General features: G+C 63.4%; 44 protein-coding genes. 20 read left to right on the top strand and 24 right to left on the bottom strand.

Going from position 1 to position 57,671, the window contains the following annotated elements; all coding sequences use genetic code 11:
- Window positions 1-63: 63 nt before the first annotated feature.
- The 7 genes from ACODS4_RS15275 to ACODS4_RS15245 form a co-directional block, all read right to left on the bottom strand.
- A complete protein-coding gene (locus tag ACODS4_RS15275; RefSeq protein ID WP_119829585.1) occupies window positions 64-438 on the bottom strand; it encodes a GcrA family cell cycle regulator in 375 nt (124 codons plus the stop codon).
- Between the two features lie 167 nt (window positions 439-605).
- Window positions 606-1,433 (bottom strand): anti-sigma factor family protein, encoded by an 828-nt coding sequence (locus ACODS4_RS15270; protein ID WP_488865066.1) that lies wholly within the window; start codon window positions 1,431-1,433, stop codon window positions 606-608.
- On the bottom strand, window positions 1,433-1,978 hold the full coding sequence (locus ACODS4_RS15265; protein ID WP_488865064.1) for an RNA polymerase sigma factor: 546 nt from the start codon (window positions 1,976-1,978) through the stop codon (window positions 1,433-1,435). Before ACODS4_RS15265 ends, ACODS4_RS15270 begins: the two co-directional genes overlap by 1 nt.
- An 81-nt stretch (window positions 1,979-2,059) precedes the next feature.
- Window positions 2,060-3,502, bottom strand: coding sequence for an NADP-dependent isocitrate dehydrogenase (locus ACODS4_RS15260; protein WP_488865062.1), 1,443 nt, complete (start codon window positions 3,500-3,502; stop codon window positions 2,060-2,062).
- Between the two features lie 362 nt (window positions 3,503-3,864).
- Window positions 3,865-4,728: a hypothetical protein gene (locus ACODS4_RS15255; protein WP_488865061.1), complete on the bottom strand. Its 864-nt coding sequence runs from the start codon at window positions 4,726-4,728 to the stop codon at window positions 3,865-3,867.
- A gap of 536 nt (window positions 4,729-5,264) precedes the next feature.
- Entirely contained in the window at window positions 5,265-6,104 is an 840-nt protein-coding gene (locus tag ACODS4_RS15250) for a hypothetical protein (protein WP_488865059.1), read from the bottom strand.
- A 607-nt stretch (window positions 6,105-6,711) separates the two neighbouring features.
- On the bottom strand, window positions 6,712-7,905 hold the full coding sequence (locus tag ACODS4_RS15245) for a vWA domain-containing protein (RefSeq protein ID WP_488865057.1): 1,194 nt from the start codon (window positions 7,903-7,905) through the stop codon (window positions 6,712-6,714).
- Between the two features lie 58 nt (window positions 7,906-7,963).
- Between ACODS4_RS15245 and ACODS4_RS15240 the strand changes: the two genes are divergently transcribed.
- Together ACODS4_RS15240 and ccoG are read left to right on the top strand one after the other, a co-directional pair.
- Window positions 7,964-8,539 carry an HD domain-containing protein gene (locus ACODS4_RS15240; RefSeq protein WP_488865055.1) on the top strand — a complete coding sequence of 192 codons (576 nt, stop codon included), beginning with the start codon at window positions 7,964-7,966 and terminating at the stop codon, window positions 8,537-8,539.
- A 129-nt stretch (window positions 8,540-8,668) separates the two neighbouring features.
- A complete protein-coding gene (ccoG, locus tag ACODS4_RS15235) occupies window positions 8,669-10,201 on the top strand; it encodes a cytochrome c oxidase accessory protein CcoG (RefSeq protein WP_488865053.1) in 1,533 nt (510 codons plus the stop codon).
- Between the two features lie 526 nt (window positions 10,202-10,727).
- Here ccoG and ACODS4_RS15230 read toward each other — a convergent pair.
- From ACODS4_RS15230 to ACODS4_RS15195, 8 genes are all read right to left on the bottom strand, one after another.
- Entirely contained in the window at window positions 10,728-11,615 is an 888-nt protein-coding gene (locus tag ACODS4_RS15230) for a formylglycine-generating enzyme family protein (protein WP_488865051.1), read from the bottom strand.
- Window positions 11,612-11,740 carry a hypothetical protein gene (locus ACODS4_RS15225; RefSeq protein WP_488865049.1) on the bottom strand — a complete coding sequence of 43 codons (129 nt, stop codon included), beginning with the start codon at window positions 11,738-11,740 and terminating at the stop codon, window positions 11,612-11,614. The genes ACODS4_RS15230 and ACODS4_RS15225 overlap by 4 nt, the downstream gene beginning before the upstream one ends.
- 166 nt (window positions 11,741-11,906) lie before the next feature.
- Entirely contained in the window at window positions 11,907-15,320 is a 3,414-nt protein-coding gene (locus ACODS4_RS15220; RefSeq protein WP_488865047.1) for an SUMF1/EgtB/PvdO family nonheme iron enzyme, read from the bottom strand.
- Between the two features lie 3 nt (window positions 15,321-15,323).
- The gene (locus ACODS4_RS15215) at window positions 15,324-16,286 is read right to left on the bottom strand and encodes an AAA family ATPase (RefSeq protein WP_488865045.1); all 963 of its coding nucleotides are present in this window, start codon (window positions 16,284-16,286) and stop codon (window positions 15,324-15,326) included.
- Window positions 16,283-17,731, bottom strand: coding sequence for a trypsin-like peptidase domain-containing protein (locus ACODS4_RS15210; RefSeq protein ID WP_488865043.1), 1,449 nt, complete (start codon window positions 17,729-17,731; stop codon window positions 16,283-16,285). The genes ACODS4_RS15215 and ACODS4_RS15210 overlap by 4 nt, the downstream gene beginning before the upstream one ends.
- Before the next feature lie 33 nt (window positions 17,732-17,764).
- Window positions 17,765-18,073 (bottom strand): trypco2 family protein, encoded by a 309-nt coding sequence (locus tag ACODS4_RS15205; RefSeq protein WP_488865041.1) that lies wholly within the window; start codon window positions 18,071-18,073, stop codon window positions 17,765-17,767.
- Between the two features lie 851 nt (window positions 18,074-18,924).
- Entirely contained in the window at window positions 18,925-21,237 is a 2,313-nt protein-coding gene (locus ACODS4_RS15200; RefSeq protein ID WP_488865039.1) for a hypothetical protein, read from the bottom strand.
- A 54-nt stretch (window positions 21,238-21,291) separates the two neighbouring features.
- Window positions 21,292-22,170: a MotA/TolQ/ExbB proton channel family protein gene (locus tag ACODS4_RS15195; protein WP_488865038.1), complete on the bottom strand. Its 879-nt coding sequence runs from the start codon at window positions 22,168-22,170 to the stop codon at window positions 21,292-21,294.
- Between the two features lie 309 nt (window positions 22,171-22,479).
- Here ACODS4_RS15195 and ACODS4_RS15190 point away from each other — a divergent pair, with 309 nt between their 5' ends.
- Together ACODS4_RS15190 and ACODS4_RS15185 are read left to right on the top strand one after the other, a co-directional pair.
- The gene (locus ACODS4_RS15190) at window positions 22,480-26,598 is read left to right on the top strand and encodes a HEAT repeat domain-containing protein (RefSeq protein WP_488865036.1); all 4,119 of its coding nucleotides are present in this window, start codon (window positions 22,480-22,482) and stop codon (window positions 26,596-26,598) included.
- A gap of 129 nt (window positions 26,599-26,727) precedes the next feature.
- On the top strand, window positions 26,728-27,783 hold the full coding sequence (locus ACODS4_RS15185; RefSeq protein ID WP_488865034.1) for a hypothetical protein: 1,056 nt from the start codon (window positions 26,728-26,730) through the stop codon (window positions 27,781-27,783).
- Between the two features lie 304 nt (window positions 27,784-28,087).
- Here ACODS4_RS15185 and ACODS4_RS15180 read toward each other — a convergent pair whose 3' ends face one another.
- From ACODS4_RS15180 to ACODS4_RS15160, 5 genes are all read right to left on the bottom strand, one after another.
- On the bottom strand, window positions 28,088-30,736 hold the full coding sequence (locus ACODS4_RS15180; RefSeq protein ID WP_488865033.1) for a valine--tRNA ligase: 2,649 nt from the start codon (window positions 30,734-30,736) through the stop codon (window positions 28,088-28,090).
- 53 nt (window positions 30,737-30,789) lie between these two features.
- Window positions 30,790-31,491, bottom strand: a complete 702-nt coding sequence (locus ACODS4_RS15175) for a DUF2497 domain-containing protein (protein WP_488865031.1) — start codon at window positions 31,489-31,491, stop codon at window positions 30,790-30,792.
- 100 nt (window positions 31,492-31,591) lie between these two features.
- Window positions 31,592-32,980, bottom strand: a complete 1,389-nt coding sequence (locus ACODS4_RS15170) for a TolC family outer membrane protein (RefSeq protein WP_488865030.1) — start codon at window positions 32,978-32,980, stop codon at window positions 31,592-31,594.
- Between the two features lie 2 nt (window positions 32,981-32,982).
- Window positions 32,983-33,309, bottom strand: coding sequence for a rhodanese-like domain-containing protein (locus tag ACODS4_RS15165; RefSeq protein WP_488865029.1), 327 nt, complete (start codon window positions 33,307-33,309; stop codon window positions 32,983-32,985).
- Between the two features lie 85 nt (window positions 33,310-33,394).
- Window positions 33,395-34,051 (bottom strand): protein-L-isoaspartate O-methyltransferase family protein, encoded by a 657-nt coding sequence (locus ACODS4_RS15160; RefSeq protein WP_488865027.1) that lies wholly within the window; start codon window positions 34,049-34,051, stop codon window positions 33,395-33,397.
- Between the two features lie 222 nt (window positions 34,052-34,273).
- Between ACODS4_RS15160 and ACODS4_RS15155 the strand changes: the two genes are divergently transcribed.
- The 7 genes from ACODS4_RS15155 to ACODS4_RS15125 are packed head-to-tail and all read left to right on the top strand — an operon-like array spanning window position 34,274 to window position 41,463.
- Window positions 34,274-35,233 (top strand): septal ring lytic transglycosylase RlpA family protein, encoded by a 960-nt coding sequence (locus tag ACODS4_RS15155; protein ID WP_488865025.1) that lies wholly within the window; start codon window positions 34,274-34,276, stop codon window positions 35,231-35,233.
- 47 nt (window positions 35,234-35,280) lie between these two features.
- The gene (locus tag ACODS4_RS15150) at window positions 35,281-36,456 is read left to right on the top strand and encodes a D-alanyl-D-alanine carboxypeptidase family protein (RefSeq protein ID WP_488865023.1); all 1,176 of its coding nucleotides are present in this window, start codon (window positions 35,281-35,283) and stop codon (window positions 36,454-36,456) included.
- Window positions 36,457-36,462: 6 nt separating this feature from the next.
- Window positions 36,463-37,119: a dTMP kinase gene (gene tmk, locus ACODS4_RS15145; protein WP_488865021.1), complete on the top strand. Its 657-nt coding sequence runs from the start codon at window positions 36,463-36,465 to the stop codon at window positions 37,117-37,119.
- Window positions 37,116-38,255, top strand: coding sequence for a DNA polymerase III subunit delta' (locus ACODS4_RS15140; RefSeq protein WP_488865019.1), 1,140 nt, complete (start codon window positions 37,116-37,118; stop codon window positions 38,253-38,255). The genes tmk and ACODS4_RS15140 overlap by 4 nt, the downstream gene beginning before the upstream one ends.
- Window positions 38,256-38,308: 53 nt before the next feature.
- On the top strand, window positions 38,309-39,865 hold the full coding sequence (gene metG / locus ACODS4_RS15135; protein WP_488865018.1) for a methionine--tRNA ligase: 1,557 nt from the start codon (window positions 38,309-38,311) through the stop codon (window positions 39,863-39,865).
- A gap of 9 nt (window positions 39,866-39,874) precedes the next feature.
- Window positions 39,875-40,669 (top strand): TatD family hydrolase, encoded by a 795-nt coding sequence (locus tag ACODS4_RS15130; RefSeq protein WP_488865017.1) that lies wholly within the window; start codon window positions 39,875-39,877, stop codon window positions 40,667-40,669.
- Window positions 40,666-41,463, top strand: a complete 798-nt coding sequence (locus ACODS4_RS15125) for an MBL fold metallo-hydrolase (protein WP_488865016.1) — start codon at window positions 40,666-40,668, stop codon at window positions 41,461-41,463. The genes ACODS4_RS15130 and ACODS4_RS15125 overlap by 4 nt, the downstream gene beginning before the upstream one ends.
- A 410-nt stretch (window positions 41,464-41,873) precedes the next feature.
- Here the strand turns inward: ACODS4_RS15125 and ACODS4_RS15120 are convergent, their stop codons facing one another.
- A complete protein-coding gene (locus ACODS4_RS15120) occupies window positions 41,874-43,679 on the bottom strand; it encodes an ABC transporter ATP-binding protein (RefSeq protein WP_488865015.1) in 1,806 nt (601 codons plus the stop codon).
- A 243-nt stretch (window positions 43,680-43,922) separates the two neighbouring features.
- Between ACODS4_RS15120 and ACODS4_RS15115 the strand changes: the two genes are divergently transcribed.
- From ACODS4_RS15115 to ACODS4_RS15100, 4 genes are all read left to right on the top strand, one after another.
- Window positions 43,923-44,639 carry a substrate-binding periplasmic protein gene (locus ACODS4_RS15115; protein ID WP_488865014.1) on the top strand — a complete coding sequence of 239 codons (717 nt, stop codon included), beginning with the start codon at window positions 43,923-43,925 and terminating at the stop codon, window positions 44,637-44,639.
- A gap of 220 nt (window positions 44,640-44,859) precedes the next feature.
- Window positions 44,860-45,576, top strand: a complete 717-nt coding sequence (locus ACODS4_RS15110) for a transporter substrate-binding domain-containing protein (protein ID WP_488865013.1) — start codon at window positions 44,860-44,862, stop codon at window positions 45,574-45,576.
- 77 nt (window positions 45,577-45,653) lie between these two features.
- Window positions 45,654-46,715, top strand: coding sequence for a patatin-like phospholipase family protein (locus tag ACODS4_RS15105; RefSeq protein ID WP_488865012.1), 1,062 nt, complete (start codon window positions 45,654-45,656; stop codon window positions 46,713-46,715).
- Window positions 46,716-46,847: 132 nt separating this feature from the next.
- Window positions 46,848-48,689 carry a potassium/proton antiporter gene (locus tag ACODS4_RS15100; RefSeq protein ID WP_488865011.1) on the top strand — a complete coding sequence of 614 codons (1,842 nt, stop codon included), beginning with the start codon at window positions 46,848-46,850 and terminating at the stop codon, window positions 48,687-48,689.
- A 41-nt stretch (window positions 48,690-48,730) separates the two neighbouring features.
- Here ACODS4_RS15100 and ACODS4_RS15095 read toward each other — a convergent pair whose 3' ends face one another.
- A complete protein-coding gene (locus ACODS4_RS15095) occupies window positions 48,731-50,887 on the bottom strand; it encodes a putative bifunctional diguanylate cyclase/phosphodiesterase (RefSeq protein WP_488865281.1) in 2,157 nt (718 codons plus the stop codon).
- A gap of 222 nt (window positions 50,888-51,109) precedes the next feature.
- Window positions 51,110-51,382, bottom strand: coding sequence for a hypothetical protein (locus tag ACODS4_RS15090; RefSeq protein WP_488865009.1), 273 nt, complete (start codon window positions 51,380-51,382; stop codon window positions 51,110-51,112).
- On the opposite strand from ACODS4_RS15090, the gene ACODS4_RS15085 reads away from it, so the two are divergent.
- The 3 genes from ACODS4_RS15085 (at window position 51,381) to ACODS4_RS15075 (ending at window position 52,211) form a co-directional block, all read left to right on the top strand.
- A complete protein-coding gene (locus ACODS4_RS15085) occupies window positions 51,381-51,569 on the top strand; it encodes a hypothetical protein (protein ID WP_488865008.1) in 189 nt (62 codons plus the stop codon). The genes ACODS4_RS15090 and ACODS4_RS15085 overlap by 2 nt on opposite strands.
- Before the next feature lie 141 nt (window positions 51,570-51,710).
- On the top strand, window positions 51,711-51,911 hold the full coding sequence (locus ACODS4_RS15080) for a hypothetical protein (protein WP_488865007.1): 201 nt from the start codon (window positions 51,711-51,713) through the stop codon (window positions 51,909-51,911).
- 24 nt (window positions 51,912-51,935) lie between these two features.
- Window positions 51,936-52,211: a hypothetical protein gene (locus tag ACODS4_RS15075; RefSeq protein WP_488865006.1), complete on the top strand. Its 276-nt coding sequence runs from the start codon at window positions 51,936-51,938 to the stop codon at window positions 52,209-52,211.
- Between the two features lie 10 nt (window positions 52,212-52,221).
- Here ACODS4_RS15075 and ACODS4_RS15070 read toward each other — a convergent pair whose 3' ends face one another.
- Window positions 52,222-53,913, bottom strand: coding sequence for a Na/Pi cotransporter family protein (locus ACODS4_RS15070; protein ID WP_488865005.1), 1,692 nt, complete (start codon window positions 53,911-53,913; stop codon window positions 52,222-52,224).
- A 172-nt stretch (window positions 53,914-54,085) separates the two neighbouring features.
- Here ACODS4_RS15070 and ACODS4_RS15065 point away from each other — a divergent pair, with 172 nt between their 5' ends.
- Together ACODS4_RS15065 and trpE are read left to right on the top strand one after the other, a co-directional pair.
- Window positions 54,086-55,963: a peptidylprolyl isomerase gene (locus ACODS4_RS15065; protein WP_488865003.1), complete on the top strand. Its 1,878-nt coding sequence runs from the start codon at window positions 54,086-54,088 to the stop codon at window positions 55,961-55,963.
- A 45-nt stretch (window positions 55,964-56,008) separates the two neighbouring features.
- Window positions 56,009-57,520 (top strand): anthranilate synthase component I, encoded by a 1,512-nt coding sequence (gene trpE / locus ACODS4_RS15060; RefSeq protein ID WP_488865001.1) that lies wholly within the window; start codon window positions 56,009-56,011, stop codon window positions 57,518-57,520.
- Window positions 57,521-57,671 lie beyond the last annotated feature (151 nt).

Genomic DNA, 57,671 nt, shown 5'->3' with positions numbered 1-57,671 from the left:
CCCTTCGCTCAGCGTGAGAGAAGGGCTTTCGTCTGGAACCTGCGTTCGGGAGTTTTGTCTGGATCAGGCGGCGCCGACGTTGCGCTCCCGCTCTTCCTCGCGCTTTTTGCTGCTGCCGGTCGGCTGATAGGCCATCGCCGCGTGTTCGGCGCAATAGGGCAAGCCAGCCAGGGAGGGCTTGCCGCAGAAATGGAAATCCTGGTGCTTGGGATCGCCAACCGGCCATTTGCACATGCGCTCGGTCAAAGCGAGGATGGTGGCTCCACGGGTCGGCTTCTTCTTGATCGGCGAGGGCCGACCAGACAATCCCAAACGATGCGCCTTGCCAATCACCGCGTTGCGGCTGATGTCGCCCAGAGTGTCTGCGATTTCACTCGCGCTCAACCCCTGGGACCAGAGATCCTTGAGCTGTTGAATACGCTCATCCGTCCAACTCATCCCCGATTACTCCCGATCCGGTGCCATTGCCTGCCTTTGGCTCACGGTCTGACGCCGTTTTCCATAAGCCGCAACATTTTGTGCCAGTCGGTGAGGACGCTACCAGATGAACGGCGAAAACGATAGAGGGTCGCGGCAACATTCCTGTGCATAACTCGACGCCCGATTCAGGAGTTCAGCGCGCCATACACCTCCTCGGCAATGCCGGACAGGGTGGCGCGGTCCAGATCGCCGGTGATGGCCAGGGCCAAACCATTGTCTTGCCAATACAAAGCCTGCAAGCCGCCATCCTGGGCGAAGCGGAAAGCGGTCCCCGCCGGGCTGGGCGTCGGGCGGATGTACAGGGTGATGCGGCGCCCCGCCGCATCCTGATACATATAGAGCGCCACCGGCCCATCGGAATCCGCGAGCAGACGTCCGCCGATCAACTCATAACCGCTTTTGGTCGCCTTTGGGCAACGCATGGTCCGGCCGATCCGTTTGGACAGCCAGGACACCAGATGCGCCTCCTGGTCCACCCCGACCTCGATCGGGTGGCGGACCTCGACGGTGAAGACGCGGTGCGCCGCCACGGCGTCGGCGATGAAGGCGGCGGTCAACGGATCGGCCTGCCGCCCGCCGCCCGCCCGGTCCCGCGCCACCCAGCCGGTCGCCCCGCCAGCGACGAACAGCAGCAGCGAGGCGGCCAGGGCCAGCCCCCAAACCCGCGCCCGCCCCGCCCAGCCCGCTCGCGCCCAGCCCGCGCGGCCCGTCGCCACGGTTTCGCGCGCGGCGAAGGGCGGCGTCAGGCGGTCCGGGAGCGGCTGGTCGATCAGCGGGCCAAAGCTGCGGGCCAGCAGCGCGCGTTGGGCGCGGTAACGCTCGAAACGTTGGGCGTCGTCGGGGTGGTCGGCCATGTGACGTTCGACGGCGGCGCGGCGTTCGTCGGGCAATTCGCCGTCGATCCAGGCGTGCAGGTCGGCCTCGGTCACGGGTTGGGTTTCGCCGGTCGTCATCACTTGATCCTCCTCACCACCGCCTGCTCAACCCCGCCATCCAGCAGGACCCGCAAACGCTCGCGCGCGCGGGCCAGACGCGACATCACCGTGCCGATGGGCAGTTCCAGCACCTCCGCCGCCTCGCGGTAGGACAGACCTTCCATGCCGGTCAGCAGCAGCACGGCGCGATGCTCCTCGGTCAATTGGCCAAAGGCGCGGACGAAGTCCCGCACCTCCGCCCGGTCGGTCGGCGGGGCGCTGAGCGCCAGATCGTCGGCCAGATCCTCCACCGGCACCTCGGCCCCGCGCCGCCGCCGCCCGCGCAGGACGGAGATGTGGAGGTTGTGCAGAATGGACATGAGCCAGCCGCCCAGCCGCGACGGGTCGCGCAGGGCGTGGCGGTTGGCCAGCGCCTTTTCCACGCAATCCTGAACCAGATCGTCGGCGTCGTAACGGTTGCCGACCAGGGCGGTGGCGTAGCGGCGCAGGCGCGGCACATGGGCGGCGATGTCGCGGGCGGCGATGTCGTGGTCGGCGATGGCGATGGCGGGGCCGGGCGTCATGACGGGGGCATCCGCGACAGGTTGTTCGGGGGCGGCTTCATGGTCCATGACGCTGGCGCTCCCCCGATTATTCCGTCCGCCTCAGCCCGGAGTCGAAAATCCGGCCTTGCCGTCGAAATTGCTGAGATTTTCCGTTTGGGTGAAGTCGATTCCGGCCTCGGCCAAGCGGCCCAGCAGTTCGACGATGGCGCCATGCTTGATCGGCCCGTTTTGGGCCAGAAAGCGGCAGCGCCAGTGATCGGTGCAGAAGACGTCGAGATTGCCGTCCGGCCAGACCCGTTGCGAACGGTTGGAGATGCTGACCAAGGTCAAGGCCTCGGTCGAAAGCGGCCCGACCAGCTCGGCCAGATCGTTCGGCACGCCGCCCGACCATTGCAGGAAGACGTCCACCCCGACCAGTTCCTTCACCGCGATGCGGCGCGGCGACAGGCGGTTGGTGCGGTCATAGGCCGGGCGCGCGGTGGTGTAGCCCACCGTCGGCATGGTGACGGGCATTTGCCCCAACCGTTCGACCACCGCGTCGGCGAAGGCGCGGGTGCCGACCCGCACCCGCCCGATGCCGCGCGCGAAGATGTCGGCGGTGTGGATTCCGTCCTCGATGGTTTTGAGCCAGGCGTTGTGGATTCGCCCGGCGATGTCGCCCTGCCCGATGTGGACCAGCATCATCACGGCGGCCATCAGCAGGCCCGACGGGTTGGCGGTCCCCTGCCCGGCGATCATCGGGGCCGATCCGTGAATCGCCTCGAACATGGCGCAGGTCTCGCCGATGTTGGCCGACCCGGCCAAGCCGACCGATCCGGTGATCTGCGCGGCGATGTCCGACACGATGTCGCCGTACAGGTTCAAGGTGACGATGACGTCGAAGCGTTCGGGCTGGTCGGCCAGCCGCGCCGCGCCGATGTCGACGATCAGATGATCGGCCTTGATTTCCGGGTATTCGGCGGCGAGTTCGTAGAAGATCTTCAGGAACAGCCCGTCCGTCATCTTCATGACGTTGTCCTTGACGAAGGCCGTCACCTTTTGCCGGTGGTTGGAGCGGGCGTAGTCGAAGGCGTAGCGGACGATCCGCTCCGATCCCGGGCGCGAGATCAGCTTGACCGACTGGATCACCTCGTCGGTCTGGCGATGCTCGATCCCGGCGTAAAGGTCTTCCTCATTCTCGCGGATGATGACCACGTCCATGCGCGGGTGGCGCGTGCGGACATAGGGGTGATAGGCCACGCAGGGCCGGACGTTGGCGAACAGCCCCAGCGTGGTCCGCGCCGTGACGTTCAGCGATTTGTTGCCGTAACCCTGCGGCGTGGTGATCGGCCCCTTCAGAAAGACCCGCGTGCGGCGGATGGATCCCCACCCGGCATGGTCCAGCCCGCCCGCGTGGCCGCGCCGGTACACGGCCTCGCCCGCCGGAACCTCCTCCACCTTCAGGCGCGCGCCCGCCGCGTTCATCACAGAGAGCACCGCGTCCATGATCTCGGGGCCGATGCCGTCGCCGGGGGCGACCGTGATGGGTGTGATGTCGCGCATGCACTCACTCCGAAGGAACGCGCGACCGTAGACGCAAAAGGGGGTGATTTTCAATGGTGGCCGGAGTCGCATGGGGGTTCGACGCTGACGTTCAATTGCCCTCTCCCTTTGGGAGAGGGAAGGGACCCGCCGCGAAGCGGTGGGAAGGGTGAGGGGTGATCCAAGCAACCATACAGTTTTGGTCTCTTGGGCAACCCCTCACCCTCCCCACTTCGTGGGTCCCCTCCCTCTCCCGAAACGGGAGAGGGCGATTCGACGCCAGCGCCCCCCGGCCCGGATGGAACGTTTGAAACGCCCTGAACCGTTTCCCCCGCCCCTGTTCACTTGTTCCATCGGCGGCTCCCCGTCGGCGCGGCGCCCGCTCACAGGGGCCGCGACCACGCCCCGCGCCCGCCCCGCCGTTCCAGGGCCGATCCGAGATTGGGAAAGGGATCGTCGGGGTTGAGCGTCCAGGGATAGACGCCCTTCGGCCCCTCCCCCTCCGGTCGGGCGAGGATGGCGGCGACGATGGCGGGATCGGGCGGAACACGCTCGCGGAACGCGCCGGGGATGGAATCGCCCTTCCCATCCGGGGCCGGGGGGAGGACCGGCGCGCGGGCGGGAGCGGCGGGGGCGTTGACGGATGGGGCGGCGGATGGCGGGACGGCGGGCGGCGTTGGGGTTGGGGCGGTCGCCGGGGCGTCCGCCGGGGCGGCGGCGCAAGCGGGCGGGGAATCGGCGCAGACGGGCGCGGCCCCGGTTTGGCGCGCGCCATCCTCGTCGCGCGGGGCGGCGCGTGGAGCCTCCGGGCGTGGGGCGTCCGGACGTTGGGCTTCCGGGCGTGGAGCGTCGGCGAACAGGCCCAGCCGGTCGGCCAGCCAACGCACCGTCCCCGGATCGCCCGCCGACACCAACCGTTCGATCTGCTCCGTCACCTGGGCGCGCAGCGAGCCAAGCCGCAACTCCGCCTCCCGGTTCAACGCCTGCCGTTCCCACCACACCCGGACGCGGAACGGCTGCGACCCGTAATAGGCCCGCCACAGCGTGGTGCGGCTGCACCCCATGGCGCGGGCGACCTGCTGAAACGACGCCCCGCGCGCCAACATGCCCGCCGCCATGATCCATTGCTCCTCATGAAAACGGGAACCGGGAACCAAGGATCCCTCCGGCGCGACCGGCGGCTCTTCCGCCCAAGGGGGAAAACGGTCGGCGGAGGCGTTGAAGGCGGGGGGCAGGCAATCGGGCATGGAGCGGCTCCGGTGAGCAGGAGAGGAAACGCTCCAGTTTCCGACGGAACGGGGGAGGGTGGTAGGATAAAAATCATAAAATGTTTGAGTTTAGGCCGGGGGTGCCGATTCTTATAGAACGTTTCAACCTTACCCGATACACGATATATAGGACAAAATTCCGCACGTGTGTGAAGGAAAATCAAAACAATAGAAGCTAACTCGACCAATACTTATAAAATATTCTTAGATTTTCTATCGTTAATCTTCAGAATCAGGATAATGATCGTTGAAATTTAAATATCGCGATTATATATTGACTGCAAGAAAGCACAAGCCGAAGAGCACGTAGAACAAATTTATTTGTAAATAAAAAATACAAGAATTAATAACACTCGAACTTACATTGCAAACTTTTGAAATTATATTTCAAATTTTAGCGCAATCAAAATAACGCTAAAATCCATTACAATATTTTACTGGTGCGTTAAACCTTTTCTAAGACGCCCGATAAATTAATTGGTTCAATTTTAAAATTGCAATAATATCACCCACCATCATGAACTACCAAACATTTTACTTGCTTGCTCTGTTATGCGGAGCGGCAATGCTTTCTCACTAAACCCTCCTAAAATTCCAATAATAATGGCCGCTTCAATATTATCTTTAAACGCACTTGCCTTGATACTTCCAAGCTGCACGTCTATAACTTGGAGAGATAGCAAAAATCCAAAAGAAATAATGAGAAGACCAACAAAAATTAATCTATTAAAAGGATTCCAACTGCTTTGCTCCAGAAAACTCAAATCCTCAAATGAAATTTTGATTTTTTTTGCACTAAAAGACAACCAAACCCCTATTATACTACCGCTCCAAAGCATGCTATAGCCCCTTGCGTCAGGAACATATGGCTTAATAAGGAAAATTTCCAAGCCAACACCTAATAAGAACAGAAAAATCCCTATAATCCCGAGTTGATTAAGGTACCGATTTCTAATAAACTCCGACTCTCTAACTACAATATCATTTCGCAACCCAGCCAGAGCGCGCGCAGATATCTTTGTCTGCGGCGTTTCCCCAACCAAACCAGCCTGGGCAAGGGCCAAAAGAGAACGAAAATATTCCTCAAATTTATCATCACTCTTCGGAAAAATTATTTTAATTTCCGTCAAGGTGCTCTCTATAGAATTCCGCAACTCATCTTGGTCATCAGGAATGTCTCCATCAAATTTCGGATTTTTCTGAAAACAAATATCCCGTTCGTCTTCCTTGTTTTTACTAACATAAAAAGCCCCTCTAACTCTTACAGAGGATGCCGACTCTGTCGAACCTGGCGAAACCTCACCCAAAGGTTGGTCCACATTTTGATGTTCAGTCGATGTTCCGCCAGATTCCATAATCATTCCCACCTAAATAGGCACTGATTTTACCTTCGCCCACAAGTCGGACACGCACCTTCCGTGGGGTTAAAGCTCGATGACCTTCTTATATATCCACTTTCTCCCAAAATTACATTTCCACGATTACTCTTCATATTAATTAGGATTGCCCTCAATTCACTAAGCAGAACGTCTTCATCCTGCGTTCTGGCTTTTTTTTCCAAAACCCCAATTACCCTTCTGATGCTATCAATCACTCATCCCTCCACACGAATCAATTAATCAGGAAAAAAATTGTAACATACGCCCATTAAAATCTCCACAGAACAAAATTAGCAAAACCTACAATCATCAAATTCATACTATAGTATGCTAAATTCGCCGAACAACAAAATGATTTATCGTTAAAGGCTGTTTGACAACTGGTTATGAGCGCGGTCCGCAGTGTGCCGCGATGGAGAATTGGCCAAAAAAATCTGATATTAAAGGCATCTCCAAAATATTATTTGAGATATTTTAAATAAACATCAATTGATATCGAAATAAAAATTTGGATTTTTTAGTTAACTCTATGGCAATGCATTGACGCCATTCCTATTGATGACTATTTTTCTTGTATCCCTCTCTACCGCAACAACTCCCGCATCGCGCCGTCCAGACCCTCCAGCGTCAGGGGGAACATGCGGTTGTTCATCAGGCGTTGCAGGATGCGGGTGCTTTCCGAATAGTCCCAATAGTGGCGCGGGGTTGGGTTCAGCCACACCGCCTTGCCGTAGACCGACAGCAGGCGCTGCATCCACACCTGCCCGGCCTCCTCGTTCCAATGCTCGACGCTGCCGCCGGGATAGACGAGTTCATAGGGGGACATGGCGGCGTCGCCGACGAAGACCAGCTTGTAATCCGCCGGGTAGGTGTGCAGGACGTCGAAGGTCGGGGTGCGTTCCACATGGCGGCGGGCGTTGTCGCGCCAGACGCCTTCATAGACGCAATTGTGGAAATAGAAATGCTCCAGGTGCTTGAACTCGCCGCGCGCGGCTGAGAACAGCTCCTCAACCAAGAGGATGTGGTCGTCCATGGAGCCGCCGATGTCGAGGAACAGCAGGACTTTCACCGCATTGTGCCGCTCCGCCACCATTTTCATGTCGAGCCAACCGGCGTTGGCGGCGGTGGCGCGGATGGTGCCGGGCAAATCCAACTCGCTGGCCGCGCCGGTGCGGGCGAATTTGCGCAGGCGGCGCAGGGCGACCTTGATGTTGCGCGTGCCGATCTCCACCCCATCGTCGAGGTTTTTGAACTCGCGCTTGTCCCACACCTTGACCGCGCGGCGGTGGCGGCTTTCGTGCTGACCGATGCGCACGCCCTCCGGGTTGTAGCCATAAGCGCCGAAGGGGGAGGTTCCGGCGGTACCGATCCATTTCGATCCGCCCTGGTGCCGCCCCTTCTGATCGGCCAGCCGTTGGGCCAGCGTTTCCATCAGCGTGTCCCAGCCGCCCAGCGCCTGGACTTGGGCCTTTTCCTCGTCGGTCAGGAAGCGTTCGGCCAGCTTGCGCAGCCACTCTTCGGGGATGTCGGCGACGGGGACCGCGTCGGCGCCGTCCGCCGCCGCGTCGGCCAACCCGTGGAAGGTCGCGCCGAACACGCGGTCGAAGCGGTCCAGATTGCGCTCGTCCTTCACCAAACAGGCCCGGCTGAGGTAATAGAACTCTTCGACGCGGAAGGACGCGACGCCGCGCTTCATGGCCTCCATGAGCGTCAGGTACTCCGTCAACGACGCCGGCACGCCGGCCTTGCGCAGATCGAAGAAGAAACGGGTGAACATCGGCGGTCCTTCGCGCGGGGCAACGGGCGAAGCGTAGCGCCGAAACGGAAAGAACGCCATGAGCCTGCATCAGCCCCAACAGGGCACGTCTCTGTTGGATTTCGCCCGCGCCCTGGATTTCGCGGCGCACAAGCACATCGACCAGCGCCGCAAGGGCGTGCGCGCCGAACCCTACGTCAACCATCTGTCCGAAGTGGCCCTGCTGGTCGCCGAGGCGACGGAGGGCAAGGACGCGGTGTCGGTCATCGCCGCCCTGCTGCACGACACGCTGGAGGACACCGACGCCAGCTATGAGGAAATCGAACGGCTGTTCGGCGAGGAGGTGGTGCGCGTGGTCGCCGAAACCACCGACGACAAGCGCATGTCGAAGGCCGAACGCAAACAGCACCAGATCGACGCCGCGCCCACCGCGTCCAACCGGGCCAAGCTGGTGAAGCTGGCCGACAAGGTGTCGAATTTGCGCTCCATGGCCGCCAGCCCGCCCGCCGATTGGCCGCTGTCGCGCAAGGTCGAGTATTTTGAATGGGCCTTCGCCGTCGTCAAAGGGCTGCGCGGCGTCAACCCCCGGCTGGAGACTCTGTTCGACCGCGCCTATCACGACGGTCTGGCCGAGTTGCGCGGCGAAGGGGTGTGAGGGCCGGGGGGAACGGGGAATTTCGCCAGCGATTGACATCGCGCAATGCGGCTCCATCACGGAACGCTTATGGAGAAGGGACCACGCTGCTGATGAACGCCGTCATCGCGACGGTCGAGGATGCCCGCCATGTCCCTGTCCCCCGACACGCTCCCCAAAGACGCTCTGGCAAAACACGCCGATCCCCTGCCCCGCTCCGCCTCCGACGTGCCGCACGGCGCGCCGCAGGAGGAGCCGGATCGGCATTGGTTCATCGACCGGGCCAAGGTCTACGCCGCCGACGTGCGGGGAACCTACCGCCGCCTGAAATGGGCGGCGCTGGTCGTTCTGCTGGCGATCTATTACGTCACCCCCTGGATTCGTTGGGAGCGTGGTCCCGGCATTCCCGATCAGGCGGTGCTGCTCGACATGGTCGGGCGGCGGGCTTATTTCCTGTGGATCGAGATTTGGCCGCAGGAAATTTATTACCTGACCGGCCTGCTCATCATCGGCTGCTTCGGCATCTTCTTCGCCACCACCCTGTTTGGCCGGGTCTGGTGCGGCTACGCCTGCCCGCAAACGGTGTGGAGCGACCTGTTCATGTGGGTCGAGCGCAAGATCGAAGGGCCGCGCACCCAACGCATCCGCCTGGACAAAGCGTCGATGACCGGGGCCAAGCTGGCGAAAAAGGCGCTGAAGCACGCCGTTTGGCTGTTCATCGCGGTGATGACCGGCGGAGCCTGGATCTTTTACTTCAACGACGCGCCGACGCTGGTGCGCGAGATCGCCTCCGGCGAGGTTGGGACCGGCGTTCTGCTGTTCGCCGGGCTGTTCAGCTTCACCACCTATTTCTTCGCCGGTTGGGCGCGCGAGCAGATTTGCATCTATGTCTGCCCGTGGCGCAGCTATCAATCGGCGATGGTCGATGAGGACACCTTCCTCGTCACCTACGAGGATTGGCGCGGCGAGGGCCGCGCGCCGCTGCGCAAGTCGCAAAGCTGGGACGACCGCGCGGCGGCGGGCCTGGGCGACTGCATCGACTGCAAACAATGCGTCTTCGTCTGCCCGACCGGCACCGACATCCGCAACGGCCAACAGATTTCTTGCATCGGCTGCGGCCTGTGCGTGGACGCCTGCAACGACGTGATGGCGCAGATCGGGCGGCCCGGCAATCTCATCCAGTTCGACACCCAATCCAACCAGATCGCCAAGATCGACGGCTCGACCGAGCGGGTGCGGTTGATCCGCCCGCGCACCATCATCTACTCGCTCATCATGCTGACGGTCGGTTGCGCCATGGTGATCGCGCTGTATCTGCGCCCGACGCTGGACGTCAGCGTCCTGCGCGACCGCGCGCCGCTGTTCGTCGCCCTGTCCGACGGGCAGATACAGAACGCCTACACCATCAAGATCCTGAACAAGACGACGATCCGCCGCGCCTACGCCGTGTCGCTGGACGGCCTGCCCGGCGCGGCCCTGTCGGCGGCCGGCGAGGCGACGGCCACCGACGGCGGTTCCGCGTTGATCTTGAGCGCCGACGCCGATCAGGTCGCGACCTACCGCGTGTTTGTGAAGGCTCCCTCCAGCGCGGTGAAATCCGGCTCCACCGACGTGGTGGTTCTCGCCAAAGACCAGGGCAGCGGCGAAATCGGCAAGCACCCCAGCGTGTTCATCGCGCCGTAAAGCGGATGAGAGGGCGGCGGCGTCCGTGATGGGGCGTCGCCGTCTTTTGTTTGGACGGAACGCAGCGGATTCGTTTTGGGGTTTGACACCGATGAACACAGATGAACACCGATAAAATAAGACAATGAATTTTCCGTGGCTCCGTTCTTATCCAGAGGGATGTCCCTGAACCACGCTCATCTCTTTTTGTTCATCTGGGGGTCACTGCACGAAAGCGCATAGATTGTCCGGGATGCAGAAACGCGCCGTGAGCGTAGGCTTGGCCGGGCTTAGCTCCTTTTCGCGACAGCGCCAGGGCGAACACAGACGGTCATTTTTGGCGCTGACCCGGCGAATCCATGTTGGGTTTTGCACCATCATCGTTCGGGAAAAGGACGCGGCGGCGCAGAGTGTCCCGGAACATGGAGTCTCGCGACTCCTGCGGGGGGCCTTCCTCCGCGTCGGCGCTCTCGCCCCATGGCGCCCCGCCGCTCCGCTTGGGGCGACCAAGGGGCAAGCCCGCCGCCGCCTCCCCCTGGCTGGCCTGTCACGCCTGAACTCGGGCGCACCGAAAGCCGATGAAGTCGAAGCGGTCATCCGGGAGGGACCAAAAACGGCACGCGGCGCGGGCGAGCCGCGCGTAGTTGAACCAGGACCCGCCGCGAAGGACGCGCTCGGCGACGGCGCTCTCCGGGCCGCGTGGGTCGGTTTCGGGCCGGGCCGTGTAATCCCTCATCCCATCGGCGCACAATTCAAACACATTTCCCACCATGTCGTGCAGCCCCCAGGGATTCGGGCGCTTGTGTCCAACCGGGCGCGTCCCCGCCCTCTCATGCCGGTGCTGTTTCTCCGGCCAGACCGTGCTGTCCACGCCATGGTCAAGCTCGAAGCCGACGCCGCTGTTTCCGCTATACCAAGCGATGGGATCCAGCGCTGGGGCGTTGTTCTCGCCCAGGATCGCGATGGCGCCGCTGTACAGCGCCGTTTCCGTCCCCGCCCGGCAGGCGTGCTCCCATTGCGCCTCCGTCGGCAACGCCAGATCCAGACCCGGAACCCGCGCGTTGATTCGGGTCAGAAACTCCTGAACGTCGTTCCAACTCACCGTCTCCACCGGCCGGTCGGACGATTTGAATTTGCTCGGATTCCGCCCCATCACCGCCTGCCACAGCGCTTGCGTGCAGGGCGTGTCGAACAGCCAATAGCCCCGGCTGATCGTCACCAAATGCTGTGGGCCTTCATCGCCGTCGCGGCCCGGCTCATCGTCGGGCGATCCCATCAGGAAACGGCCCGGCGGGATCCAGCGCAGACGCTGGCTGACGTCCGCCACCGTGACGGCGACGAAGACGCCGTAACGGTCCTGCCCCCATTCGCTCGCCCAATCCGGCGGGTTGCCGTCGGCCAGGGGATGCCAGCCTTTGTCAATGACCGTCGTCATGGCGCGACGCCCGGACAGGAACGCGACCAACCGGCGCGCCTTCGCCGGGCGTCCCCCCGGACGACCCGCGCCTCGGCGGCCTCGTCGCCGCCATGGACCGGGATGGTGAAGAAACGAAGCTGCATGGCTGGTCATCCGTCAGCAAACAATCCGGCGGTTTTGCCGCGACCCCTGCGGGGGGCCTTGATCCTCTCGTCGTCCCGCGACGGCGCTCTCGCCCCATGGCAGCCCGGCGCTCCGCTTGGGACGGCCAAGGGGCAAGCCCGCCGCCGCTTCCCCCTGGCTGGCCTGTCACGCCTGAACTCGGGCGCACCGAAAGCCGAGGCCGACACTGCGGCCATCCGGGGGGCGCCGAAAGCGGGACGCGGCGCGGGCATCCTGCGCGTCGCGGCCCCAGGACCCGCCGCGAAGGACGCGCTCTGCGCCGACGCTCTCCGGGCCGCGCGGGTCGGTCTCCGGCTGTGCCGTGTAATCCCTCCTCCCATCGGCGCACCATTCCCACAGATTGCCGTGCATCTCGTGCAGTCCCCAGGGGTTAGGCGGCAGACTCCCCACCGGAACCGTCCGTTCCCGATTCAGCCCTTTGGCGCCGCCCGCATAAGGATGATTCCCGTCGTAATTCACCTGCTCCGGCGTGATCGTCGCGCCAAAGCTGAAGGGCGTCGTCGTACCCGCCCGGCAGGCGTGCTCCCATTGCGCCTCCGTCGGCAGGCTCAGCTCAAGACCCGGAAACCGCGCGTTGATCCGGCTCAGGAAGCCCTGAACGTCCCGCCAACTGACGCGGTCCACCGGAAGGCGGTCGTCGTCCCTGAAGCGGCTAGGGTTCTCGCCCATCACCGCCCGCCACAGCGCTTGCGGACAGGCGGTGTCGAACAGCCAATAGCCCCGGCTCAACGTCACCGCGTGCTGCGGGCCTTCGTTGTCAAAACGCTCCGGCTCATCTTCCGGCGATCCCATCAGGAAACGGCCCGGAGGAATCCAGCGCAGGCGCTGGGTGACGGGGGCGCCGCCGCCCTTCGGTTCCACCATGATCGCCGTCCACAGGCCGAAACGGTCGCGGCCCAGCGCGTCGGCCCACGCGGGCCGGGTGATTCGTTCGACCCGCAACTCTTCGCGATCCGTACGGATGCGGAAGGCCGGAGCCTGGGGCAGCGGGCAACGGTCGCCGCCGCCAGTCCCAAACGCCACGCGCAGGACCGCTCCGCCCGACGGCCCCGGCGTTCCCCGGCGCTCCGCCAGCCGGGGCAACGCCGGGGCCGTCGGCTCCGCCGCGTCCTCCGGGCTGGCCTGAACTCGGGCGCACCGAAAGCCGAAGTCGCCGCTGCGGCCAACCGGGAGGTTCCAAAAGCGGCACGCGGCGCGGGCGTACCACGCGACGTCGTCCCAGGACCCGCCGCGAAGGACGCGCTCGGTGACGGCGCTCTCCGGGCCACGCGGGTCGGTCTCCGGCTGTGCCGTGTAATCCCTCCTCCCATCGGCGCACCATTCCCACAGATTGCCGTGCATCTCGTGCAGTCCCCAGGGGTTGGGCGGCAGGCTCCCCACCGGAACCGTCCGTTCCCGATTCAGCCCCTCGGCGCCGCCGACATACGGACGGTTGCCGTCGTAATTCACCTGCTCCGGCGTGATCGTCGCGCCAAAGCTGAAGGGCGTCGCCGTCCCCGCCCGGCAGGCGTGCTCCCATTGCGCCTCCGTCGGCAGGCTCAACGCAAGCCCCGGAACCCGCGCGTTGATCCGGCTCAGGAAGCCCTGAATGTCCCGCCAACTGACGCGGTCCACCGGAAGGCGGTCGTTGTCCCTGAAGTGGCTGGGGTTGTCGCCCATCACCGCCCGCCACAGCGCTTGCGGGCAGGCGGTGTCGAACAGCCAATAGCCCCGGCTCAACGTCACCGCGTGCTGCGGGCCTTCGTTGTCAAAACGCTCCGGCTCATCTTCCGGCGATCCCATCAGGAAACGGCCCGGCGGAATCCAGCGCAGGCGCTGAACAACCCCGTCGATCTTGAAACACGTCCAGGCGCCGAATTCGTCCCACCCCCAATCCAGCGCCCAGGAGGGCGGCGCGCCGGTCGTCCAGAAGGCGTTGCGGGCGGCGGCCTCCGTTATGACGATCAGGCCATCGGCGGTTGAGACACGCGCCAGCGGGCTGCCGTGTGGCGCGGCGTCATCGTCGTCCACCGCCACAAGATCGCCGCCGCTCTGCCGAAGCTGGACGAAACGCGGTGACGCGCCCGGATTGGTGTCGGATTCGGTCATCCGCCACAACCGCTCCATGGCGGCGCCAAGCCGCGTGTCCGCGCCGATGGTTGGGGGGAGCCGGTGAAGCAAGCCGCGCAGCGCATAGACCATTTCCGCGCGCGCCAGCGGATCCCGGATGGTCGGCGCCCAGTGGCTGAGCTGGTCGAAACGGGCCGCCGCCTCCGTCACTTCGGATTCGGGCAGCAGAACGCGGCTGTCCGCCCCAAGGCTGACGACCTCCTCGAACCAGACATCGGCGGACAGCCCGGCCCGCCAACGCCGCAAGGTTTCCAGGCAGGTTTGGCGAATCGCCGGGTCTTCCGTTTCAAATTCCTGGCGCAGGGGCGCGGCGACGTCCGGGTCGAGGGTGGCGGCGACGCTGGAGGCGCTGGTCAGCGCCCCGCTCTGCCAGAAATCAGCCTCCGCCGCCGCGTCGGCGTTGGGCAGAAGGGCGCGGCGGACATCGCGCAACAGGCCGGGTTCCACCCGGATGGCCGGAGACAGCAGGCGCAAAAGCCGATCCGTCGCCGCCTGTTCCGCCGCGATGTCGCGCAGGCCGTTGTCCTGAGCGCGTCGCCCTTCCCATTCCACCAAGCGCCAGACGCGCCGCAACGACGCGGGCCAGCGCGTCGGCGGGCAGGGCGTCAGGGCGACCGGTCGACAACCCACCGCGCGCAGGTGATGGCCGAACTCCAGCCAATGGCGGACAGCGCGCGGATCACGGGCCAAGCTGCCCAAATCGCCGAGCACCAGCACCAGAGAACCCGGCGAGGGCGCGCGATAGGGCTGGGTGAAGCCCGATCCGGCTTGCCAAATCCACGGACGCGAGCCGCCAAAGGACCGCGCCCGTTCAAGGCCGCCCGATGGAAACAGCCCGGCGAGCCACCCGCACACCTGATCCTGATCGTCCCAGAACGGCGTCAACCGGCGGCTGCGGTCGTCGATCACCTGAAGGGTCGCCCCCCACCGCCGCCGCTTCCGCCGTGGCAGCCGATCCAGCTCTTGCGCCTCCGCGACGCGGGGGACGGCGGCGTCGATGTCCAGATCCGCGCCATCGGCCCAGGCCACGGCTTGACCGCGCAGGCGAGGCAACAACCGACGCCAAGATTCCAGCGACGGCCAGGAGGGCGGCCTTGACGGGCGACCGCTCCACGCCACCGGCCCCGGTTGTCGGGGGGCCTTCCGCGTGGCGTCGTCCTCAGCCTTCTCTTCGCCGCTGTCCAGGGCGTCGCGGGCGACGGGTTGCCAGAACGGAACCTCCGGCCATTCCGTCGGCGTGGTTGACGCGGGGTCGATGGGCGGCGTGGCCGGTTCGCCGTGGGACGGGTCGCCCTGCTTGGCCTGGGGGATTGTGGGCGGCGGCGTGGGGCTGGGGTGGTATCCCAGCAGCGCCGCCGCCGCCGCCAACCCCGCCGGGCCACCAGCGACCAAAGCGCGGAGCAGATCGGCGCGTCCACAGGCGGCGGGCATCGGTCAGACGGCTCCCAGGTGCTTTTTCAGGACATAACCCGCGATGTCGTCCATGAGCCTTTCCTGCTCAACCGCGTTGTCGGGCGCCAGTTCCCGCAAGGCGCGGATCAGATCGAGATATTCCGCCTGCCCTGGCGGCGGCGCCCAATGGTTGGCCTTGGCCTGCGCCCGGTCGGTGGCCAATTGATTGGCCGCCTTCAGCAGAACGGTCTCGTCCATCTCTGGAAAGTGCGATCGCCCCCGTTCGACCAGATGGGCGATCAAACCCTCCCTCTCGCGGGGCAGTTCCAGGCACAGAACCAGGCAACGGCGCAGAAAGGCGTCGGGCAGCGCGCGTTCCTCGTTGCTGGTGATGATGACCAAGGGCATGGCCCCGGTCAGCGTCACCGCCCCGCCCTGTCCGGGCGGGGTGAAGGCGCACGCCCCCAGGGCTTCAAGCAGCCCGTTGGGGAATTCCGGTTCGGCCTTGTCGATCTCGTCGATCAGCACCACGCAGCCGGTGGCAGGGTCGTCGCCCTCTTGCCGAGGCGGCGTGGGCGCGCCGTTGGCCGCCGCCCGTTCGGTCGCGCCCGCCCAATCGAAGGCCCACCACAACGGGCCGGGGCACAGATGGTTGGCGACCGCCAGACGATTGCGGACGGTTTGCGGATCCTCCCGCAGGGCGCCGGCCAATTGGGCCTCGGCCAAGCGTTCGACGGCGTCGAAGCGATACAGCAGATCGCGCGCCTCGCTGCGGGCATCGACGACGTGCTGAAGATAGACGCGCCCCAGCGCCTTCGCCGCAGCGCGGGCGAGTTGGCTTTTGCCGACGCCCGGCTCGCCCCGCACCAGCAAAGGCCGCCGGGCCGCCATCGCCGTGTTGATCGCGTCGATGCTGGCCTGATCGAACACATGGACCTGTTCGGGCAGGCCGGGCGGCGTGGTCAGGGGGACCGTGAGGCCGGGGGAGATGGACAGGAAGGTCATGGCGGCGATCCATTTTTTATCTGTAATAAATAAAGCACATGTTCGACAACTGAAGATTCGGCGACCATATCTTCACCATCATTGCTGAGGCGAACCAACTTTAGATGTTTGTATCGTTCAGACAATATCTCTATTGTCTTTGATGTCAGGTCATCATTCCCGATTTTTTTCGATTCGATTGTGTGGTAATATGACTCTCCCAGGTGAAGTGAATTTTCAATGGACTTAAGGGCAGATCTCAGCCGATCGGCTGAACTCCATTCTTCGCCATATTTTCCAGAAAATTGTCCGATTAGATGTTGGTCAAAGGAAGATAAATATGTCCCGTTTAAATCCTCGTAACCTCCTACTGGGGGGTGGTCAATATTCCTTTCCCCTCGTGGAAACCCACTTTTCCCTTTTGGATTTTCGTCTGAGGAGGCGAACTGAACGCTCCTGTTTTCCTCACTGGCAACGCCGATCTCAGCGGTTGTGTGCGTCGTGAACTTGGTTGGTTGATTGGCTGAGGATCCTAAAAAGCGGTCTCCGTGCAATGTCGGGAGGGGCGTTTCCAAAAACACGGGCATGGCTTCAGAAACAACATCCCAGATCACGCGTGGAAATTTCTCTGAATCCCATTTCTTACGCAACTCCACGCAGACACGGCGAAAACCGAACAAGAACGCTTCCAAATCTTTGGAAAGCAAATGATCGACCAGTTCCGAGGGCGACGCGTTGGTTTTCTCAACGGCGCGAACTGCCGCAAACAACCAATCATGCTCCTTGAGCGCATCAATCATCGCGTTGCGGACACGCGTGCGATGCGGGTTGTCCGCCGGGAGTTGGATCGCCTTTTTAAACTCAGGATCGTTGAAGAAATTCCGGCCAGAAACAGCCAGCAGCCGTTCCTGGTTGAACTCTGCCGGGCATTGCACGACAACGCCGACGATGGAGCCATCCACAAACACCGGGCAGCCCGACACGCCTTGCCAGCCACCTGAAAGCGCGGTTGCGCCGACAACATTTATGTCAAATGTGTCATCCGCAGAATGACGTTGAGAGCATGTCCCTTGAAGGGAGGTAGCCTTAGTCTTGAGCTTATCCTTATCCTTTTTGTAGCCGCATCTGGCGAATCCAAGACTGTTCCAAGGATGATGGGACTGCGGCTCCCAGATTCTGAGGCGTCCATGCTTGTTTTTAAGCCCGTCAGGGGCATCCCAGGCCAGAACGGCGACGTCCAGACCTGTGTCTTCCCAGACGATCTTCGCTTCGCGCCATTCCCGGGCCGGGCCGTTTTGGTTGTGCCAGCGGACTTGAATCCCGGCGCTTGCCCCCGCGCCCAAGACGTGCCTCGCGGTCAAAATACGCCCTGGCCCAACCGGATAGCCGGTTCCAATCTTCTGAAACTCGCCTTTTCTGTTCGCCTCAGTGTAAATCTCGATCAAAAGCTCTGGATCCAGTGACATGGGCGGCCCTCAACCCGCGCGTGATTGTTCGGCTTATTCTGGGCGGCCTGAAACCGGCGCGCTCACCTGCCTGTTCACCGGCTTGCCATCCTTATCGGCAATCTTCAGCGACAGCTTCACGCGATGGGTGGCCGTCCCCCCCGCTTTCCCGCCCAGCTTTCCACCCATCCCCAAGACCTGGAAGCTGAGTTCGCCATTGCCGCCGACCTCACAGGCGACCGCAAGTTCAAGGTCGATGGCGTCCACCGAAAACCTGAGATCCTCCCCCTCACCTTGCGTGATCGCCTCGGCAAGCTCTTCCCGAAGAGCTTTGATCGCACGCGTCAAACCGACCTTCTTCATGCTGCTCTCACCGCCATAGGAATAAGAATATCCATTACATCTAACATGTTTTTTATGTTTCCGGCTATTTTCCACTACCCTTTGGCGGTCGTTCTGACGCTGGCGCCCCCATCCCGTTTGTACTGGCTTGCAGTTTCGCCTTACCGACGTGACGCAATCTTGATGGTGCCGCCCCCTCCGCGTCGGCGCTCTCGCCCTATCCGCTCCGCTTTGGGGCGGGACAAGCCCGCCGCCGCTTCCCCCTAACTGGCCTGTCACGCCTGAACTCGGGCGCGCCGAAAACCGAAGTGGACGTCGCGGGGAACCGGGCGGCGCCGATCACGGGACGCGGCGCGGGCGTACCGCGCGACGTTGCTCCAGGACCCGCCGCTCGATGTGGCCGAGCTGATCTGATCGGGCAGCCGGATAAGGGAAGACGCCGGAAACGGACGCAGGTCCGCCGACATAACGACGGCGCATTCGCCTGACGCCCGATATATGGTGGCGAGGTCCACCCACCGCCAAATTCAGGTTCCTGGTGGTTTGAAAACCTCGGCGCCAGGGGCGCCCGGCGGCGTGAACTCGATGGCCGAACGCGCGGCGGGGAACCCTGGGTTCCTACAAGCGAATCCTCCGCGACCACCTTCACGCCCGCACATTGGCCGGTCAGCAGGCCGAAGCCGCCATCGGCGGTCGATCTTCTCAACCGGATGATCGCTCAAACACGCCCGAACTCCGTCCGCAGCGCCTGACCGAAGGACGCGGTGGGCTTCGGCGCCTCAGCGCTCCCCTCGCCGCACCAACACCTTGAACAATGGCCACCTCAGAGGCTGACCGATTTTCCACCATCTTGACGGACGCTATAGTCCGGATCAACTCCAGAAACTGGAGAGCCAGAGCCACAAGGCCGACCTGACCTTTTCCCATGGCGTCAGCACGGTCAGTTGAAGCGTCACCCGGTTTATGACGGGGTTCCTGTCGCCATCGCGGATGGTGAGACTGAATGCGAATGTTCCCGCGCGTCGCGGCGTTCCTCCGAGGGTCCAGAACAGCCAGCCATCTTCCGGCGGCGGATTGTGCAGTCCATCGGGAATGTTACCCTCGACCAACTCAGCCAGTCCCGGCATGAGGCCAGCGTGATACTCCTCGTTGACCACGCCATCCGGCAGAACGCACAAGTTCCCGCTTTCACTGCACTGGGCATACCCCTTAAAATAAAATTCAATCTCTTTCCACGTTTTCCGCTGCCTCAAATAGTGGGCTATGGCTTGTGCTGATTTTTGAGGGATGACTTTAACCTTGATCGTCCTTTGTGCGGTTTCGTTTGTTTGATCCTTGACGGCGACTTCGACCGAATGGTCGCCGAGCGCATCGGTCACGCCGGTCAGTTCGCCATCTTCGGTGATGCTCAGCCAGGACGACTGACTGCTCGGCAGGAGATGCCACTGTTTTGCGCCGGTTCCGCCGCTAGCGTAGAGCCTTTCGCGAAAGGGGGCCTCCGCATGGTGGACATAGAGGTCGGAAGCCTGAATGGCCATGGCCGGAGAGATGACCACCGGGATTTGGACGCTTGCGCCGGAGACCCCCCGGGAATCGACGGCCCGGGCCGTCACGGCAAAGACGCCGGGCGTCCGGGGAGTCCCGAAGAGCGTAAGGACGCTCCCGTTTTGTTCGCTGCGAAGCCACTTGGCCGATTCCGGCATGGCCGCCTCGATCCGGTAGGGGGGGGCGCCTCCGGTGGCGCTAAGGGCCAGACGAACGTCGCGCCCAGCGCCTAGCGGACCGAAGGTGGTGGAGACGACGCGGGGGGCGGAAGGTACGGTGTGGATATTGAAGCGGGCATGGTCCTCGCCATCGTCGTTCTTGACGGACACCAGGACCTGAACGACGCCGGGTTGCAGTTGCGTCGGGTCCGACGGAGCCATGATGGCGTCGTTTTCCGCAGAAAGTCCCAACTGCTCGCTTTCAAATTTGATGTCCCAGATCTTCCGTCCACGCCCGCCGACGGCCGCGAAAAGAAACCTCTGATTACTTCGACCAATAATGAATGGAATTTTCGACACCTCCTCCTGCGTCGTGATGATCTTTATTTGATCTTGATCCGGTCGACCGGCCGATACCAGTTGCAAAACCATTGGCGGGGAGGCGCTTTCAACGCCGCGATAATCTTTAATGGAAGCCTTGACAGAGTATTCTCTCATCCTTCGCCCTTGCAATTCTTCCTGCGCAACCTTGCCTTCGATGATGCCGGTTTCGCTGTCCAGCCTGATCCCCTTGGGCAATACGCCTTCGACGCGCCAACTCAGCGGTGGTTCTCCACCAACCGCGGACAGGGCGACGTGATAGCTCAACCCGGCGACCACGTTGGGCATCTGCGTGGTGACGATGCTGGGGGGATGGTAGACAACTGGACGGTCCTTGACCTCGATCAGAAAATAGCTGGTGGTCACCTCATCCCGTTCAGTGACCGATACGGACAGGGAAAGCTGTCCGCGAAATTGGGGAAGCCATGTCAAGACGCCCGTTTTATCGTCGATCTTCACGTCCACGATATCCGTGGGATTCTCGGTTCTGTCCGATTTGAAGCTCGCCTTGACGCTCCAACGCCGGTCAGCGACCTTCTCCGTCTCGTTGAAACGGTACACATACCGCTCCATCACATGGGCGGGAGGCAGCCGCACCGCCTGCGCCTTCGATGGCTGGATGGCCAGCGGAGGCCACAATTCCAACGCAAGGCTGCGTCGGCTGGGGGCAAGGTCGATCCACGGGGTGGCGTTTTGGGATGGCTCCCCAGTGGCGTTGCGGACCTCCACGTCGAAGCAGTAGCGTTGCGGCAACTCCAGAGGCCGATCCTTCTTCGCCGACGCGGCCTTCGGGACGCCGACCAGACGACCGTCCTCCGTCAAGGACACACCTTCGGGGAGCCCGGTTATTCCGGTAGCCCTGCCACATTTTGTTCTGTCTTCCGGTTCGGCGATCATCCGCCACAGGTAGGAACCGGTTCCACCACGCGCCGAGAAAGCAAAAAGAGTCGGCACACCGATGTGGAGCGCCGGAACGTTCTCCGTCACGATGTCCAGTGGCTGCGGGATGATCGGATCGAATTCAGAATCCTGAATGTTTGTAGTCAAGAGTATAAAAATAATAGCTCCAAGCGCGCAGGCAAAAACGTCGACAAAAGACATCGTAATGCCTGAATGTCCCTTTCCTAGGCGCATCCCCAAATCCTTTCGGTGCGTTTATTCGATATTTCCGCCTGATTTTCTTTCTATTATTATGCTTTTATCTATCACATCATGAACAATCCATTTTTCAACAGAAGCTAGAAATTTTCCGGCATTGCTCTCAACCAGTCCGTTGCTCAACACGATCAGGACGGTTGCCAGCAGTGCGACAAAAGTTGCGTCAAATGCAATGCCAAGCTGTGTGGTGGTCGACGAGACATGATATGTCGAAGCTCGCTCTGAAAAGGCCGCAATTCCTCTTGAGATTCCAAGAACGGTTCCCAAGAAGCCGATCGAGGGTATTGCCCAGAAAATGGCTCTTGGCCATACCATCTGATGGTCAAATTTTTCTTTCTGATATTCAATTATCAGCTTCATTCGGCCTATGGCAAAATTGTAATCCCTGGTAATTTCCAGCATATTGATAATGCTGTATACGTCACTCCAAAAAATTTTATTTTCATGATTACTCTCTTTTGTCATTTCTTCATTGATCGTTTTTTTGACTGCATCAAACAAATACTCGACATCGGAACGGTCGGAAGCACTGGATGATCCGGGGTTGGGTTCGCCTCCCCATACCGTTATGGGAAGCTTGTGACGTGCGCGCTCCAGAGAGCCGTGCAGTTCAATGGCCCTCTTGTGAGTAATGTATGATTGGCGGAGGGCAATTCCGAAAAGAGTGAGAGAAACAAAATTGAACGGCCATCCCTCAAGATGCATGGACCATGGCAGGCCAATTGACTTTTCGATGACCCTAAAGCTCACGATCAGCCAAATTATGACCAGAGCGCCAAACAAAGCAATGTCTGGCCAAAATTTTCTGGATAGATTGATGAAGAATAGAGACATTCTAATTGTATAGACGCTTATGACCTTGATAAGTTTCTTCAAAACTTCGCCCTCCCACATATAATTATAAAATCAGAACGCCTTTGTCCAAATCATCGATTTGAGATACTTAGGCATATAGAATATGTCGATTTGCCTCCATCAAGCGGATGATTTGCGATCATCGGCTTTATATGCAAAAAAGAAATTTACACATGGTTTTATCAATCCTCAATGTCTTTTTCTGAATCAGTGTGTTTATTTTAGGGAAATTTTGCGATTTTATAACGTATAAGATGTTTCCTGTCCGATTTTTCGCGGGGCGGCGTATGAGGGTGACATGTTGATCTCCCGAAAAAAAGGGGGCGCCTGATGCATCACGTGGTCAGCCGATGGATCCTTTCCAGCCGTTCCCTTTGGGTCGTGGTCGTGATGCTGGCTGTCGCGCCCTTCGCAGCGCTCGGGGTGGCGAGGGGGGATGACGATCCGGTTGCGCTTGATGCGCTGCCTTCCATGAATTCCGATGAGCGGCTCGCTTTTCTCCGTCAGATGGCCGGCAAAGGTCTGCGGACGCCAGAGGCGGTCCCGATGCTCGTCCGGCTTCTCTTCGGCGAAGTCGCGCCGGACGACGCCCGGGTGCGGAGCCGCGCGGGGGAAGAACTGGTTGCGATCGGCAGGAGCGCCGTGCCACCGCTGCTGAGCCGCTTTCCCGCCGAACCCGTCGTTCCCCTGCTGGGCCGGTTCCGGCCAGCGCCGATCGCCGAGATGCTGTTCCGTTTGCGGACCGCCGACGCCGCATCCAGGCTGGCCGCCGTGCAGGTCCTGGCCGTGATCGGTCCGGACGCCGAAGACGCGGCATCGCCGCTTGCCGAGATCATCCGGAACGACCAAGAGCCGCAAGAACTGCGCCGGGAGGCTCTGCGGACGCTGGGGCAGATCGGTTCGGGAGCGAAGGTCGCGGTCCGCTACCTGGCTCTGCTGCTTGCCGAAGATCCGAACAGCGAGATCCGATCCTTCGCCGCAAGGGCTCTCGGCAGCATGGGCATCAACGCCCGGGAGGAATTGAAGACGCTCATTGGCGCGCTCAAGGACGTCAACCCAGCGGTGAGACAGGCGGCGGCGGCGGTTTTGCAGGGGCTTGGGCAGGACGCTTGGTCAGCGGCGCCGGCGCTCGCGGACATGTTCCGGGATCATGTCGATCAGCCGACCCGGCAGGCCGCCTTGCGCGCCATCATCGTAATCGACCCCGCCGCCGGTTCTTCCACCATCGCCCAGGGCATACGGGAGGTGGAGGACGGCGCCCGCCTGCCATTGCTGGACCACCTTTACCGATATGCCAGCCCTCTGGATGGCCGTTGGGATGATGAACTGATGGTCGCCATCATCGCGACTCTGACCGACGAGCAGGCGCCGGTCAGGGCAAAGGCAGCCGAGTTGATTGGCCGTTTTCCGAAGGCGCCGAGGACGGTCGACGCGCTGCTGGCCGCTCTCGGCGACGGAAACGCCGATGTCCGGCGCTTAGCCGCCCAAGGCCTCGGCAACGTTCAGGCCGAAGCCGACCGGATCGTTCCCGCTCTCCTGGAAACGGCGAGGGACCGGACGACATCGGTCCGCTCCGCGTCGCTGGTTGCCCTGTCGAGAGTGGGACGGGAAGATCCGGTCGTCGAGGCCCGGCTGATCGAGGCGATCCAGAGCGACCTCAGCGACGACGTGCGGCACGCGACCCTGAACGCGGTCGGCGCCTATCTCGCCTCCTCCGCCATGAAGGGCGAAACGCCGTTGAGGCCGCTGGTCGCCGACATCGTCCTTCGTCCGGATGAAAGCGAATCCATCCGAACGGCGGCGGCATCCGCCCTGTTGTCCTCCCACGGCGCGGACAGGTCGAGAATATCCGGCCTGCTTGAGATCGCGAATGGCGAGGCGAAGCTGTCCGCCCCCCTCCTCCAGGCGGTTCTCTCGGCCTTGCGGCCCTTCGCCAAAAGCGATCCCCGGGTTGCCGCCGTCGCAGTCCGGCTGGCCGATCAGGCGAATCCCCAGACAGCAGCCGTCGCCTTCGGCATGCTGGCGGAGACGTCCGATGCGGACTACGCCAGCGCCCTTCCGCGAATCCTGGACGGGATGAACGCGTCTTCGCCGACCGTGCAGACCGCAGCGGCAGGTGCGTTGCGCTTTAGGCCGAATGCCCCGGTTCCCCCGGAGGTTCGCGAGGGTATCCTCCGGTTTCTCAATCACGACCTTCCGGCGCCGCGTCGTGCCGCCGTGCAGTTTCTGGCCTCCGCTTCGCCCGACGCCGATCAGGTGGCCCTTCTCGTGCCCAAATTCGCCGATCCGGATCCGGCGATACAATCCATGTTGAATGACTGGCTCGGTCGATGGATGTCAGCCAAGGTCGCCGGGATGTCGGCGGTCGGCGACGTTCTGCTGAAGCACAGGGCCTCAGCAAATCCATCGGTCCGCCTTGCGTCGGTCATCCTTCTGGCCAGTATCGGATATTTCGACACAGCATCCTACGACCTCCTCAGCGCGACCGTTTCGGGAAATGGGGAAAATCTTTCCAAGCTCTCACTGACGGCGGCGGCGCTCGCCGTTTCGCGCGGCGAGGTCCGGGCATTGCCGCTGCTGGTCAACGGCCTTGCCAGCCCCAATTCGGTGACGCGACAGGTGACCTTGAGCGTATTGTCCGGTCATCCAAGCCTTTTTGGTGGTCAGAGTGATCGCAACCACATCAATTCCATTGTCGCGAATCTTTCAAAGCATCTGGATCCGGAATTTCGCAGAAAACTGACAAAGAAATTAATGAATTCAAAATACATTGAGAGGTCTCTTGAGGATCGTATCCGATCTCTTCTGAAATCGGAAGACGGCGCCGTCCGTGACGCTGCCCTAAAACTGTGCTTAGATTTAGGATTTTACTCAAAGAATATCTTGAATGACGTCATTGAGATTGCCGACATGCGTCAACCGGGAACGCGGCGGCAAGTCCTGGAGTTTTTGCTCTATTGGCCGGATGATCCGCGAACGATCGATCTGCTCTTGCAAGGCATGACCGATCCCGACCCGACCGTCCGCGCCGCATCTACGGATTACGATTATCAAGGTACGGAACGTTTCGATCAGTATGTTCAGGCCCTGATCGAGCGCCTGTCCGATTCCAGCCCGAACGTCGTCGAAAGCGCGGCAAGACGCCTTGAAGCGATTGCTCCGCCTTTCGACCGTGTCGATGAAGCGTTGACGTCGGCCTGGAATCGGGCGGAAAGGCGCACCCGCGCCGTACTGTTCAGGACATTTGCCGCGACCGGCGCGCCTGCCGATCGACTTGCAGAGATGGTGGCCAAAGAGCTGAATGCAAAGGATGGCAATCTTTTGTCGTCGATCCAGGGAACGTATTGGACCGCAAAGCACACATCGCCCAATGTCATTCCGGATCTCTTGGCATTGATGGAAAGTGAGCAGAGCAACATCCGTCATCAGGCGATTCTCGCACTGGGCGTTCTTGGTCCGCGCGCGCGGGAGGCTCTTCCCGCTCTGATGCGGAGCTTGGTAGATGGTGATTCGTTCATCCAAGCCGCAGCGATAACCGCCATCGGCGAGATCGAGACCGATGACGAGGCTGCGGCACGTCTGGCTCTGCCCTATGTCTCCTCTTCCTTTCCCTATCTTCAAGCCGCCGCCCTTGAAGTGTTGGCCAGGCGCCCGGCTGGCGTGCACGATGCCGAAAGCTGGTTGTGGAGCTTTGTCAACAATCCAGCACATCCGGGCTGGCTGTCGGCGATGCAGCTCGCCATTGCAACAGGAATGGAGCAAGCCGACCTTGTCGACCCGATTCTCGCGGCGCTTCGCGGCAACAGGGGCAGGTCGGCGTTGGACGCGCTGGCGATGCTGAACGATGTGACGCCGGACCTGATTGATGAAGTTGTCCGGTTGTTGACGCATCAAAATTCTGGCGTTCAGGTTCGCGCCATCACGACGCTCAACCAGATCGCCGCAAAGGCGCTGGCATCCGGAAACCGGACATTGACGGATAGCCTTGCCAATGCTCTCGCCGAAGCCAAAAGGGCAACCGTCCTGACACCCCAGCGTTTGCCTGGGATCAGGATCCTAGACGCCTTGGTATCGACCCTGCATCAATCCGATTCGAGGCGCGCGTTCATTTCTCAAATGAAAATCGAGATTCAAAGATATTCAATATTTGTGATTATCGGGATGATCTATATAATCTATATGATTATTTGTTTCTTTATCGCCCTTGTCTATCCTCCTGCTTATATTTTTCTGGGAGGCCTTAGTGCATGGGTAAGGGATATCCAGATATCCATCGGCAATTCACATTCCTGGAAGCTTCCTCTCCGGAAGCTGCTGGGGGTGGGATTCCTGGATTGGCACGACGAGGTTGCCCAGGCTTGGACGGTTCGATATTACCGGTCGGTGAGACTTTTCGGTCCACCGAAGTCGGCGACATGGACGATCAAGCTGTCGTTACGGAGAGCATAATGATCGCCTTGACTGTCAAGCGACTGCACATCCCGTAATCTCACGTTGGACGACACAGCGTCACAAGTGGCATGACCGCGAATTTGTCCACGCAATCGATATGATATCTGTGAAAATATGGTGAATGTCATGAAGATTTTTGGTTTTCTCTTCCTGTTCAATTGCCTTTGCACGCTGATATATTATTATGACTATATGGCATATCCATATTTTTGGTTCAGCAATGGCGGGTATATATTCTTCGGGATAGCCATGGCGTCGCTTGTCGAAGCCATGGCTTGGCATCGGTTGCAGAAATTTCTGAACGCGGAAGGGGAATCCGCCGCGCGACGCACGTACTTCATTTTCTTCCTGTCATTTGTTTATATTTTTACATCAGCTTTTCTCTATTACCTGACTCTCCAGGCAAGCCTTTGGGGAGCTTTGAGGGTGGTTTTTATTCACCTTCTGGTGAGTGTCGTCTTTTTTCATATCGTTGCCTTTGCGTTAAGACGATCATCTACGCAACGGAATATCAAATGCATAGACTACATACATGTCACCATGACCATCGTGAGCCTAATCGCGATTATCGAACCGATAAATGTGATGTTAAATCAGAAAAAATCGCTTCTTGAGACGGAAATACAGAACCTACGGCAAGACGAACTGGAGGAGTTGCGCCTTTACTACAATGAAGTCACCCGTAACTTCGTCCTTCCATGGTATAATGAGCGCTGCGACGGCGGGTCAAAGACTGACGCCGACAATGCAACGACTACCGGCAGTACCGGGGTCATGCCAATTGGCCGAGACTGTGAGAATGCAAAGAGAGGCATCGAATCCATTCAAACAGCGAAGACGGTAGAGGATGTTCTTCAGATTGCCAAAACCTATCATGCCATAAAGGGAGTTCGTATCGAGCACCCTACGAACAGCAAGAATCAAACGAAATATCAGGAAATAATATTATATTTCGAGAAGAAAATCGATTTGATTTCTGCTCAAATCAAAGCCCTTGAGGAGGATATCGGGACTTCAAGCGACGAAAAATCGAAATCAGACAAGCTCCAGATAGATAAATTGAAGATATTGTTCTCGTTCATCGGGGCTGCCGCCATTGCCCTGAGGTTCACCAAAACGACCTGCGAGGTGTTGCAGTGGCATAAGGCGTCAAACGGGACAGGGCCGGGTACCGGGGGGTAAGCGCCGGGGCTGCTTCGTGAGGAACGCCCCAGCAGGATGCGGAATCGGAACGGCATCGCTCGACCATCCACCGGGAAATCCGGCGCAACTTCTACCATGACCGTTTTTGACGCATAGGCTCTCAGCCGCGCGTTCCGCTCACGTTTTCACATCCCGGACAATCTGAACACTTTCGTGTCGTGACCCCATCTGTGTTTATCGGTGTTCATCGGCGTCAAAAAAAATCGGCCAGCCCAGGATGACATGACCAACAGGTCAACACATCATCCCGGACTGGCCGTTTTTCGTCACCAGAAGAGCGTCGTCACGCGCTCAACATGTCCAGCGCCTTTTGCAGCTTGTCGCGGGCTTGATCGGCGGCGGCGCGGCGGTCGCGTTGCTCTTCGATCACCTCGTCGGGGGCCTTGGCGACGAACTGTTCGTTCGACAGCTTGGCGTCGATCTTCTTGATCTCGCCCGCCAGCTTGTCGATCTCCTTGGTCAGGCGCGCCCGTTCCTTGTCGAGATCGACAATCCCCTCCAGCGGCAGCACCAGGGTGGCTTCGTCCAGCACGGCCTGGACCGCGCTTTTCGGCGTCGGGCCGACCAGCGGCTCGACGCTCGACAGGCGGGCCATGCGCAGGATCAGGTCGCGGTGGGTGGCCAGCCGGGCCAAGCTGCCGGGGCCGGCGTCCTTCAGTTTCAATTCGATCTGGGCGGCGGGCGGCACGTTCATTTCGGAGCGCATGGAGCGCACCGAGGTGATGAGCCGCACCACCCAGTTCATTTCATCGCGCGCCGCCGCATCGACCAGATCGGCCCCGAATTCCGGCCATTCCGCCGAAATCAGCCGGTTGGCGCGGGACGGCGACAGTTGTTCCCACAGCTCTTCGGTGATGAAGGGCATCATCGGGTGCAGCACATGCAGGATCTGGTCGAGCACCCAGGCGGTGGTCGCGCGGGTCTCCGCCTTCGCCGCCTCGTCCGTTCCGGCCAGGATCGGCTTGGTGAACTCCATGTACCAGTCGCAGAAATTGCCCCAGGTGAACTGGTAGGCCGCGTTCGCCGCCTCGTTGAACTTGTAGGCGTCGATGGCCTCGGCCACCTTCTTGGCGGCGTCGGCCAACTCGCCGACGATCCAGCGGTTCACCGTCTGCGTCAGCCCGACCGGGCGGTAGCCCGCCACCGGCTCGCAGCCGTTCATCTGGCAATAGCGGGCGGCGTTCCACAGCTTGGTCGCGAAGTTGCGGTAGCCCTCGACCCGGTTGACCGCCAGCTTGATGTCGCGGCCCTGCGCGGCCATCGCCGACAGGGTGAAGCGCAGGGCGTCGGTGCCGTATTCGCCGATGATCTCCAGCGGGTCGATGACGTTGCCCTTCGACTTCGACATCTTCTGGCCCTTTTCGTCGCGGACGAGGGCGTGGATGTAGACGGTGCGGAAGGGGACGTCCTTCATGAAATGCAGGCCCATCATCATCATCCGGGCGACCCAGAAGAAGATGATGTCAAAGCCCGTCACCAGAACGTCGGTCGGGTAATAGCGCGCCAACTCCGGCGTTTCATCGGGCCAGCCGAGCGTCGAGAAGGGCCACAGCGCCGACGAGAACCAGGTGTCCAGCACGTCGGGATCGCGCGTCAGTTCGACGTCGGAACCGTAATGTTTCGCGGCGGCGGCGCGGGCGGCGGCCTCCGTCTCTTCGACGAAGAAAGTTCCATCCGGGCCGTACCAGGCCGGAATCTGATGGCCCCACCAGATCTGGCGGCTGACGCACCAGGGCTGGATGTTGCGCATCCACTCGTAATAGGTGTTTTCCCACTGCTTGGGCACGAACACCGTCTTGCCGGTCTCCACCGCCTCGATGGCGGGCTTGGCCAGGGTGGCGGCGTCCACATACCACTGGTCGGTCAGCCAGGGTTCGATGGCCACGCCGGAACGGTCGCCGTGCGGGACCATGTGGGTGTGCGGCTCGATCTTCTCCAGAAGCTCCAGGGCTTCCAATTCGGCGACGATCTTCTTGCGCGCCTCGTAACGGTCGAGGCCCTGATAGGCTTCCGGGACGTTCTCGTTCAGGTGGGCGTCGCGGTCGAGGATGTTGATCGCCTCAAGATTGCAGCGCTTGCCGACCTCGAAATCGTTGAAGTCGTGCGCCGGGGTGATCTTGACCGCGCCCGATCCGGTCGCCGGATCGGCGTATTCGTCGCCGACGATGGGAATCAGGCGGCCAACCAACGGCAGGCGAACGAACTTGCCGATCAGATCCGTGTAACGCTCGTCCTCCGGGTGGACGGCGACGCCGGTGTCGCCCAGCATGGTTTCCGGGCGGGTGGTCGCCACGGTGATGAAGCGGCCCTCTTCCCCGTCGATGGGGTAGCGGAAATGCCAGAGGTTGCCCTTGATCTCCTTCTGCTCGACCTCAAGGTCGGAGATGGCGGTGTGCAGCTTGGGATCCCAATTGACCAGCCGCTTGTCCTTGTAGATCAGGCCCTGGCGATGCAACTCGACGAACACCTTGGCGACGGCGCGCGACAGCCCCTCGTCCATGGTGAAGCGTTCTTTCGCCCAATCCGGCGAGGCGCCCAGGCGGCGAAGCTGGCGGGTGATGGTCCCGCCCGATTCGGCCTTCCATTCCCACACCTTGTCGATGAAGGCGTCGCGACCGAAATCATGGCGGGTCTTGCCGTCCTTGGCGAGGTTGCGCTCCACCACCATCTGGGTGGCGATGCCCGCATGGTCGGTGCCGGGCTGCCACAGCGTGTCGCGGCGGCGCATGCGGTTGTAGCGGACCAGCACGTCCTGCACGGTGAAGGTCAGCGCGTGGCCCATATGCAGGCTGCCGGTGACGTTCGGCGGCGGCATCATGATGGTGTAGGGCTTGGCGTTCGACCGCGTGTCGGCGGCGAAAGCGCCCGATTCTTCCCACAGGCGGTAGTGCTTTTCCTCGACCTCGGCGGGCCGGTACGTCTTTTCCAACATCACCAGAAACTTTCGCTCAACATCTCGTGTGAAAAACGGCGGCGGCGGATTGGTCAGAATTTCTGCGACCGGCGAATCATGCGGTCGATTTCCTGCTGCACCAGCCGTTCGACCACCGTCGGCAGATTTTCATCCAGCCATTCCTTCAGCAGCGGCCGCAACAATTCGCGCACGACGTCCTCCACCGTGCGGATGCCGATGGGCATCGGACCGATGGACAGATCGTCGCCCAACTCGCGCGCCAGATGGGTCAGATGGTGCGAGGCGTCGTCCGCCGTGCGGCGGGAAATCAGCCCGTCATCCTCCACCATCGCGCGGCGGCGCGGGCGCGGCGGCGGCGGCGGCTCGTCATCCTCGAAATCGTCGAAGGCGGGCGGCGGCGGGCGGCGGGGCTGACGCGGCGGCGGCGGCGGTTCCTCCGGTTCGTCGAACATCGTCGGGCGCGACGGCAGTTCCGGAAAGGCCGGTTCGTCTTTCCAGGGGTCGGGATCCGGCGCGCCAAAATCCGGCATGTCGGCGACGGGATCGTCGTCGACCATCTGGGTCAACTCCAGCACGTCGTCATCCTCCTCCATCATCGGGGGAGGCGGCGGCGGGGGCGGAGGAGGCGGCGGTGGTGGGGGCGGCGGCGGCGGGGGTGGTGGAGGCGGCGACGGGGATTCCGATTTCGCAGGCTCGCCGTCCTCGGAAATGATCCGACGGATGGAGGCGAGGATTTCCTCCATCGATGGTTCTTGCTGGCCCTTATCGCTCATCGTGGCAACCCAAGACGTCAACCTGCCCCGAACCTAGGGCAGACCCGAACAAAAAGCCACAATACAAAAACGGCCCGCTTTCGCGGGCCGCTCTGATCGATCACTCAACCGAGGTGCCGATCCATTTTCCTCGGGTCTTTTCGTAATTCGTCTGAGGATCGTAATACTCGACGGGCAGATTGAGCTGCTGCGCCGTCAATTGCCCCGTCGCCGCGACGACATTGAAGGCCGCGACCATTTCGTCACGCTGCGCGCGCACCAGATTGACGCGGCCATTGAGCAGTTCTTGCTCCTGGTTCAACACGTCAAGCACGGTGCGCGACCCAACCTGAGCCTCTTGCCGCACGCCTTCCAAGGCGATTTGCGCCGCCTTGATCTGCGCCGAATAGGACTGGATGCTGGCGCGAGCGGTTTGCAGCGATTGCCAGGAGCTGATCGCGCTTTCCACCACTTGGCGGCGGGATTCCTCGATCTGCAAGCGCGCCTGATTCGCCGTCTGCTTGGCTTCACGCACCAGCGCTTCGGGCAGGCCCGCCTGATAGATCGGGACCGTCACCTGGGCGGTGATCGACGCGCTGTCCGTCCGCTTCAACTCGATGCCGGACGACCGGCCCGGATCCAGCGTGCGGGTGCCGCTGGCCGACAGACCGACCGACGGCAACAGCTTGCCATATTGCTGATCGACCGCCGCCTGCTGGGCCGATTCCGTGTAGGTCGCGGCCAGAACGTTGGGGTTGTTGCTGCGCGCCAACTCGACCAGATCGTCCATCGTCTTGGGCAGCTTGAAGGCGGGCTTCGGCGCCTTCAATTCGCCCGGAGGCGCGCCGATGATCCGCTCATAGGTGGCGCGGGCGGCCTTGAGCTGCCCTTCCGCCGAGATTTTGGTGGCGACGGCCAAGGCCAAACGCGACTCGGACTGGCTGACGTCGGTGCGGGTGTATTCGCCAACGCGGAAGCGGTCGCGGGCGGCGTCGAGCTGACGGCGCAGCACCTGCTCGTTGTTGGCTTGAAGCTGGTAGACGGCCTGATATTGGACGATGTCCAGATACGCTTGCGCGGCGGTCAGCAGCACCGACTGTTCGCTGGCGATCAACGAGGCCCGCTGCGATTCCACCAGACGCTCGGCCCGGCGCACCGCCGGGGCGACGGTGGGATCATAGAGCGACTGCGAGGCGGTGAGGCTCGCGGCCTTGCTGTTCGTTTCCGATCCGCTGGAGCCGCCGCTGAACGTGCTGTTGCTGGTCGAACGGTTGACGCCAAAGCTGGCCTTCGCGGTCGGGCGATAGCCGGACAGCGCCTGCGGCACGCTTTCATCGACCGCGCGCAACCGGGCGCGCTGGGCGCCAAGCGTCGGGTTGTTGGCGTAGGCCTGGGCCAACGCCTGTTCCAGAGTCTGGGACCAGGCGACGCCGGACCCGCCACCCAGAGTGACGGTCAGAGTCAGGGCCGTCGCCAAGCAATGGCGCGCAAAACGGCTTCGCACAGTCATCTTCAATAGACCTTCATGTTCGGGTCGATTCGGCGCGCCCAGGAATCCACGCCGCCATCAAGATTGATGGCGCGTCCATACCCCTTGGACCGCAGCCACATGGTGACTTGCGCGCTGCGTCCGCCGTGATGGCAGACGACGACGATGTCGCGATCCGTCGGCAACTCCGCCACCCGTCCCGGCACGCCGTTCATCGGGATCAGCAGACTGCCGTCAATCGCGCACAGCTCGTGTTCCCACGACTCGCGCACATCCAGAACGAGGAGATCGTCCCCCGCCTTGCGGCGACGGTCCAACTCCTCAACCTCGATCTCAAACGGCGCAGCCATGGGAACTCACTTTCGCGCAAGCCTACCGACGACGGTAACGCAGAACGGATCAGATGTGAACTGCACGGTTCAGTTCAAGACGTCTTTAGAACACAAACGCCGCTTTTTTCTCAAATCCCGGCAGGGCGTGCGGCTGCGCCTCGAACAGAACGCGGCTGGACAGCACGCCGCCGACGCGCTGGAACAGCCGAACCTCACCGACTCCGCGCGCGTCCTGAACGATGGCGACCAACCGGCCATCTTCGGCGAGCTGGTCGGCCAGAGCGGCCGGAACCTCGGGAATCGTGCCTTCGATGACGATGACGTCGTAGGGGCCGCCCTCGGCGTGTCCGGCGGCCAACGGGCCGGTCGCAACCGTGGCGTTGGTCACGCCCTGGGCCGACAACGCGGCGGCGGCGGCGGCGGTCAACGCCGCGTCGCTGTCCAGCCCGACGACCGACGCCGCGAGCTTGGCCAGGATCGCCGTCGAATAGCCGCCAGCGGCGCCGACGTCGAGAACCCGGTCGGCGTCCTGAACGCCGACATATTGCAGCATCCGGGCGAACACCATCGGCTCCAGCAGATAGCGGCCCTGGCCGATGGGCAGATCGTCATCCACATAGGCGACGCCGCGCGCGGATTCGGGGACGAAGGCCTCCCGTGGCGTTTCGGACAGAGCATCGACGAGGCGATGGTCCGTAACCTTGTTCGGACGAATCTGTCCTTCGACCATGAAAAAGCGGGCGGCGGCGAAATCGGTCATGGCGATCGCTTATGGCTTTGTTGTGACGGCGACGGCACCAAAGCCGAACATGGGACGGCTTCCTGCCAACGCGGTTATATACCCGGAAAACACACAAAAACACAACGCCGCACCGCAGCCGTCGGAGCGGGATCAAACCAGCGCGCGCCCGTCGCAGAGGCATTGGCGCGCGGTGGCAAGTCGGCTAGAGTGCCGCCCGCGAATTCGTATGGGATCGTTTGAATGAACCGCTGGCGTCGGCTGAGAGGGGGGATCGTGGCGGTCGGCCTGACCACGCTCGCCGCCTGCGCGCCACCGGGCGGCGGCGGCGATTCCGGTTTGCCGGCCAGCGGCGTCTACACGGTCGGGAAACCCTATCAGATCAACGGCGCGTGGCATTACCCCGCCGAGGACTACCGCTATGACGAAACCGGGCTGGCCTCCTGGTCCGGGCCGGAAAGCCATGGGAAAACCACGGCGAACGGCGAGCCTCATGACCCTGATGAGCTGACGGCGGCGCACAAGACCTTGCCGATTCCCAGCCTCGCGCGGGTCATCAACCTCGACAATGGCCGTTCGGTGGTGGTTCGCGTCAACGACCGTGGCCCCAGCGCCAACGGGCGGATCATCGACCTGTCGCGGCGCGGCGCGCAATTGCTGGGCTTTGAGTCCAGCGGTTCCGCCAAAGTCCGCGTGCAGATTCTGGCCGAGGAAAGCCGCGCCATCGCCGCCGCCGCCCGCCAGAGCACGCCGACGGCCATCCTGGCGCAAACCGACGGCCCAACGCCAAAACCGGCGCCGCGCGGCGTGATCGAGGCGGATGGTCCGCAGGCCGGGCCGACGGTCGGCAAGGCCCCCTCGCCCAGCCTGCTGGCCACGCCGGTGCCGCCGCCCGCGACGGTGGCGGGCGCGGTGGTCGGCGGGCGTTTCGTCCCCGCCCCCGTCGTCGCCGAATTGCCGGTGAAGGGGCGCGAGCGTCTGTTCGTGCAGGTCGGCTCCCCCGGCAACGCCGAAAACGCCAACCGGATCCGCGCCCGCCTCGCCGCGCTCGGCCAGCCGGTCAGCGTGGCCGCCGCGCCCAGCGGCAAGCAAACCCTGCAACGGGTGCGGGTTGGTCCGCTGGACAGCGTGGACCGCGCCGACGCCCTGCTCGACCAAATCATTCAGGCTGGCCTTACGGAAGCCAAAATCGTGGTCGATTGATCGTTCGACTGGACGGATCGATCCTGTTTCCTCGGAGGAATGTTGCTATGCACGCTGTTGTCGTTCGCACCGGCGCCGTCTTCGGCTTGGCGGTCGCGCTGGCCTCGGCGGTTGTTGGGTTGGGGGTCGGCGGCGTTGGTTCGGCGCAGGCCGCCACCATCGACACCATCGCCAAGCAGGCGATCCTGCTCGATCTGACCTCGAACACCGTCCTGTTCGAGAAAAACGCCGACGAGCGCATGGCGCCGTCGTCGATGAGCAAGATCATGACCGCCTATCTGGTGTTCGAGGCGATCAAGGGCGGTCGCCTGACCCTGGAAAGCACGCTGCCGGTGACGGAGCGGGCCTGGCGCATGCAAGGCTCCAAGATGTTCGTGGAGCTTCACAACAACATCAAGGTCGACGACCTGCTGAAGGGCGTGATGGTCCAATCCGGCAACGACGCCTGCATCGTGCTGGCCGAGGGGCTGGCCGGATCGGAATCGGCCTTCGCCGAACAGGCGACCAAGCGGGCCAAGGAGTTGGGGCTGAAGGGCACCAATCTGGTCAACGCCACCGGCTGGCCCGACCCGAACCATTACATGACCGCCCGCGATCTGGCGATCCTGGCCGAGCATCTCATCAAGGATTTCCCGGAATATTACCGTTATTACTCGATCCGGGAGTTCAAATATCACGGGATCACCCAGGGCAACCGCAACCCCCTGCTCTACCGGGGCATGAACGTCGACGGCATGAAGACCGGCCATACCGAGGCTGGCGGCTATGGTCTGACCGCCTCAGGCGAGCGTGACGGGCGGCGGCTGTTGTTGGTCATCAACGGTTTGCCCAGCATGCAGGCCCGCGCCGATGAATCCGCCCGCTTGATCGAATGGGGCTTCCGTGAATTCGCCACCTACGCGCTGTTCAAGAGCGGCGAGACCATCGAGCAGGTTCCCGTCTGGCTCGGCGATCAAGACACGGTGCCGGTGTCGGTGCCGCGCGACCTGAACGTCACCATGGCGCGGGCCGACCGCGCGGGCATGAAGGTGTCGCTGGTCAGCAACGCCCCGGTCGCCGCCCCGATCAAGAAGGGCGACGTCGTCGGCAAGGTGGTGATCTCCGCCCCCGGCTTCCCCGGCAAGGAGGTTCCTGTCGTCGCCGCGCAGGACGTCGAAAAGCTGGGCTTCGTCGGTCGCGCCTTCGCGGCGGCCAAATACCTCGTCTTCGGCGCCAAGAGCTGATCGGCGATGAGCGCACCGCAAAAGGGCCGCTTCATCACGCTGGAGGGCGGCGAGGGCGCGGGGAAATCGACCCAGCTTCGCCGCTTGGCCGAGACGCTGGCCGCGCGCGGCATCGACGTGCTGACCACGCGGGAACCCGGCGGCTCCAAGGGGGCGGAGGAGATCCGCGCCCTGCTGGTGTCGGGCGACACCGGGCGCTGGGGGCCGGTGACGGAGGCGTTGTTGCACAGCGCCGCCCGCCGCGACCATCTGGAGCGCACGGTCTGGCCCGCGCTGGAGGCTGGGCGCTGGGTGGTCTGCGACCGCTTCTTTGACAGCACCATGGCCTATCAGGGCTATGGCCTGGGGCTGGGGCGCGAGCGGATCGCCGCCTTGCAGACGCTGGCGCTGGACGGCTTCCGCCCCGACCTGACGCTGATTCTCGACATCGACGTCCAAACCGGCCTGCGCCGCGCCGCCGTCCGCGCCGGGGGGGAAGATCGTTACGAACGCATGGACGTCAGTTTTCACGAGCGGCTGCGCCACGGCTTCCTCGACATCGCCGAACGCGAGCCGGAGCGCTGCGCGGTGATCGACGCCGACGCCGATCTGGATCATGTGCAGGCGCGGGTGTGGAACGCGGTGGCCGCGCGGCTGGGCTTGGCTTTGGAATCGGCCCCGTGAGCAAGGCCCGCGCCGCCGCCGAACCCGCCGTCGAAGACGGGTTGACGCCCCGCCGCAACCCCGACCTGACCGGCCAGGACGAGGCCGAACGGCTGTTGCTGGAGGCCTGGAACTCGGGCCGCCTGCCCCACGCCTGGCTGATTGGCGGCTCGCCCGGCATCGGCAAGGCGACTCTGGCCTACCGCTTCGCCCGTTTCGTGCTGGCGCAGGACGCCGCCGGGGACGGGCTGTTCGGCGGCACGCTGATTGGCGGCGGACTGATTGGCGGCGCCCCGGCGACCTCGCTGCATCTGTCCGCCGACCATCCGGTCTTCCGCCGCGTCGCCTCGGGCGGACACGCCGATCTGCTGACGGTGGAGCGCCAGCGCGACGAGAAGCGCAACCGTCTGAAGCGCGACATCGCCGTGGACGACGTCCGCAAGATCGGTCCCTTCCTGCACCGGACATCCGCCGAGGGCGGCTGGCGCGTGGCGGTGATCGACGGCGCAGATCGTATGAATGTCAGTGGTTTAAACGCCATTCTTAAGATTTTGGAAGAGCCGCCGAACAAGGCCTTGCTGTTGCTGGTCAGCGACAACCCCGGCGGCATGCTGCCGACCATCCGCTCGCGCTGCCGCAAGCTTTCTCTTAAAGCGTTGTCTGAAGAGACCGTCGTCAACCTGTTGATGGAGCATCGGCCCGACATTCCGGCGGACGACCGCCCGGCGCTGGCCCGCCTGTCGGAGGGCAGCGTCGGCCACGCCATCGGTTTGGCCGACGCCGGGGGGCTGGAACTCTACCGCGCGATGATCGGCTTGCTGTCCGGCCTGCCCCGGCTGGACATCGCCGCCGCCCACGCCTTTGGCGACACGCTGACCCGCAAGACCGACGACGGCGTCTATGAGACGGCGACGGAGCTGTTGGTCTGGTGGCTCGCCCGCTTCGCCCGCGCGCTGGCGCGCGGCGCCTGGCCCGCCGAGGTGGTGGCGGGCGAAGCCGCCCTGATGACCCGCATGGCCAACGCCCGCAGCCTTGAACGTTGGGTGGAGGTGTGGGAAAAGGTTCAACGCCTTTTCGCTCGTGCGGAATCCGCCAATCTGGACCGCAAGCAAGTGGTGCTGAACGCCTTGGCGGCGCTGGAAGCCGCCGCATCTTAAAGACTGTGCCGAACCCGCTTCGGCAAGACAAACCCCTCGGGAGAGCGCCGACGATGGCCGGGCCGAAGACCTTCTACCTGACGACGCCGATTTATTACGTGAACGACGTGCCGCACATCGGCCACGCCTACACCACGCTCGCCTGCGACGTCCTCGCCCGGTTCATGCGCCTCGACGGCTATGATGTGAAGTTTCTGACCGGCACCGACGAGCATGGCCAGAAGGTGGAGAAATCCGCCGAAAAGGCCGGGATCGCGCCGCAGGCCTTCACCGACCGGGTGTCGCAGAATTTCCGCGATCTCGTGTCGCTGATGAACTACTCCAACGACGATTTCATCCGCACGACCGAGCCGCGCCACGTCGCCTCGGTGCAAGCGCTGTGGAAGGTGCTGGAGGAACGCGGCGAGATTTATCTGGGCGCCTACGCCGGTTGGTATTCCGTGCGCGACGAGGCGTTTTATGGCGAGGACGAGCTGACGACCAGCCCGACCGGCAAGAAGATCGCCCCGACCGGCGCAGACTGCGAATGGGTGGAGGAGCCGTCCTACTTCTTCCGCCTGTCGGCGTGGCAGGATCGTTTGATCGCCTTTTACGAGGCCAACCCGGATTTCATCGCCCCCGCTGGAAAACGCAACGAGGTGATGGCCTTCGTCAAATCGGGCCTGAAGGATCTGTCGGTCAGCCGCACCACCTTCAAATGGGGAATTCCGGTTCCCGGCAACGACGAGCACATCATGTATGTGTGGCTCGACGCGCTGGCCAACTACATCACCGCCGTCGGCTATCCCAACACCGCCGAAGACGGCGATTACGCCAAATATTGGCCCGCCGACCTGCACATGGTCGGCAAGGACATCCTGCGTTTCCACGCCGTCTATTGGCCCGCCTTCCTGATGGCCGCCGGTCTGCAACCGCCCAAGCGCGTCTTCGCCCATGGCTGGTGGACCATCGAAGGGCAAAAAATGTCCAAGTCGCTGGGCAACGTCATCGCGCCGGACGCGCTGGTCAACACCTACGGCCTGGACCAGACCCGCTATTTCCTGCTGCGCGAGGTGCCGTTCGGCAACGACGGCGATTTCTCGCACAAGCAGATGGTGGCGCGGATCAACGGCAATCTGGCCAATGATTACGGCAACCTCGTCCAGCGCGTGCTGTCGATGATCGGCAAGAATTGCGGCGGCGTCGTGCCGACGCCGGGTCCCTTCACCGAGGCCGACAACGCGCTTCTGGGGGCCGCCCACGGCCTGCTCGACCAGGTGCGGGCGGAGATCAAGGTCCAGGCCTTCCACAAGGTGTTGGACGCGATTTGGGCCGTGGTCGGCGACGGCAACCGTTACGTCGATGAGCAAGCGCCCTGGACGCTGAAGAAGACCGACCCGCCGCGCATGGCGACCGTGCTCTATGTGTTGGCCGAAACCATCCGCCATCTGGCGATCCTGACCCAGTCGGTCATGCCCGACGCCTCGGCCAAGATTCTCGACCAGTTGGCCCTGGGGCCGGACGCGCGCGGCTTCGCCAGCTTGGGTCCGTCGGGCGCGCTGGCAGCCGGAACGCCGCTGCCGACGCCGCAGGGCGTCTTCCCGCGCTTCGTCGAAGCCCCGCAGGAGTGAGCGACGGCCATGCTGGTTGACAGCCACTGCCACCTGGATTTCCCCGACTTCGCCGAGGAGCTGGACGCGGTGGTTCACCGCGCCCGCGCGGCGGGGGTCGGGCGGATGGTGACGATCTGCACCTATCTGACCCGCTTCGACCGCATCCTGGCGGTGGCCGAGCGTTACGACGACATTCTGTGCACCGTCGGCGTTCACCCCCATCAGGCGGCGGAGGAGTTCGACGTCACCACCGTGGACGCGCTGGTGGAGCGCGCCCGGCACCCGAAAGTCATCGGGCTGGGCGAAACCGGGCTGGATTACTTCTACGACAAAAGCCCGCGCGAGCAGCAGCAGGAGTGTTTCCGCCGCCACATCCGGGCCAGCCTGGACACCGGCCTGCCGCTCGTCATCCACACCCGCGACGCCGACGCCGACACGATGCGCATCGTGAAGGAGGAAAGCGCCGGGCAGACGGTGAAAGGGCTGCTGCACTGCTTCAGCTCCGGTCGGGCGCTGGCGGAGGAGGCGTTGGATTATGGCTTCACCCTGTCGCTGTCGGGCATCGTCACCTTCAAGAAGTCCGAAGAGTTGCGCGACATCGTGAAGGACGTGCCGCTCGACCGCATTCTGGTGGAAACCGACGCGCCTTACCTCGCGCCGATCCCCTTCCGGGGCAAGCGCAACGAACCGGCCTATGTCGCCCACACCGCCGCCTGCGTCGCCGCGATCAAGGGGGTGAGCGCGGAGGATGTGGCGCGGATCACCACCGACAATTTCTTCCGGCTGTTCGACAAGGCCGTGGAACATAAGGCGGCGGCATGAGCGAAGGCCGATCCCAGGACGTGATGCGCGTGACCGTGCTGGGCAGCGGCGGGTCGCGCGGCGTTCCGGCGATCGGCCCCGACGGCTGGGGGCGCTGCGACCCGGCCAACCCGAAAAACCGACGAATGCGCCCATCGGTTCTGGTGGAGCAGGCGGGGGTCGCCGTTCTGATCGACACCACCCCCGATCTGCGCCAGCAGTTTCTGGACAGCGGTTGCCAGCGCCTGGACGCCGTGCTGTGGACCCACCAGCACGCCGACCACGCCCATGGGATCGACGAGTTGCGGGAAATCTGCCGCCTGATGCACGCCCCGCTCGACGCCTATGGCTGGGACGAGCATCTGCGCGACATCGAAATCCGCTTTCCCTATTGCTTCGAGCCGTTGAAGGCGGGCTATCCCTTTTACCGCCCGGTCCTGAACGCCCGCCGCATCACCGGCCCCTTCGCCGTGAACGGCCTGCCGGTGACGCCGTTCGAGCAGGACCACGGTTATATGAAGACGGTCGGCTACCGCTTTGGCCGCTTCGCCTATTCCACCGACGTGGTGCGGTTCGACGAGGACGCCTTCGCGGCGCTCGACGGCATAGACACCTGGGTGGTCGATTGCGGACGGCTTGAACCACCCCACCCGGTGCACGCCCATCTGGCGCTGACCCTGTCCTGGATCGACCGGGTGCGGCCCCGCCGGGCCTATCTGACCCACATGGACAACAGCATGGACTACGACCACCTCCGCCGCATCCTGCCCGACGGGGTGGAACCGGCCTATGACGGGATGGTGATCGAGGTTTGAGATTTGCTTGAGTCCCTCTCCCGCCCTGCGGGAGAGGGAGGGGACCCACGCAGTGGGGAGGGTGAGGGGTTTCCAAGGGGCCAGAAAGGCCAATGGACGAAACCGCTTGGTTCCTTGTCGGCCCCCTCACCCTTCCCATGCTGCGCATGGGTCCCTTCCCTCTCCCAGAGGGAGCTATGGCGTTCACACATCTTTTTCTTGCTGCAACCAATTGAAATAAAATGGATTTTCCGTCATCCCCGCGCAGGCGGGGATCCAGAGTTTGCCAGACGAACCCTATGGGTAAGTCTGGATTCCCGCCTTCGCGGGAATGACGGAGAAAAGTTCTTTTTCTTCCAATGAGTTGCCTAAACCGAAAATGTGTGAATGCTGTAGCCCAGAGGGAGAGGGCGAAGGGGCCGTAATCGCGGCTACGCCGCTCCAGCGTCCTCCTCGCCGAATTGCAGGCGGGACAGGCGGGCGTAGGCGCCGTTGGCGGCGATCAGCGCGTCGTGGGTTCCCTGTTCGATGACGCGCCCACCCTCCATCACCACGATGCGGTCGGCGTTGCGCACGGTGGCCAGACGATGGGCGATCACCAGCGTGGTCCGGCCCTGGGTCAGACGCTCCAACGCGCCCTGCACCAGACGTTCGGATTCGCTGTCCAGCGCGCTGGTCGCCTCGTCCAGCAGCAGGATCGGCGCGTCCTTCAGAAAGGCGCGGGCCAGCGCCAGACGTTGACGCTCGCCACCCGACAGCTTCACGCCCCGGTCGCCGATGACAGTGTCGTAGCCTTCGGGCAGCTTCATCACGAACTCATGGGCGGCGGCGGCCTTGGCGGCGGCGATCACGTCGTCGAGCGGCGCGTCCAACCGGCCAAAGGCGATGTTGGCGCGCACCGTGTCGTTGAACAGCACCGTGTCCTGGCTGACGATGGACACCGCCGCGCGCAGGCTGCGCAGGGTCGCCCCGCGCACGTCCTGGCCGTCGATGGTGACGCGCCCGCCGATGGCGTCGTAGAGGCGCGGAATCAGGTTGAAGACGGTCGATTTGCCGGCGCCGCTGCGCCCGACCAGCGCCACCGTGCTGCCCGCCGGAACGTCCAGATCGACGCCCTTCAGGGTTTCCGCGCCGCTGTCGTAGGCGAAGCGCACGCCCTCCAGCGCCACCGCGCCTTTGGTCAGGGCCAGCGGCTGGGCGTCGGGCCGTTCCAGAATGGTCGGGGCTTGATCGACCAGCTCGAAGATGCGCTGGGCGGCGGCCAGCCCCTCTTGCAGGGCGGCGTTCAGCGTGCCGATGGCGCGCACCGGCTGGGCCGCCATCAGCAGCGCGCCGACGAAGCCGGAAAAGGCGCCGACCGACCCGTCGCCCGTCGCCATGCGGTATCCGGAAAAGGCGATGACGCCCGCCACGGCGACGCCGCCCAACACCTCCATCATCGGGTCGATGCGCGAGCGGGCGCGCGTCGCCTTCATGCTGAGGTTGTAATTGTCGTCAAAGGCGCGGGCGGCGCGGGCGCGCTCGTAATCCTCCAGGCAATAGGTCTTGACCATGCGGGCGCCCGACAGGCTTTCGGTCAACAGCGAGGTCATGTCGCCCATCTGCGCCTGGGTGTCGCGCGAGACGCGGCGCAGCCGCTTGCCGATCTGGACGATGGGAACGGCGGCGATGGGGTAAATCACGAAGACGATCAGCGACAGGAACCAGTCGAGGTAGAACATCGACCCGACCAGCGCGATGACCGTCAGAATGTCGCGCACCAACCCGGTCAGGGTCCGCGACAGCGCGTTGCGGATCACGTCCACGTCGTTGATGAAGCGCGAGGTCAGCGATCCCGTCGGCGCGGCGTGCAATTGCGCCATGTCGGCGGTCAGCAGATGGCTGAACATCGTCAGGCGGACGTCGGAGATGATCCGCTGGACAATCTCGCTGGTGACGACGGTTTGCGCGTAGAGCGAGGCGCCCTTGACGACCGTCACCAGCACGATCAACGCCGGAATGAGCAGAGCCAAGCCGCGATCCTGCGCCGAGAACATGGCGTAGGACTGGTCGATCAACAGCGGATAGCCGCCGGTGGCGGCGGCGACCAGCGCCATCAGCAGGAAGGACAGCGCCAGTTTGGCCCGATAGGGCCGCACCCACTCGCGCCACACCCGGCCCATCAACCGCTCGGTCGTCGCGTCCAGCCGCAACGCGCCACCGCTTGTCTTCGTCACAATCGCGCTCTCTTTGCTCATCGCCGGGGATCGTCGCCCCGAAAGAATGGCTTAACCGATGGGGTTCAGCTTTGTCCACCGGGGCGCGGTCGGATCGGGCGGCGGCGCGCGCGCGTCAATCCTGAATTGCAGCACCACAGAAATATAATTTCTTATTGGTGGAATTAATAATGCATATAATTTTGGCGCCCCTCCCGTTAATGATGCTTAAATACTCAATTGCCAAATTTGATTGCAGGAACGGCTTTTTTCAGGAGCAGAAACATGCGCAATGTTGCTCTTTTCGTGACCGCCCTGTTGCTCAACGGCGCTCAAGCCATGGCGGACGACATCACCGTTCTCTACAATCACCGGCCCCCCTACTTGATCGAATCCGGTGGGAGCGTGGCGGGCTTGACCGGCGCGCCCGTTGACGCGGCGTTCAAAAAGGCGGGCATCCCCTTCACATGGGAATCGGCCCCGTCCAACCGCCAGATGACCATGATTAAGGAAAGCCAGACCCCGGTCTGCGCCGCCGGATGGTTCAAAAACCCCGAGCGGGAGGCCTTCGGGCGTTTCACCGCGCCGATTTATCAGGACAAGCCGACGGTCATCCTGACGCGCGCCGGCGGCCCGGCCACCGCCCACCACACCGTCGAGTCCCTGCTGGCCGACGCCAAAATGACCGTTCTGGTCAAAAGCGGCTACTCCTATGGCGGCTTCATCGACGACAAATTGCCCAACGCGGCGGCGAAAAAATCATCGACGACGCAGGAAAACATCGGCATGGCGATGATGATCGCGACGGGCCGGGCTGACTTCATGTTTCTGGCGGCCGAAGAGGGGAGCGAACTGCTGAAAGCCCCGGAACTGGCCGACAAGGGCTTGGTTTTGGCCGATTTGACCGACATGCCGCCGGGCAACCAGCGCTATCTGCTGTGCAGCCGCTCTGTGACGCCGGAAACCATTGAGGCGCTGAACCGCGCCATCGCCGCGCCCTGACGCGCCGCCGCTTGTCTTCGTTGCAATCGGTTCTCTTTGGTCGGCGGAGGGGGGCGGTGGGGTTTGCGCGGATCGGATCCCCACCCCACCGCGCCCTTTTCGCCCCGCCTGCTGGAAAACGGCTCACCCCTGCGAACAGCCCTGGGCGTTCTGTTCATGATATATAAATGTGTGGCAACCACATTTTTATGCACGATAATTCTGTTTGAAGGATAAAGACATGCGTGAAATTGCCGTCACAGCGGTCGCCTTGTGGGCGTGCGCGTCCCCAGCGTTGGCGCAAGAGATCACGCTCCTCTACAATTCCCGCCCGCCTTATGCGATTGAATCGGGAACCGGCGTCACCGGGTTGATCGGCGATCCGGTGACGGCGGCGTTCAAGAAAGCGGGCATCCCGTACAAATGGGTGTCCACGCCCATCAACCGACAAATCATTCAAATCAAAGAGGGAACCGCGCCCGTGTGCGGGGCCGGATGGTACAAGAACGCCGAACGCGAAGCCTTTGCCCAGTTCACCGAGTCGGTTTACCAGGGCAAGCCTCACCTGATTCTGACCCGCAAAGACAGCGCGGCGGCGAGCCACCGCAACATCGACGCTCTGCTCGCCGATCCCAAGATCATCGTGTTGGTGAAAAACGGCCTTTCCTATGGCCCCTTCATCGACGAAAGGCTGGCGAAGGCCGCGTCGGAGAAAAACCCGACGACCCAGGAAAACATCGGGATGGCCTCCATGATCGCGGCGGGACGGGCTGACCTGATGTTCATGGCCGGTGAGGAGGGGGAGGAGTTGTTGAAAGCGCCGGAACTGGCGTCCAAGGGCCTCATTCTGTCCCAACTGGACGGCATGCCGCCCGCCGGAAAGCGTCACCTGATGTGCAGCCGCAGCGTTCCGGCGGCAACCATCGAGGCGCTGAACCGCGCGATCGCCACCCCCTGAGCGCCCCCGCCCCGCTCCGCCCCCCTGTCCGCATCCAAGTTTCGTTAACCACTGCTCGCCAGACTGGAACAAACACCGTGGCGCGCGATCACGGCGGAATCGGAACGGGGGAGGAGGCGACCATGGCGCTGGGTGGAAATCTGGGGGGCAACGGTCACGGCGCGTCCCATCCCCGCAACCGCCCCCGCATCGGCGTTGCGCTGGGCGGCGGCGTGGCGCGGGGGTGGGCGCACATCGGCGTGCTGCGGGCGCTGAAGCGCTATGGGATCGAGGCGGACATCGTGTGCGGCGCCTCGGTCGGCGCGCTGGTCGGCGGCATCCATCTGGCGGGCAAGCTCGACGCGCTGGAGCATTGGGTGCGCAATCTCAACCGCCTGAAGATCGTCGGCTATCTGGATTTGCGGCTGCGCCAAGGCGGCGGCCTGATCGGCGGCGACAAGCTGGTGGCTGAAATGCGCCGCCACCTCGGCGACACCCGGATCGAGGAGTTGCCGGTCCCCTACGTCGCCATCACCACCGATCTCGTCACCGGGCATGAGGTGTGGGTGCAGGACGGCGATCTGGTCGAGGCCATGCGCGCCTCCATCTCGCTGCCCGGCGTGTTTCCGCCGGTGATGGTCGATGGACGCTGGATGATCGACGGGGCGCTGGTCAACCCGGTGCCGGTGTCGGCCTGCCGGGCGCTGGGCGCGCAGATGGTCATCGCCGTCAATCTGGCGGGCGACATTCTGGGCAAGGCGCGCAAGCCCGGCGCCACCGTGCCGACCGCCGCCGGATTCGACCTGCTGAAGCTGATCGACGAGGAGATGCCGGAAAGCCGCGCCTCCTCCATGGTCGGGGCGCTGACCCGCCGCATCTTCCGCCGCGATTACGACGGGCCAAGCCTGTTCGGCGTGATGGTGTCGTCGCTGGGCATCGTCACCGACCGCATCACCCGCTCGCGGCTGGCGGGGGAGCCGCCCGACGTCCACATCGCCCCACGCCTGGGCCACATCGGCCTGACCGAGTTCGACCGCGCCGACGATTGCATCCGCGAAGGCGAGGCGGCGGTGGAACGCGCCCTGCCCGACCTGCACGACGCGCTGGCCGTCTTCGCCACCGGCCCACGGGAGAACGCCCACGATCCGGCGCGACGCTGACTCCCCCCGGCTGGAACGGTTAACCATTATTTTGCCAAAGCGACCCACTACAGCTTGCGGACAAGGGGGGTTGCCGTCAAAATCATGTGGTTCCGCCGCATGGCGGCCCAATGACATTGGCGCGGGAGGCCTATGGAGGCGGTCAGCTACATCATTCTGATCGGATCGACCCTGCTGATCGCCAGCGTTTTGACCAGCTATCTGGCGCTGCGGATCGGCGCGCCGCTGTTGCTCATCTTTCTGGGCATCGGGCTGCTGGCGGGCGAGGACGGCATTGGTCAGATCACCTTCAACGATCCGCAAACCGCCTTTTTGATCGGGTCGATGGCGCTCGCCGTCATTCTGTTTGAAAGCGGCTTCGACACCAAGCTGTCGAGTTACAAGGCCGCCGCCTGGCCCGCCATGACGCTGGCGACGGTCGGCGTCGGCATCACCACCGGCGTCATCGGCGCCGCCGCCCATTATCTGATGGATCTGCCCTGGGCCGAAGCGCTGCTGGTCGGCGCGGCGGTCAGCTCCACCGACGCGGCGGCGGTGTTCTTCCTGCTGCGGGTCGGCGGCATCACGCTGCGCGACCGCGTGCGCTCCACCCTGGAAATCGAATCGGGCACCAACGACCCGGTCGCCATCATGCTGACCATCATTCTGGTGGAGGCGGCGAGCCACGGTTGGGGGTCGCCCTGGCAGGTGGCCGAGGAGCTGATCCGGTCGGTGTTCTTCGGCGGGGCGCTGGGTTTGATCGGCGGCTGGCTCGTCGTCACCTTCATCAACAAGGCGCGCTTTGAAGCCGGCATGAACCCGGTGGTGACGCTGACCTTCGCGCTGTTTCTGTTCGGCGGGGCCAACGTGCTGGGCGGCAGCGGCTATCTGGCGGTCTACGCCGCCGGTCTCTACGCCGGCAACGTCAAGCTGCGCGGCGCGCTGGAGTTGCGGCGCTTTCACGCCGGGCTGACCTGGCTCAGCCAGATCGTCATGTTCGTCATGCTGGGGCTGCTGGCCACACCCCATGAGTTCGCCGACATCGCCCTGCCCGCGCTGGCCATCGCCTTTCTGCTGATTCTGGTCGCCCGCCCGCTGGCGGTGTGGATCTGCCTGCTGCCCTTCCGCTTCAGCGCCAACGAAACCACCTTCATCGCCTGGGTCGGCCTGCGCGGGGCGGTGTCGCTGCTGCTGGCGCTGGTGCCGGTGCTGGGCGGGCTGGACAACGGCCAGATGGTGTTCAACACCGCCTTCATCGTCGTCGTCGTCTCGCTGCTGGTCCAGGGTTGGACCATCGGGTCGATGGCGCGCTGGCTGAGCCTGATCGTCCCGCCGCGCCGTGGCCCGGTGGAGCGCGTCGAGCTGGAATTGCCCGGCAACGCCGATCAAGAGCTGGTCGCCTACACCGTCCACGCCAAAAGCCCGGCGGCGCGCGGGCAGCGGATGCCGCGCTGGGCGCGCCCGTCGCTGGTCATCCGCGCCGACACGGTGGTGCCGCTCTACAAGGCCAAGCCGCTGCAACCGGGCGACCATGTCTATCTCTTCGCCCCGCCCCACCAATTGCCGTTGATCGACAAGCTGTTCGGCGGCAGCCGGGCGCTGGACCAGGACGACCGGGAATTCTACGGCGACCTCGTGCTCAGCCCAGACGCGACGGTGGAGCAGATCGCCGAGATGTACGGCCTGCCCCTGTCCCTGCCCAACGCCAAGCTGACGCTGAGCGACCTGTTGCGCCACGAGTTCGGCGGATCCTGCGAGTTGGGCGACCGGGTGCGGATGGGCGACGTCGAGTTGATCGTCCGCGACATGGACGAGCGGGGCGTCACCTCCGTCGGCATGGCGCTGGAGCCGACCACGGCGACGAAGCCGCGCGTCCCCCTGTTCCGCCACCCCACGGAATTGGTTGGAAAATTGCGGAACTGGTGGGGGAGCCAGTCGTTCCGCCGCTGGAAGCGTCGGGAACAGATGAAGGAACGGCGCGGCGACGGCGATTGACGCCGCGCGCCGCGATCACCCCCAACCATCAATCCCAACCATCACTTGATGGGCGGTCGACGCTGCTCGCGCACCATGTCGGCCAGCGCCTCGGGCATCATCGGGCGGCCGAAATGGTAGCCTTGCAACAGATCGCAGCCGACCGACACCAGAAAGTCGCGCTGCTCGACCGTCTCCACCCCTTCGGCCACGGTGGCCAGACCAAGGCCGTGGGCCATGCCGACCGCCGCGCGGACCAGCGCGTTGCTCTTGGGGTTTTCCGGCACGTCGATGACGAAGGCGCGGTCGATCTTCAGCTTGGCCACCGGCAATTGCTGGACGTAGCTGAGCGAGGAATAGCCCGACCCGAAATCGTCGATGGCGGTCTGGATTCCCAGCGCCGACAATTCCCCCAGCGTCTTGACCGCCACCTTCAGATCGCGCACCGCCGCCTGTTCGGTGATCTCCAGCCCCAGACGCGGGCGCAACTCCGGGCAGCCGCTCAACAGCTCTTCCAACCGCTGGGTCAGGTTGCCGCGCAAGAATTGCTGGCCGGAAATGTTCAGGAACACCCGCTCCGGCAACACCCCCTCGGCGTTCCAACGCATCATCTGACCGATGGCGGTGGACAGCACCCAATCGGTCAAAGGCACGATCAGGCCGCTTTCTTCGGCCACCGGAATGAACTCGCCGGGCGACACCGCGCCCAAGCTTTCATGGTTCCAGCGCAGCAGCGCTTCCGCCGAGACCACCCGTCCGGTCTTGGCGTCCACAATCGGCTGATAGACCAGATGCATCTCGTTCCGCTCGATGGCGTGGGCCAGATGCACGGTCAACAGCATGCGGCGGGTCGCCGCCGCCGCCATTTCCGGGGTGTAGAAACAGACGGCGTTGCCGCCGTCATGCTGAACCGCCTGCAAGGCCAGCTTGGCCTTGGCGTTCAGATCCTCCAACGTTTGCGCCGCGTTGTCCTGCAACGCCGCGCCGATGGACAAGCGCAGCCGCACCCAATGGCGATCCGCGTAGATCGAGGCGGTCAGCCGGTCGTGCAGCACGTCGGCCAGCGTTTGCGCGTGCCCGGCGCCGGTGACGCGGGCCAGCGCCGCGAATTCGTCGGCGGCGATGCGGCACATGTAGGTGTTGGGCGGCAAAACCTCCATCACCCGGCTGACCATCGCCTTCAGCGCGGCGTCGCCGACATGGAAACCAAACGCCTCGTTGATGTCGCTGAATTGGTCGACGTCCAGCGTGAACAGGGCGTGGCCGCCGCCGTCCAGCGGACTTCCCCCCGCCAACAGGGCCTCGCACTCTTCCAGAAAGGCGGTGCGGGTCAACACGCCGGTCAGCGGATCGTGCCGCGCCAGATAGGAGGCGCGCTGCTCCGCCGCCAGACGGTCGGAAATGTCGCGGATGATGCCGACAAAGGTGGTGCTGTTCCCCAGCCGCGCTTCGCCGACGCTCAGATGAATGGGAAAAACGGCCCCGTCCTTGCGCTTGCCCAGCGTGTCGCGCCCGATGCCGATGATCTTGGGACGGTCGGTTTTGACGTAGGCGTTGATGTATTTGTCATGGTCGCGGGCAAAGGGCGGCGGCATCAGAATCGTCATCGGTTGCCCGATCAACTCCGCCTCCTCATAGCCGAACAAGGCGCAGCAGGCGCGGTTGATCGAGCGAATGACGCCGCTGCGGTCGGACACGATGATGCCGTCAACCGCCGCGTCCAGCAAGGTGGCGACGAAGGGATCCCGGCGGGACACGAAATCGGCGATCCGTTCGGGATCCCCGGTCTCAATCAGCATCCCAAGAAAGCCAAGCGTTTCCCCATCGGCGTCCTTGTGGATCAGCACGCTGCCGCTGAGAATCGAGCGCCCGCCATCGCAGCCCATCGTCTCGCAATCGACCAAAACCGACAGGCCGGACCGCTTCAGAGACGTGATGGCGGCGGTGATCGAACGCGCCACGTCATGGTCAATGTCGGCGAAATCCAATCCAATCAAAGATTGTGGCGCCCGATCCAACACAGCCGCGAAACGACGATCCGCGTGTCGGCAGAATCCATCCCGGTCAATATAAACCAGGGCAAGATCCGCATGATCCAGCAAGCTGGACGCCAGCGACGACAGAAAGGCCAAATCGCGCGGGAACGCCCCGCCCGCCGCGCCATCCGTGTTCTGCAAATGTTTCGCCGGGTGTTCGCGCAAGGACTTTTCCGTTTTCACCAAGGCCACAGCATCATTCTGGGATCAAAAAGATCGGCGTGGGGAGGCATTATGACCCGCTCCGCCGTATTTTCCAATGTTTCCGCGCGCCCCCCCGGACGCAAGGGACGACGCCCGAGAAAAGACGGCGACGCCGCGCCAACCCCCTGCGCCCGCAAGGCCGCTCTGGCCATTCGCCAAACGGTCCTCAACGTTGTGAAGGGCCAATCCAAGGGGCATGGTTCAATCGGTCGCATGCCGCGTCATGGCCGATTCACCCTGGCCAACCAACCTTGAGGCGTTGTGATAAAAGACGGCCCGAAGCAATTCAAAGTTGGTTGATTCGCCAAAGCGGGGCATCATCTCGGCGGCGCCACACAACTCTGACGGGTCATAGAACCACCTGCCGGAAGTCATATGGAACAGAATGGCGCGCACAGACGTTAACCCGATGGTCAGGCGTCGGACCTCCGTCGCCGCCAACATCCGCAGCGCAACGATGGGGAGCATCGCCATGACACCGGCATTCCATCACATTCGCCATGCCGACGGGCGCGCGTATTACGAAGGTCGTCCGTTGAGCCTTGCCGACGCCCACCTGATGCTGAACGACGACATCCTCCGCCGGGCGGTTCGTCCGGGCGCCTATCTTCGGGTTGAGCGATCCGAACTGATTCTGGAATCCGGCTCCGCCACGCAGTGACGCCGACGCGTCAACCGGCGGCGATGTCGTGGATTAGTGCGGGTTGTTGCAATTTGTTACCCTAATATTGCGGCCTTTTCAGCGCGCTGGGTTCAGAATGAGGCTCATCTTTTCCAAATTGGAAAAGTCTCTGAGGCGGCAATGCTGAACGCAACCAACCCGATGCTCGACGCGATGGAGATCATCCGGGGAACCGACGTCATTTCGGATGAAAAAAAACATGTCCTGTTTCAGGGCCTGAACGATCTGCGTCGCCACAACTGCCCGCCCCCGGAACATTGCGCGCAGTGCCCAACGTCAAAACGTTGCATGGACGCCATCGCCGATCTGCTCGGCTCTTAGGATTCGCGATTGCAACGCCCTGTCATGCGCGCTGACGACGACGCCACGCTCTGTTCGATCGCGATTCTCGCCGAAGCGGTTGAGATGGCCTTCATTCCCGGCATTCTGGAGTTGCGCACCCTGCGGGACGCCTTGCAGGACGCCCTGACATCCAACTCCCCGGACGCGATCCGGTTGGCCTACAGCGCCTTCAGCCGGGTGGACCGCGATTTCCGCCAACGCATCAGCCATCACGCCTTGTCTTTGGCCAGCCTGCGCCGCCAAAACGCCGGTCCGATCCTGCGCCCGGCGCGACGCTGACCGCCTTCTTTTACGCCGCTTGGATCGCCTCCCGGTCGGCCAGACGCAGGGTCAGCAAGCGGGCCAGCCCCCACAGCGCGCTTTCCGCCTGCCCCAACGCCGCCAGCAACCGGGCGCGCTCGTCCAGGGGAACGCCGCTGTCAGATTCCAGATAGCTCTGGCGCAGCCGCGCGGCGGCCCCGCCCTGCTCGCCGATCATGCCGTGGATCATCCGCAGATCGTCAACGTCGCCGCTCTCCAACGCCGACAGCGTTTCCAGCAACACCGCGTCCAGCGCCTCCAGCAGAATGTCGGCGAAACGCCGCCCGGCCTCCGACAGGGGGGCCGCGCCCAGCTCCTGGGTGAAGTCGAACAGGCAGCGTTCCAGGGCGCGGGCGTGATCCTGGCTTTGCAGAACCCCCATCAGCACCGGAACCAGCGGCGGCGGCATCGTTCGCTTGCACAGATTGCCGACAAAGCCGTCGATCTCCTTGGACAGCGCCGCCAGCGCCGTGTGCAGGGCGACGGCCTTGGCCGTCCGCTTGGCGTCGTCGGCGCTGCCGCCCGACGGGGCGCCCGACCGCGCCAACGCCAACAAGGGGGCCAACGCCGCCCGGTAACGGGCCTGTTCCTTTTCCAGAAGACTCAGGGCCGATTCCGGCTCCTCCACCGCGCGGGCGAACAGGTATTTCGGCAGGGACAGATCCTCGTCCTCGGCCTTGCCCTGGCCGACGCGCGACAGCAGCCGCGCCATCAGCGGCACGAAGGGCAGCATCACCGCCGTGTTGAAGATGTTGAAGCCGGTGGAGTAGGTGGCGATGGCGATGGGGACCAGCGGGTAGCTGACCGCCCCGCCCGCCCCCGTCGCCGCGACTCCGGGATCGCCGCCCAGCGTCCAGGCGACCAGTTGCAGCGACAGCGGAAACAGCGGCAGCATCAGCAGCACGCCGATGACGTTGAAGGACATGTGGGCGTAGGCGGTGCGCCGCGCGTTCAAGGACAGGTTCAGCGCCGCGACGTAGGAGGTCGCCGTCGTCCCGACGTCCGCCCCCAAGGTGAAGGCCAACGCCGTGTGCCAATCCATCACCCCCGACGCCCCCAGCCCCATGACGATGCCGACGGTGGCGGAGGAGGAATGGATGATCGCCGTGACCAGCGCCGACAGGGCGACGCACAGCAGGATGCCGCCGTAGCTGTCGGCGGACAGCAGGGTGAAGACCTCCATCATCGCCGGGGCGGAGCGAATCGGGCGGAAGCCGCTGGTCAGCAGATCCAGGCCGTAAAAGATCATGCCCAAGCCCAGAATCGCCAGGGCGGAGTAGCGGATCTTCGGTTTGCCGACGAACAGATAGACCAGCGCCGCCACGCCGATGACCGGCAAACCCCATTTGCCGATGGGCAGGGCGACGAAGACCGTGGTCAGCGTCGTGCCGATGTTGGCGCCCATGATGAGGCCGATGGCCTGCTCCAGCGTGACGATGCCGCTGTTGACGAAGCCGACCACCATGACGGTCATCACCGTGCTGGATTGGATCACCCCGGTCACGAAGGTGCCGGTCAGCAGGGCGAAGATTCGGTTGGTGGTGAAACGCTCCAGAATCTGGCGCATCCGCTCGACCGCCAGCGATTGGATGCCGTCGGACAGAAACTCCATCCCCAGCATGAACAGCCCGAGTCCGCCCAGAACCCGAAACACCATGTCTTGAATGACGCCGCCGTCCATGCCGTTTCACCCCTTTGTCACAGAAGCGCAAAGAATAAGCGGCTTTTGGGTTCGCGCGCAGGGGGAAGTCGTCGGGCAGCCGTGGAAATGCGCTGTTGCCGCCCCATCGCCGCCTATCTATGATGCGCCGCCCCGGCCAGACGGTCGAACGACGCGCTTAGATTCGGATCCCATGCTCCAGTTCATTCGCAATTTCGCCGGTTCGTGGGTCGTCAAGATCCTGTTCGTGCTGTTGATCCTCAGCTTCGGCATCTGGGGGATCGGCGACGTGTTCCGCTCCAGCACCCCAACCACGGTGGCCGAGGTCGGTTCGACGCAGATCGAGCGCGAGGCGCTCGACCAGGAATTCCGCCGCCAGATCGAACGGCTGCGCCCGATGCTCGGCGGCAATCTGACCGCCGAACAGGCCAAGCAATTCGGCTTGCTCGACCAGTCGCTGCAAACGTTGATCCAGCGCGCGCTGTTCGACCTCGCCGCCAAAGACGTCGGCGTCGCCGTCGGGCCTGAGGTGGTCAAGCTGCGCATCGCCGACGAACCGGCCTTCCGCAACCAGCAGGGCCAGTTCGACCCGAACATCTTCCGCACGGTGCTGCGCAACAACCAGTTGACCGAAAACGGCTACATCGCCCAGCTTCGCGGCGAGACCGCGCGCGAGCTGGTCGCGGGCGCCGTCAACGCCGGGGTCGCCGCGCCCAAGACGTTGACCCAGACGCTCTACCGCTTCCGTGGCGAAAAGCGCGTGGCCGAGGTGGTGACGCTGACCAACGCGTCGGTCGGCGACGTCGGCAGCCCGGACGAGGCCGAGATCACCCGCGCCTATGAGGACCATCAGGTCCGCTTCACCGCGCCGGAATACCGCGCGCTGACCGTGGCGCAACTGTCGCCCGACGCGCTGGCCGCCGACGTCAAGCTCGACGACGCCCAGCTCCGCGCCGCCTATGACGAGCGCGCCGCCGAGTTCGGCACGCCGGAAAAACGCAACATCCTGATGACCGTCGTCGATGACGAGGCCAAGGCCAAAACCATCGCCGAAGCCGCCAAGACCAAGGGTCTGGCCGACGCCGCCAAGGACGCCGGGGTGGAGCCGGTGACGCTCGACGGCGTCGCGCGGACCGAACTGCCCGAACTGGGCGACGCCGCCTTCGCGCTGGAGCAAGGCAAGACCAGCGAGCCGATCAAGAGCGGCCTTGGCTGGCATGTTCTGACCGTGACCGGCGTTCAGGCCGGATCGACCAAGAGCTTTGACGAGGTGCGCGAGCAACTCGCCAGCGAAATCCGCAAGGAAAAGGCGCTCGACGCCGTGTTCTCCATCGCCAACCGGGTGGAAGACCAGCTCGCCAGCGGCGCGTCGCTGGAAGAGGTGGCGAAAGCCCAAGGGCTGGTGTTGAGCAAGGTCGCGGCGGTGGACAGCGCCGGCAAGGCCCCGGACGGCAAGGACGCCGCCCCGGCCCTGCCCGCGCTGAAGGCCCTGTTGCCGAACGTCTTCCAACTGAAGACGGGCGCCGCCACCAACCTGGCCGAAGGGCAAGGCAGCGTCTTCACCGCCGTCCGCGTGGACAGCGTGATTCCGGCGGCCCTGCGTCCGCTGGCCGAGGTGCGCGATCAGGTCGTCACCGGTTGGCAGAACGACAAGCGCGCCGAACTGGCCGCCAAGAAGGCCGAAGAGATCGCCGCCAAGCTGGCCAAGGGTCTGGAGGCCGCCGCTCAGGACGTCGCCAGCCAGTCCGGCGCCAGCTTCGCCATGACGGTTCCCTTCACCCGCGACGCGAAGACGGTGAGCGGCCTGCCCGGCGATCTGGTCGCCAAGCTGTTCGGCGCCAAACCGGGCGAGGTGGTCAGCGGAACCAGCGCCGATTCGCAGATCGTCGCCCGGCTGCGCGAGGTGATCGCCGCCGATCCCGCCGACGCCGCGCTCGGCCCGCTGGAGACCAGCGTCAACCAAGGGCTGGAAAGCGATCTGATGGCCCAGTTCGTCAACGCCCTGCGCGTCCGCTACCCGGTGCAGATCCACCGCCAGCGCATCGACCAGTTCTTCGCCGCCAACAACTGAGACGCGCGGCCCGCCGCCTCCGTCCTCTGACAAAGGTTCGATCCCGTGAAGGTCCAGCCCGAACACACCGCCTTCGACGCCGTTTACGCCGCCGGACGGCCCCAGGTGGTGTGGACCACCCTGGTCAGCGATCTGGAAACCCCGGTGTCGGCCTACATGAAGCTGGCGGACGGGCGGCCCTTCGGCTTTCTGCTGGAATCGGCGGAGCGCGGGGCCGGATCGCGGCGCGACCGCTATTCGGTGATCGGCTTCAAGCCGGACGTGGTGTGGCGGTCACGCGGGTCGAAGGCGGAAATCAACCGCGACGCCCTGCATGATTCCGCCGCCTACCAGCCGCTCGACGCCGCCCCGTTGGAGGCGCTGCGCGCGCTCATCAACGAAAGCCGCATCGACCTTCCGGCGGAGCTGCCGCCGATGGCCGCCGGTCTGTTCGGCTATCTGACCTACGACATGGTTCGCCTGATGGAGCGTCTGCCCGACGCCAACCCGGACGAGCTGAACATTCCCGACGCCATCCTGACCCGCCCCAGCATCGTGGCGATCTTCGACAGCCACACCGATTCGATCACGCTGGTCACGCCGGTCTGGCCGAAACCGGGAGTGGCCGCCGACGCGGCCTACGCCTACGCGCGCGAACGGCTGAGCGACGCGCTGTCCGATCTGGAACGCCCGCTGCCCTACCGGCGCGAGCCGCGCAGCGAAGCGGGCCTGCCGCTGGCCTGGACGTCCAACACGACCCAGGCCGAGTATCACGCCATGGTCGAGAAGGCGAAGGAGTACATCCGCGCGGGCGACATCTTCCAGGTGGTGCCGTCGCAGCGCATCCGCTTCCCCTTCAAGCCGTCGCCGCTGGCGCTGTACCGCACCCTGCGCCGCCTGAACCCGTCGCCCTTCCTGTTCCATTGCGATTTCGGCGAGTTGACCGTCGTCGGCTCCAGCCCGGAGATTCTCGTCCGCGTGCGCGACGGCAAGGTGACGGTGCGTCCCATCGCCGGAACCCGCAAGCGCGGCGCGACGCCGGAGGAAGACCAGGCGCTGGCCGACGATCTGCTGAGCGATCCCAAGGAATTGGCCGAGCATCTGATGCTGCTCGACCTTGGCCGCAACGACGTGGGCCGCGTGGCGAAGATCGGCACCGTCAAGGTGACGGCCAAGATGATCGTCGAGCTGTACAGCCACGTCATGCACATCGTCTCGAACGTCGAAGGCGATTTGGACCCGAAATTCGACGCGCTCGACGCGCTGGTCGCCGGTTTCCCCGCCGGAACCGTCTCGGGCGCGCCCAAGGTCCGCGCCATGCAGATCATCGACGAACTGGAAAAGGCCCGGCGCGGCGTCTACGCCGGGTGCGTCGGCTATTTCGGCGCGTCCGGCGCGATGGACACCTGCATCGCGCTGCGCACCGCCGTTCTGAAGGACGGCATGATGTATGTCCAGGCGGGCGGCGGCGTCGTCGCCGACAGCGACCCGGAATCCGAATATCAGGAAACCGTCAACAAGGCCAAGGCCCTGATCCGCGCGGCGGAAGAAACCGTGCGGGCGACGTCGGAACGCTGACCACGCCGACCGGAGTTCACACGAAAAGCCCCTCTCCCCCCAAGGGGCTACGGCGTTCACACATGTTGCGGAACGTTAAGGTCCTGTTTGGAAAGAAAAGCCCTTCTCCCCTTGCGGGAGAAGGGTTGGGATGAGGGGTGCGGACGGCTGA

The organism is Azospirillum sp. FG154, assembly GCF_057809575.1.
This window is presented reverse-complemented; position numbering and strand designations above follow the sequence as displayed.

Excerpts from the sequence above, each read along its gene's own strand:
- ACODS4_RS15275 (WP_119829585.1), bottom strand. The coding sequence starts at position 438 with ATGAGTTGGACGGATGAGCGTATTCAACAGCTCAAGGATCTCTGGTCC.
- ACODS4_RS15170 (WP_488865030.1), bottom strand. The coding sequence starts at position 32,980 with ATGACTGTGCGAAGCCGTTTTGCGCGCCATTGCTTGGCGACGGCCCTG.
- ACODS4_RS15180 (WP_488865033.1), bottom strand. The coding sequence starts at position 30,736 with ATGTTGGAAAAGACGTACCGGCCCGCCGAGGTCGAGGAAAAGCACTAC.
- ACODS4_RS15150 (WP_488865023.1), top strand. The coding sequence starts at position 35,281 with ATGCACGCTGTTGTCGTTCGCACCGGCGCCGTCTTCGGCTTGGCGGTC.
- ACODS4_RS15085 (WP_488865008.1), top strand. The coding sequence starts at position 51,381 with ATGACACCGGCATTCCATCACATTCGCCATGCCGACGGGCGCGCGTAT.
- metG (WP_488865018.1), top strand. The coding sequence starts at position 38,309 with ATGGCCGGGCCGAAGACCTTCTACCTGACGACGCCGATTTATTACGTG.
- ACODS4_RS15110 (WP_488865013.1), top strand. The coding sequence starts at position 44,860 with ATGCGTGAAATTGCCGTCACAGCGGTCGCCTTGTGGGCGTGCGCGTCC.
- ACODS4_RS15210 (WP_488865043.1), bottom strand. The coding sequence starts at position 17,731 with ATGTCACTGGATCCAGAGCTTTTGATCGAGATTTACACTGAGGCGAAC.
- ACODS4_RS15225 (WP_488865049.1), bottom strand. The coding sequence starts at position 11,740 with ATGCAGCTTCGTTTCTTCACCATCCCGGTCCATGGCGGCGACGAGGCC.
- tmk (WP_488865021.1), top strand. The coding sequence starts at position 36,463 with ATGAGCGCACCGCAAAAGGGCCGCTTCATCACGCTGGAGGGCGGCGAG.
- ACODS4_RS15205 (WP_488865041.1), bottom strand. The coding sequence starts at position 18,073 with ATGAAGAAGGTCGGTTTGACGCGTGCGATCAAAGCTCTTCGGGAAGAG.
- ACODS4_RS15250 (WP_488865059.1), bottom strand. The coding sequence starts at position 6,104 with ATGGAATCTGGCGGAACATCGACTGAACATCAAAATGTGGACCAACCT.
- ACODS4_RS15260 (WP_488865062.1), bottom strand. The coding sequence starts at position 3,502 with ATGCGCGACATCACACCCATCACGGTCGCCCCCGGCGACGGCATCGGC.
- ACODS4_RS15185 (WP_488865034.1), top strand. The coding sequence starts at position 26,728 with ATGAAGATTTTTGGTTTTCTCTTCCTGTTCAATTGCCTTTGCACGCTG.
- ACODS4_RS15175 (WP_488865031.1), bottom strand. The coding sequence starts at position 31,491 with ATGAGCGATAAGGGCCAGCAAGAACCATCGATGGAGGAAATCCTCGCC.
- ACODS4_RS15100 (WP_488865011.1), top strand. The coding sequence starts at position 46,848 with ATGGAGGCGGTCAGCTACATCATTCTGATCGGATCGACCCTGCTGATC.
- ACODS4_RS15130 (WP_488865017.1), top strand. The coding sequence starts at position 39,875 with ATGCTGGTTGACAGCCACTGCCACCTGGATTTCCCCGACTTCGCCGAG.
- ACODS4_RS15200 (WP_488865039.1), bottom strand. The coding sequence starts at position 21,237 with ATGTCTTTTGTCGACGTTTTTGCCTGCGCGCTTGGAGCTATTATTTTT.
- ACODS4_RS15160 (WP_488865027.1), bottom strand. The coding sequence starts at position 34,051 with ATGACCGATTTCGCCGCCGCCCGCTTTTTCATGGTCGAAGGACAGATT.
- ACODS4_RS15240 (WP_488865055.1), top strand. The coding sequence starts at position 7,964 with ATGAGCCTGCATCAGCCCCAACAGGGCACGTCTCTGTTGGATTTCGCC.
- ACODS4_RS15255 (WP_488865061.1), bottom strand. The coding sequence starts at position 4,728 with ATGCCCGATTGCCTGCCCCCCGCCTTCAACGCCTCCGCCGACCGTTTT.
- ACODS4_RS15125 (WP_488865016.1), top strand. The coding sequence starts at position 40,666 with ATGAGCGAAGGCCGATCCCAGGACGTGATGCGCGTGACCGTGCTGGGC.
- ACODS4_RS15190 (WP_488865036.1), top strand. The coding sequence starts at position 22,480 with ATGCATCACGTGGTCAGCCGATGGATCCTTTCCAGCCGTTCCCTTTGG.
- ACODS4_RS15070 (WP_488865005.1), bottom strand. The coding sequence starts at position 53,913 with ATGGACGGCGGCGTCATTCAAGACATGGTGTTTCGGGTTCTGGGCGGA.
- ACODS4_RS15230 (WP_488865051.1), bottom strand. The coding sequence starts at position 11,615 with ATGACGACGGTCATTGACAAAGGCTGGCATCCCCTGGCCGACGGCAAC.
- ccoG (WP_488865053.1), top strand. The coding sequence starts at position 8,669 with ATGTCCCTGTCCCCCGACACGCTCCCCAAAGACGCTCTGGCAAAACAC.
- ACODS4_RS15165 (WP_488865029.1), bottom strand. The coding sequence starts at position 33,309 with ATGGCTGCGCCGTTTGAGATCGAGGTTGAGGAGTTGGACCGTCGCCGC.
- ACODS4_RS15090 (WP_488865009.1), bottom strand. The coding sequence starts at position 51,382 with ATGGCGATGCTCCCCATCGTTGCGCTGCGGATGTTGGCGGCGACGGAG.
- ACODS4_RS15065 (WP_488865003.1), top strand. The coding sequence starts at position 54,086 with ATGCTCCAGTTCATTCGCAATTTCGCCGGTTCGTGGGTCGTCAAGATC.
- ACODS4_RS15215 (WP_488865045.1), bottom strand. The coding sequence starts at position 16,286 with ATGACCTTCCTGTCCATCTCCCCCGGCCTCACGGTCCCCCTGACCACG.
- ACODS4_RS15220 (WP_488865047.1), bottom strand. The coding sequence starts at position 15,320 with ATGCCCGCCGCCTGTGGACGCGCCGATCTGCTCCGCGCTTTGGTCGCT.
- ACODS4_RS15120 (WP_488865015.1), bottom strand. The coding sequence starts at position 43,679 with ATGAGCAAAGAGAGCGCGATTGTGACGAAGACAAGCGGTGGCGCGTTG.
- ACODS4_RS15245 (WP_488865057.1), bottom strand. The coding sequence starts at position 7,905 with ATGTTCACCCGTTTCTTCTTCGATCTGCGCAAGGCCGGCGTGCCGGCG.
- ACODS4_RS15265 (WP_488865064.1), bottom strand. The coding sequence starts at position 1,978 with ATGACGCCCGGCCCCGCCATCGCCATCGCCGACCACGACATCGCCGCC.
- ACODS4_RS15155 (WP_488865025.1), top strand. The coding sequence starts at position 34,274 with ATGAACCGCTGGCGTCGGCTGAGAGGGGGGATCGTGGCGGTCGGCCTG.
- ACODS4_RS15270 (WP_488865066.1), bottom strand. The coding sequence starts at position 1,433 with ATGACGACCGGCGAAACCCAACCCGTGACCGAGGCCGACCTGCACGCC.
- ACODS4_RS15080 (WP_488865007.1), top strand. The coding sequence starts at position 51,711 with ATGCTGAACGCAACCAACCCGATGCTCGACGCGATGGAGATCATCCGG.
- ACODS4_RS15115 (WP_488865014.1), top strand. The coding sequence starts at position 43,923 with ATGCGCAATGTTGCTCTTTTCGTGACCGCCCTGTTGCTCAACGGCGCT.
- ACODS4_RS15075 (WP_488865006.1), top strand. The coding sequence starts at position 51,936 with ATGCGCGCTGACGACGACGCCACGCTCTGTTCGATCGCGATTCTCGCC.